Annotated in this window: 54 protein-coding genes and 2 pseudogenes (1 of these 56 only partly in view); 31 read left to right on the forward strand and 25 right to left on the reverse strand. The window is 72.5% G+C overall.

Features of this window, described 5'->3' with window-relative positions; translation table 11 throughout:
• The 5 genes and pseudogenes from ACIRPX_RS39505 to ACIRPX_RS39525 form a co-directional block, all read right to left on the reverse strand.
• A pseudogene (locus ACIRPX_RS39505) lies at positions 1-94 on the reverse strand (succinyl-CoA--3-ketoacid-CoA transferase); the annotation flags it as partial.
• The gene (catC, locus tag ACIRPX_RS39510; protein ID WP_404204521.1) at positions 94-378 is read right to left on the reverse strand and encodes a muconolactone Delta-isomerase; all 285 of its coding nucleotides are present in this window, start codon (positions 376-378) and stop codon (positions 94-96) included. The gene catC and the pseudogene ACIRPX_RS39505, both read right to left, overlap by 1 nt.
• 6 nt (positions 379-384) lie before the next feature.
• A complete protein-coding gene (gene catA / locus ACIRPX_RS39515) occupies positions 385-1,239 on the reverse strand; it encodes a catechol 1,2-dioxygenase (protein WP_404204523.1) in 855 nt (284 codons plus the stop codon).
• Positions 1,240-1,276: 37 nt separating this feature from the next.
• Positions 1,277-2,380 carry a mandelate racemase/muconate lactonizing enzyme family protein gene (locus ACIRPX_RS39520; RefSeq protein ID WP_404204525.1) on the reverse strand — a complete coding sequence of 368 codons (1,104 nt, stop codon included), beginning with the start codon at positions 2,378-2,380 and terminating at the stop codon, positions 1,277-1,279.
• On the reverse strand, positions 2,377-3,276 hold the full coding sequence (locus tag ACIRPX_RS39525; RefSeq protein ID WP_404204527.1) for a LysR substrate-binding domain-containing protein: 900 nt from the start codon (positions 3,274-3,276) through the stop codon (positions 2,377-2,379). Before ACIRPX_RS39525 ends, ACIRPX_RS39520 begins: the two co-directional genes overlap by 4 nt.
• 236 nt (positions 3,277-3,512) lie before the next feature.
• On the opposite strand from ACIRPX_RS39525, the gene benA reads away from it, so the two are divergent.
• The 9 genes and pseudogenes from benA to ACIRPX_RS39570 all read left to right on the forward strand — a co-directional run bounded on the left by benA (position 3,513) and on the right by ACIRPX_RS39570 (position 14,536).
• Positions 3,513-4,862: a benzoate 1,2-dioxygenase large subunit gene (gene benA / locus ACIRPX_RS39530; protein WP_404204529.1), complete on the forward strand. Its 1,350-nt coding sequence runs from the start codon at positions 3,513-3,515 to the stop codon at positions 4,860-4,862.
• Positions 4,859-5,365, forward strand: a complete 507-nt coding sequence (benB, locus tag ACIRPX_RS39535; protein WP_404204531.1) for a benzoate 1,2-dioxygenase small subunit — start codon at positions 4,859-4,861, stop codon at positions 5,363-5,365. The genes benA and benB overlap by 4 nt, the downstream gene beginning before the upstream one ends.
• A gap of 22 nt (positions 5,366-5,387) precedes the next feature.
• Positions 5,388-6,419, forward strand: a complete 1,032-nt coding sequence (benC, locus tag ACIRPX_RS39540; RefSeq protein ID WP_404204533.1) for a benzoate 1,2-dioxygenase electron transfer component BenC — start codon at positions 5,388-5,390, stop codon at positions 6,417-6,419.
• On the forward strand, positions 6,416-7,192 hold the full coding sequence (benD, locus tag ACIRPX_RS39545) for a benzoate diol dehydrogenase BenD (protein WP_404204535.1): 777 nt from the start codon (positions 6,416-6,418) through the stop codon (positions 7,190-7,192). The genes benC and benD overlap by 4 nt, the downstream gene beginning before the upstream one ends.
• A 25-nt stretch (positions 7,193-7,217) precedes the next feature.
• The gene (locus ACIRPX_RS39550; RefSeq protein ID WP_404204537.1) at positions 7,218-9,998 is read left to right on the forward strand and encodes an AAA family ATPase; all 2,781 of its coding nucleotides are present in this window, start codon (positions 7,218-7,220) and stop codon (positions 9,996-9,998) included.
• Between the two features lie 51 nt (positions 9,999-10,049).
• Positions 10,050-10,637 (forward strand): annotated as a pseudogene (locus ACIRPX_RS39555) (DUF899 family protein); the annotation flags it as partial.
• A gap of 156 nt (positions 10,638-10,793) precedes the next feature.
• Complete coding sequence (locus tag ACIRPX_RS39560; RefSeq protein WP_404204539.1) at positions 10,794-11,741, forward strand: MHYT domain-containing protein; 948 nt, start codon at positions 10,794-10,796, stop codon at positions 11,739-11,741.
• Between the two features lie 138 nt (positions 11,742-11,879).
• Complete coding sequence (locus ACIRPX_RS39565; RefSeq protein WP_404204541.1) at positions 11,880-13,385, forward strand: metallophosphoesterase family protein; 1,506 nt, start codon at positions 11,880-11,882, stop codon at positions 13,383-13,385.
• A gap of 101 nt (positions 13,386-13,486) precedes the next feature.
• Positions 13,487-14,536, forward strand: a complete 1,050-nt coding sequence (locus ACIRPX_RS39570; RefSeq protein WP_404204543.1) for an LLM class flavin-dependent oxidoreductase — start codon at positions 13,487-13,489, stop codon at positions 14,534-14,536.
• Positions 14,537-14,588: 52 nt separating this feature from the next.
• On the opposite strand, the gene ACIRPX_RS39575 is transcribed toward ACIRPX_RS39570, so the two are convergent.
• Both ACIRPX_RS39575 and ACIRPX_RS39580 read right to left on the reverse strand, forming a co-directional pair.
• Positions 14,589-15,563, reverse strand: a complete 975-nt coding sequence (locus ACIRPX_RS39575) for a TauD/TfdA dioxygenase family protein (protein WP_404204545.1) — start codon at positions 15,561-15,563, stop codon at positions 14,589-14,591.
• Positions 15,564-15,638: 75 nt separating this feature from the next.
• On the reverse strand, positions 15,639-17,189 hold the full coding sequence (locus ACIRPX_RS39580; protein ID WP_404204629.1) for a glycoside hydrolase family 32 protein: 1,551 nt from the start codon (positions 17,187-17,189) through the stop codon (positions 15,639-15,641).
• 157 nt (positions 17,190-17,346) lie between these two features.
• Between ACIRPX_RS39580 and ACIRPX_RS39585 the strand changes: the two genes are divergently transcribed.
• The 4 genes from ACIRPX_RS39585 to ACIRPX_RS39600 are packed head-to-tail and all read left to right on the forward strand — an operon-like array spanning position 17,347 to position 21,957.
• Positions 17,347-18,756 carry an extracellular solute-binding protein gene (locus ACIRPX_RS39585; protein WP_404204548.1) on the forward strand — a complete coding sequence of 470 codons (1,410 nt, stop codon included), beginning with the start codon at positions 17,347-17,349 and terminating at the stop codon, positions 18,754-18,756.
• Entirely contained in the window at positions 18,753-19,706 is a 954-nt protein-coding gene (locus tag ACIRPX_RS39590) for a carbohydrate ABC transporter permease (RefSeq protein ID WP_404204550.1), read from the forward strand. The genes ACIRPX_RS39585 and ACIRPX_RS39590 overlap by 4 nt, the downstream gene beginning before the upstream one ends.
• Before the next feature lie 14 nt (positions 19,707-19,720).
• Positions 19,721-20,575 (forward strand): carbohydrate ABC transporter permease, encoded by an 855-nt coding sequence (locus tag ACIRPX_RS39595; protein ID WP_404204552.1) that lies wholly within the window; start codon positions 19,721-19,723, stop codon positions 20,573-20,575.
• Positions 20,572-21,957 carry a glycoside hydrolase family 32 protein gene (locus ACIRPX_RS39600; protein WP_404204554.1) on the forward strand — a complete coding sequence of 462 codons (1,386 nt, stop codon included), beginning with the start codon at positions 20,572-20,574 and terminating at the stop codon, positions 21,955-21,957. Before ACIRPX_RS39595 ends, ACIRPX_RS39600 begins: the two co-directional genes overlap by 4 nt.
• Positions 21,958-22,060: 103 nt before the next feature.
• Here ACIRPX_RS39600 and ACIRPX_RS39605 read toward each other — a convergent pair whose 3' ends face one another.
• On the reverse strand, positions 22,061-23,125 hold the full coding sequence (locus tag ACIRPX_RS39605) for a LacI family DNA-binding transcriptional regulator (protein WP_404204631.1): 1,065 nt from the start codon (positions 23,123-23,125) through the stop codon (positions 22,061-22,063).
• Positions 23,126-23,222: 97 nt separating this feature from the next.
• On the opposite strand from ACIRPX_RS39605, the gene ACIRPX_RS39610 reads away from it, so the two are divergent.
• Positions 23,223-24,053 (forward strand): aldo/keto reductase, encoded by an 831-nt coding sequence (locus tag ACIRPX_RS39610; RefSeq protein ID WP_404204556.1) that lies wholly within the window; start codon positions 23,223-23,225, stop codon positions 24,051-24,053.
• 123 nt (positions 24,054-24,176) lie between these two features.
• Here ACIRPX_RS39610 and ACIRPX_RS39615 read toward each other — a convergent pair whose 3' ends face one another.
• From ACIRPX_RS39615 to ACIRPX_RS39630, 4 genes are all read right to left on the reverse strand, one after another.
• The gene (locus ACIRPX_RS39615) at positions 24,177-24,644 is read right to left on the reverse strand and encodes a peroxiredoxin (RefSeq protein ID WP_404204558.1); all 468 of its coding nucleotides are present in this window, start codon (positions 24,642-24,644) and stop codon (positions 24,177-24,179) included.
• Complete coding sequence (locus tag ACIRPX_RS39620) at positions 24,641-25,021, reverse strand: DoxX family protein (RefSeq protein WP_404204560.1); 381 nt, start codon at positions 25,019-25,021, stop codon at positions 24,641-24,643. The genes ACIRPX_RS39615 and ACIRPX_RS39620 overlap by 4 nt, the downstream gene beginning before the upstream one ends.
• A 518-nt stretch (positions 25,022-25,539) precedes the next feature.
• Positions 25,540-26,076, reverse strand: a complete 537-nt coding sequence (locus ACIRPX_RS39625) for a MarR family winged helix-turn-helix transcriptional regulator (RefSeq protein ID WP_404204562.1) — start codon at positions 26,074-26,076, stop codon at positions 25,540-25,542.
• 79 nt (positions 26,077-26,155) lie between these two features.
• Entirely contained in the window at positions 26,156-26,812 is a 657-nt protein-coding gene (locus ACIRPX_RS39630) for a TetR/AcrR family transcriptional regulator (protein WP_404204564.1), read from the reverse strand.
• Positions 26,813-27,404: 592 nt separating this feature from the next.
• Here ACIRPX_RS39630 and ACIRPX_RS39635 point away from each other — a divergent pair.
• Positions 27,405-28,151, forward strand: coding sequence for a response regulator (locus ACIRPX_RS39635; RefSeq protein ID WP_404204566.1), 747 nt, complete (start codon positions 27,405-27,407; stop codon positions 28,149-28,151).
• On the opposite strand, the gene ACIRPX_RS39640 is transcribed toward ACIRPX_RS39635, so the two are convergent.
• A complete protein-coding gene (locus ACIRPX_RS39640; RefSeq protein ID WP_404204568.1) occupies positions 28,093-28,794 on the reverse strand; it encodes a TetR/AcrR family transcriptional regulator in 702 nt (233 codons plus the stop codon). The genes ACIRPX_RS39635 and ACIRPX_RS39640 overlap by 59 nt on opposite strands.
• A 126-nt stretch (positions 28,795-28,920) precedes the next feature.
• Here ACIRPX_RS39640 and ACIRPX_RS39645 point away from each other — a divergent pair, with 126 nt between their 5' ends.
• The 4 genes from ACIRPX_RS39645 to ACIRPX_RS39660 all read left to right on the forward strand — a co-directional run bounded on the left by ACIRPX_RS39645 (position 28,921) and on the right by ACIRPX_RS39660 (position 32,664).
• Positions 28,921-29,670 carry an SDR family oxidoreductase gene (locus tag ACIRPX_RS39645; RefSeq protein WP_404204570.1) on the forward strand — a complete coding sequence of 250 codons (750 nt, stop codon included), beginning with the start codon at positions 28,921-28,923 and terminating at the stop codon, positions 29,668-29,670.
• Positions 29,671-29,787: 117 nt separating this feature from the next.
• On the forward strand, positions 29,788-30,690 hold the full coding sequence (locus ACIRPX_RS39650) for an SDR family oxidoreductase (protein WP_404204572.1): 903 nt from the start codon (positions 29,788-29,790) through the stop codon (positions 30,688-30,690).
• A gap of 70 nt (positions 30,691-30,760) precedes the next feature.
• Positions 30,761-31,744: a non-homologous end-joining DNA ligase gene (gene ligD / locus ACIRPX_RS39655; protein ID WP_404204574.1), complete on the forward strand. Its 984-nt coding sequence runs from the start codon at positions 30,761-30,763 to the stop codon at positions 31,742-31,744.
• 143 nt (positions 31,745-31,887) lie between these two features.
• Complete coding sequence (locus ACIRPX_RS39660; protein WP_404204576.1) at positions 31,888-32,664, forward strand: NPP1 family protein; 777 nt, start codon at positions 31,888-31,890, stop codon at positions 32,662-32,664.
• 197 nt (positions 32,665-32,861) lie between these two features.
• Here the strand turns inward: ACIRPX_RS39660 and ACIRPX_RS39665 are convergent, their stop codons facing one another.
• The 3 genes from ACIRPX_RS39665 to ACIRPX_RS39675 all read right to left on the reverse strand — a co-directional run bounded on the left by ACIRPX_RS39665 (position 32,862) and on the right by ACIRPX_RS39675 (position 36,861).
• Positions 32,862-35,054: an MMPL family transporter gene (locus ACIRPX_RS39665; RefSeq protein WP_404204578.1), complete on the reverse strand. Its 2,193-nt coding sequence runs from the start codon at positions 35,052-35,054 to the stop codon at positions 32,862-32,864.
• Between the two features lie 216 nt (positions 35,055-35,270).
• Positions 35,271-35,753, reverse strand: coding sequence for a flavin reductase family protein (locus ACIRPX_RS39670; protein WP_404204580.1), 483 nt, complete (start codon positions 35,751-35,753; stop codon positions 35,271-35,273).
• A 226-nt stretch (positions 35,754-35,979) separates the two neighbouring features.
• On the reverse strand, positions 35,980-36,861 hold the full coding sequence (locus ACIRPX_RS39675) for an oxidoreductase (RefSeq protein WP_404204582.1): 882 nt from the start codon (positions 36,859-36,861) through the stop codon (positions 35,980-35,982).
• Between the two features lie 136 nt (positions 36,862-36,997).
• Here ACIRPX_RS39675 and ACIRPX_RS39680 point away from each other — a divergent pair, with 136 nt between their 5' ends.
• Entirely contained in the window at positions 36,998-37,846 is an 849-nt protein-coding gene (locus ACIRPX_RS39680) for a helix-turn-helix transcriptional regulator (RefSeq protein WP_404204584.1), read from the forward strand.
• A gap of 136 nt (positions 37,847-37,982) precedes the next feature.
• Here ACIRPX_RS39680 and ACIRPX_RS39685 read toward each other — a convergent pair whose 3' ends face one another.
• Positions 37,983-38,126, reverse strand: a complete 144-nt coding sequence (locus ACIRPX_RS39685) for a hypothetical protein (RefSeq protein WP_404204586.1) — start codon at positions 38,124-38,126, stop codon at positions 37,983-37,985.
• 173 nt (positions 38,127-38,299) lie between these two features.
• On the opposite strand from ACIRPX_RS39685, the gene ACIRPX_RS39690 reads away from it, so the two are divergent.
• Both ACIRPX_RS39690 and ACIRPX_RS39695 read left to right on the forward strand, forming a co-directional pair.
• Positions 38,300-38,917: a TOPRIM nucleotidyl transferase/hydrolase domain-containing protein gene (locus ACIRPX_RS39690; protein ID WP_404204588.1), complete on the forward strand. Its 618-nt coding sequence runs from the start codon at positions 38,300-38,302 to the stop codon at positions 38,915-38,917.
• A 177-nt stretch (positions 38,918-39,094) separates the two neighbouring features.
• On the forward strand, positions 39,095-39,421 hold the full coding sequence (locus tag ACIRPX_RS39695) for a DUF3040 domain-containing protein (protein ID WP_404204590.1): 327 nt from the start codon (positions 39,095-39,097) through the stop codon (positions 39,419-39,421).
• A gap of 151 nt (positions 39,422-39,572) precedes the next feature.
• Here the strand turns inward: ACIRPX_RS39695 and ACIRPX_RS39700 are convergent, their stop codons facing one another.
• Positions 39,573-41,801, reverse strand: coding sequence for a SpoIIE family protein phosphatase (locus tag ACIRPX_RS39700; RefSeq protein WP_404204592.1), 2,229 nt, complete (start codon positions 41,799-41,801; stop codon positions 39,573-39,575).
• 261 nt (positions 41,802-42,062) lie between these two features.
• On the opposite strand from ACIRPX_RS39700, the gene ACIRPX_RS39705 reads away from it, so the two are divergent.
• From ACIRPX_RS39705 to ACIRPX_RS39725, 5 genes are all read left to right on the forward strand, one after another.
• Entirely contained in the window at positions 42,063-42,239 is a 177-nt protein-coding gene (locus ACIRPX_RS39705) for a hypothetical protein (RefSeq protein ID WP_404204594.1), read from the forward strand.
• Between the two features lie 260 nt (positions 42,240-42,499).
• Positions 42,500-43,345 carry a GAF and ANTAR domain-containing protein gene (locus ACIRPX_RS39710; protein WP_404204596.1) on the forward strand — a complete coding sequence of 282 codons (846 nt, stop codon included), beginning with the start codon at positions 42,500-42,502 and terminating at the stop codon, positions 43,343-43,345.
• A gap of 69 nt (positions 43,346-43,414) precedes the next feature.
• The gene (locus ACIRPX_RS39715) at positions 43,415-45,178 is read left to right on the forward strand and encodes a glycoside hydrolase family 15 protein (protein WP_404204598.1); all 1,764 of its coding nucleotides are present in this window, start codon (positions 43,415-43,417) and stop codon (positions 45,176-45,178) included.
• A gap of 57 nt (positions 45,179-45,235) precedes the next feature.
• On the forward strand, positions 45,236-45,622 hold the full coding sequence (locus ACIRPX_RS39720) for a hypothetical protein (protein WP_404204633.1): 387 nt from the start codon (positions 45,236-45,238) through the stop codon (positions 45,620-45,622).
• Positions 45,623-45,877: 255 nt separating this feature from the next.
• Positions 45,878-46,546, forward strand: a complete 669-nt coding sequence (locus tag ACIRPX_RS39725) for a haloacid dehalogenase type II (RefSeq protein ID WP_404204600.1) — start codon at positions 45,878-45,880, stop codon at positions 46,544-46,546.
• Between the two features lie 160 nt (positions 46,547-46,706).
• On the opposite strand, the gene ACIRPX_RS39730 is transcribed toward ACIRPX_RS39725, so the two are convergent.
• Positions 46,707-46,850, reverse strand: a complete 144-nt coding sequence (locus tag ACIRPX_RS39730; RefSeq protein WP_404204602.1) for a hypothetical protein — start codon at positions 46,848-46,850, stop codon at positions 46,707-46,709.
• 78 nt (positions 46,851-46,928) lie between these two features.
• The gene (locus ACIRPX_RS39735) at positions 46,929-47,918 is read right to left on the reverse strand and encodes a DUF5937 family protein (RefSeq protein WP_404204605.1); all 990 of its coding nucleotides are present in this window, start codon (positions 47,916-47,918) and stop codon (positions 46,929-46,931) included.
• 199 nt (positions 47,919-48,117) lie between these two features.
• On the opposite strand from ACIRPX_RS39735, the gene ACIRPX_RS39740 reads away from it, so the two are divergent.
• Both ACIRPX_RS39740 and hemC read left to right on the forward strand, forming a co-directional pair.
• Complete coding sequence (locus ACIRPX_RS39740) at positions 48,118-49,302, forward strand: MFS transporter (protein WP_404204607.1); 1,185 nt, start codon at positions 48,118-48,120, stop codon at positions 49,300-49,302.
• 138 nt (positions 49,303-49,440) lie between these two features.
• The gene (gene hemC / locus ACIRPX_RS39745) at positions 49,441-50,376 is read left to right on the forward strand and encodes a hydroxymethylbilane synthase (RefSeq protein ID WP_404204609.1); all 936 of its coding nucleotides are present in this window, start codon (positions 49,441-49,443) and stop codon (positions 50,374-50,376) included.
• Positions 50,377-50,407: 31 nt separating this feature from the next.
• Here hemC and ACIRPX_RS39750 read toward each other — a convergent pair whose 3' ends face one another.
• The 4 genes from ACIRPX_RS39750 to ACIRPX_RS39765 form a co-directional block, all read right to left on the reverse strand.
• A complete protein-coding gene (locus tag ACIRPX_RS39750) occupies positions 50,408-50,929 on the reverse strand; it encodes a hypothetical protein (RefSeq protein WP_404204611.1) in 522 nt (173 codons plus the stop codon).
• A gap of 192 nt (positions 50,930-51,121) precedes the next feature.
• The gene (locus ACIRPX_RS39755; RefSeq protein WP_404204613.1) at positions 51,122-51,976 is read right to left on the reverse strand and encodes an ABC transporter permease; all 855 of its coding nucleotides are present in this window, start codon (positions 51,974-51,976) and stop codon (positions 51,122-51,124) included.
• Positions 51,936-52,796: an ATP-binding cassette domain-containing protein gene (locus ACIRPX_RS39760; RefSeq protein ID WP_404204614.1), complete on the reverse strand. Its 861-nt coding sequence runs from the start codon at positions 52,794-52,796 to the stop codon at positions 51,936-51,938. The genes ACIRPX_RS39755 and ACIRPX_RS39760 overlap by 41 nt, the downstream gene beginning before the upstream one ends.
• Positions 52,793-53,281: a MarR family winged helix-turn-helix transcriptional regulator gene (locus ACIRPX_RS39765; protein WP_404204616.1), complete on the reverse strand. Its 489-nt coding sequence runs from the start codon at positions 53,279-53,281 to the stop codon at positions 52,793-52,795. The genes ACIRPX_RS39760 and ACIRPX_RS39765 overlap by 4 nt, the downstream gene beginning before the upstream one ends.
• Before the next feature lie 243 nt (positions 53,282-53,524).
• Between ACIRPX_RS39765 and ACIRPX_RS39770 the strand changes: the two genes are divergently transcribed.
• The gene (locus ACIRPX_RS39770; RefSeq protein ID WP_404204618.1) at positions 53,525-54,319 is read left to right on the forward strand and encodes a SigB/SigF/SigG family RNA polymerase sigma factor; all 795 of its coding nucleotides are present in this window, start codon (positions 53,525-53,527) and stop codon (positions 54,317-54,319) included.
• A gap of 36 nt (positions 54,320-54,355) precedes the next feature.
• Here the strand turns inward: ACIRPX_RS39770 and ACIRPX_RS39775 are convergent, their stop codons facing one another.
• A complete protein-coding gene (locus tag ACIRPX_RS39775) occupies positions 54,356-54,691 on the reverse strand; it encodes an ANTAR domain-containing protein (RefSeq protein ID WP_404204620.1) in 336 nt (111 codons plus the stop codon).
• A gap of 168 nt (positions 54,692-54,859) precedes the next feature.
• On the opposite strand from ACIRPX_RS39775, the gene ACIRPX_RS39780 reads away from it, so the two are divergent.
• Positions 54,860-55,050, forward strand: partial view of a VOC family protein gene (locus ACIRPX_RS39780; RefSeq protein WP_404204635.1) — the 5' end (the start) only. It continues 613 nt past the right edge of the window; only the first 191 of its 804 coding nucleotides appear in the window; the start codon lies at positions 54,860-54,862; its stop codon lies beyond the right edge, outside the window.

Genomic DNA, 55,050 nt, shown 5'->3' on the forward strand with positions numbered 1-55,050 from the left:
GCACCCCACTCAAACCGAACCCACCCACCGCCAACGACGCACCCTCCCCCACATCCACCACCGCATCAGCGGCTGTGGCGACCACCTTGTCCATCAGCCGGCCGCCAGATCGGAGGGGTGCTGAGCCAGGGGCGTGACGTCGAGCGTCATGTACGAGAACAGGGGAAGGTTCCACAGGATGCGGTGCAACGCCTCGTTGTCGGCCACGTCGAAGACGCTGATGTTGGCGTACTGTCCGGCGCACCGCCAGATGTGCACCCACTCCCCCGACTTCTGCAGTTCCCGGCAGTAGGCCCTCTCCCGGGCCACCAGTTCCGCGCGGACCTCGGGGTCGAGGTCGCGCGGAACCGCCACGTCCATCCGTACCGCGAAGAGCACCGCCGATCACACCCTGTCGAGGACGAAGTCGTACGTGACCTGGCGGCCGCTGCCGTCGGACACCGGCGAGGGGGCGAGGATCAGTTCGGGCTTCACGGCGGAGGCGATGTCGTCGGCGACATGGCTCCCGCCCTCGAAGTACAGCTGGGTGGTGATGAGTTGGTGGCCGGGCGCCGACACCTTCAGGTGCAGGTGGGCCGGGCGCCACGCGTGCCAGCCGGCCGCCGCGATGAGCCTGCCGCAGGAGCCGTCGGTCGGGATCTGGTACGGAGCCGGTTCGATGGTGTGGATCCGGAAGCGGCCGGTGGCGTCGGCCGTGACCGTGCCGCGCAGGTTCCACTCGGGCAGATTGGGCGCGAACTGCGCGTAGTAGCCGTCGTTGTCGGCGTGCCAGATCTCCACGGTGGCACCGGTGAGCGGGGCGCCGTCGACGGAGCGGACCTGGCCCTGGAAGAGGAGCGGGGTGCCCTCCTCGGCCTCGCGCATGGGAAGGGTGGCCTCGGCGGGCAGGCTCGGCGCCCCGGGGATGTAGTAGGGGCCCTCGATGGTGCCCTTGCTGCCCTGGCGGTTGTCGTTGGCGACCTCCTCGACGACGTGCTCCAGCCACACGTCGAGGAACAGCGGCCACTCGCCGTCCTCACCGACCTGGATGAGCCACGACTTCAGGGCGTCGTACTCGTCGTAGGTGACCTCGTGCCGGCGGATGATGTCGTGCGCGGCGGTGAGGAGTTCGGTGACCAGGGTGTCCACGCGCTTGGTCGCCACGCCGGCCGATCCGGCCCGCTGCTTGGCGCGGAACTGCTCGGTGGCGGCGGCTCCGGAGGCGGCCGCGGTGGCCTGGTCGGTGATGATGTCGCTCATTGTCTTCCCGTCCCTTGGAAACAACTCGGATGACGTGTCAGGTGTCCTGGCGGTAGCGCGCCAGTTTGTCGGGGTCGATGTCGATGCCGAGCCCGGCGCCCTCGCGCGGGCGCAGGGTGCCGTGCTCGATGGTCAGCGGCTCGGTGAGGAGGTCGTCGGTCATGTCGAGGAAGTTGGACAGTTCGCCCGCGTGCCGGGAGGTGCTGCGGTGGGCGGCGCCGAAGGTGACCGAGCACAACGTGCCGATCTGCCCGTCGATCTGATTGCCCATCACCACCTCCACGCCGAGCCCCTCGCACTCGTGCAGCACGCGCTGGGAGGCGGTGAAACCGGTGCGGGCCGTCTTGATGCTGATGGCGGTGGCGGAGCCGCCGAGGAGTTCGCGGGTCACCTCGGCGGCCCGGGTGGCGCTCTCGTCGGCGATGAAGGGGACCGGGCTCTGCGCGACGAGCCAGCGGCGGCCCAGCACGTCGTCGGCGGGGCAGAGTTCCTCGGCGAAGGTCAGGCCGAGGTCCGCCATCTCGCGCAGGGCGCGCGCCGATTCGGACGCCGTCCAGCCGCGGTTGCCGTCGATGTACAGGTCGACGTCCGGGCCGAGGGCCTCGCGCAGGGCCCGGCAGGCGGCGACGTCCTCGCCGTAGGGCTGCCGTCCGACCTTCACCTTGAAGGTGGTGATGCCGTACGTGTCCCGGACGCGTTCGGCGTCGGCGACCATCTCGGCGGCGGGTGCGAAGCCGACCATGTGGCTGACGCGCATGCGGTCGGTGTATCCCCCGAGCAGGCCGGAGACCGGCAGCCCCGCGACCTGCCCGAGGATGTCCCAAAGGGCCATGTCGACGGCCGACTTGGCGGCGGGATTGCCCACGGTCCGGTCCAGCCGCTCGTGGACGGCCTCGCGCTCCAGTGCCGTCAGACCGCTCAGCTGCGGGGCGAAGATCTTGTCGATGACGGCGACGATCGACTCCTGGGTCTCGCCGTAGGTGTACGGACGGGGCGGGGCCTCGGCCGTGCCGACCAGGCCCTCGTCGGTGTGCACCCGGACCAGGACGTGGTCGGCGGTGTGCACCTCCCCGCTGGCGAACCTCAGCGGTTTCGCGTACGGGATGGCGAAGGGGATGGCCTCCACCCTGACGATCTTCATACCGCTCCTTCGAGGAACATGTCGTTCCGCTCCAGCACCTGGAGGACGTTGCGCAGCAACGGGGACTCGTCGTCCGCGCGCCAGGCGAGCACCAGCGGCACCGTCAGCGCGTGCTCGATGTCCTTGCACACCACGCCCTCCCGGGGCGCGGAGCGGATCGACTCCGGCAGGACCGCGACGCCGAGGCCGGCCGCCACCAGGGCGAGCGCGGCGGAGGTCTCGGTGATCTCGTACGCGAGGTGCGGATAGAAGCCGGCGGCCAGGCAGCTGCGGACGACGGCGTCGTTGAGCACGGAGCCGAGGGTGGCGCCGTACATGATGAAGTCCTCGTGCCTGAGCTGTTCGATCCGGACGATGTCGGCGGCGGCGAGCCGGTGCTCGGCGGGTACGGCGGCGACGAGCCGCTCGTCGGCCAGCGGCCGGTGGCTGATGCCCTCCTGGCGGACCGGCGGGCGCAGGACGCCGACGTCGAGGCGGCGCTCGATCAGCCCGAGTTCCTGGGCGGGCGTGAGCATCTCGGTGTGCACCTCCATCATCACGTGCGGCAGTTCCCTCTTCAGCAGGCGTGCCAGGGCGGGCAGTTGGCGGTACGAGGCGGCGCCCGTCAGGCCGACCCGGAGCACCCCCTCGACCCCCTCCGCGAAGCGCCCCACCCGCGTCACCGCCTCGTCGACGGCTTTGAGGATGTGCTCGACGTCGGTGCGGAACACCTCGCCGGCGCCGGTCAGCGTGACCTGCCGGGTGGTGCGGGCGAAGAGCTCCACGCCCAGTTCCGACTCCAGGCGGCGGATCGCCTGCGAGAGCGGGGGCTGAGCCATGTGCAGGCGTTCCGCGGCCTTTCCGAAATGGCGCGTCTCGGCGACGGCCGCGAAATACCGAAGGTGCCTGAGCTCCATCGGGCTGCCCCTTTCTGTTGCGGGGCCCTCGAATGCGTTCAGCGTAGAGAGGGATTCCCATACGACACAAATACCTGATTGCAGCCTATTAAGACGCTGCCGATATCAATACCCCCCTGGGTCAACCCTGGGGGAATGCCCGGGGCCGACCGCGCACCGCGCTGACATGGTGCTGAAAAGCAAGCGCAGCGGGCGCACCCGGAGCCGGGCGCCCGGCGCGGAAGGGAAGGGACGGGATGATGGCCGAGGACTTCAGACGGGCACGGAGCATCCTCGACGACGCCCTCGTGGAAGACCCCGACAACGGTGTGTACCGGGTGCGGCGCAGTGTCTTCACGGACGAGGAGCTCTTCGAGCTGGAGATGCGGCACATCTTCGAAGGGAACTGGGTCTATCTCGCCCACGAGAGCCAGATCCCGGAGATCGGCGACTACTTCACGACGTACATCGGCCGCCAGCCCGTGGTCGTCTCCCGTGACAAACAGGGAGAGCTGCACTGCCTGATCAACGCGTGCAGTCATCGGGGCGCGATGCTGTGCCGCCGCAAGACCGACAACCGCACGACCTTCACCTGTCCTTTCCACGGCTGGACGTTCAACAACACCGGGCGGCTGCTGAAGGTGAAGGACCCGCGCGAGGCGGGTTACCCGGAGCAGTTCAACAAGAACGGCTCGCACGATCTGCGGAAGGTCGCCCGCTTCGAGAGCTACCGGGGTTTCCTCTTCGCCAGCCTCGCCGGCGACGTGAAGCCGCTGCGCGACCATCTGGGTGACGCGGCCGTCGTGATCGACATGATCGTCGACCAGTCCCCCGAGGGCCTGGAGGTGCTGCGCGGCTCGTCCACGTACCACTACGACGGCAACTGGAAGCTCCAGGCGGAGAACGGCGCCGACGGCTACCACGTCTCCGCCACCCACTGGAACTACGCGGCCACCCAGGCCCGCCGCACCTCCGGCGAGTCCAGGAACGACACGAAGACCATGGACGCGGGCGGCTGGTCCAAGCAGCAGGGCGGCTTCTACTCCTTCGACCACGGCCATCTGCTGTTGTGGACGAAGTGGCTCGACCCCGCCAACCGGCCGCTGCACAGCAGGCGCGACGAGCTCGCCGAGGAGTTCGGCGCGGAGAAGGCGGACTGGATGATCGGCGTCTCCCGCAATCTCTGCCTCTATCCGAACGTCTACCTGATGGACCAGTTCAGCTCGCAGATACGGCATTTCCGGCCCCTGTCCGTCGACCGGACCGAGGTGACGATCTACTGCGTCGCGCCGAAGGGCGAACCGGCCGAGGCCCGGGCCCGCCGTATCCGCCAGTACGAGGACTTCTTCAACGCCACCGGCATGGCCACGCCGGACGACCTGGAGGAGTTCCGCTCCTGCCAGAAGACCTATCCGGCCTCGGCCGCCCCGTGGAACGACCTCAGCCGCGGCGCCGTGCACCAGATCGACGGCCCGGACGAGGACGCCAGGAAGATCGGCATCAACCCGGTCGCCAGCGGGGTGCGCACCGAGGACGAGGGGCTCTACCCCGTCCAGCACGGCTACTGGCGCGAGACCCTGCGCAAGGCCCTGGAGGTGACCACGTGAGCTCCGCCGTCGACGCGTCGACGCTCGAAGGCGTCCGCCAGTTCCTCTACCGCGAGGCCCGTCACCTCGACGACCGCGAGTTCGAGGCGTGGCTGGAGTGCTATCACCCCGACGCCGAGTACTGGATGCCGGCCTGGGCCGACGACGACGGGCTGACGACCGACCCGCAGCGCGAGATCTCGCTGATCTACTACCCGAACCGGGCGGGCCTGGAGGACCGCGTCTTCCGCATCCGCACCGACCGCTCCAGCGCCACCAGCCTGCCCGAGCCGCGCACCGGCCACCACATCACCAACGTCGAAATCACCGGCCGCGACGGCGACTTGGTGCAGGTGCGGTTCAACTGGTTCACGCTCTACTACCGCTACCACACGGTCGACACCTACTTCGGCACGTCGTACTGCACGCTCGACCTCTCCGGTCCCCGACCGCTGATCACGCGCAAGAAGGTCGTCCTCAAGAACGACTACGTGCACCACGTCGTCGACATCTACCACGTCTGAGCCGTACGAAATGAGCAGCCGCATGTCCTTCCAGATCGCCCTGAACTTCGAGGACGGCATCACCCGGTTCGTGGAGTGCCGTCCGGACGAGACCGTCGCCGAGGCGTCGTACAAGGCCCGTGTCAACATCCCGCTCGACTGCCGCGACGGCGCCTGCGGCACCTGCAAGGCGTTCTGCGAGTCGGGCCGTTACGACGGCGGCGACCACATCGACGAGGCGCTCACCGACGACGAGGCCGCCGAGGGCTACTGCCTGCCCTGCCAGATGACCCCGCACAGCGACCTCGTCCTGCGCGTTCCCTCCTCCTCCGCCGCCGCGAAGACCGCCGCGGCCACCTTCGGTGCCACACTCGCCGAGGTCCGCCACCACTCCCCCAGCACCGTGGAGTTCACGCTCGACGTGGACGAGCGGGACGGTCTCGACTTCCTGCCCGGCCAGTACGTCACCATCGCCGTGCCCGGCACCGGCCACTCGCGCGCGTACTCCATGAGTTCCGGCCCGGCCCAGCGCCGGCTGTCCTTCCTGGTACGGACGGTGCCGGGCGGTGTCATGTCCGGCTACCTCACCGATCGTGCCCGGGTGGGCGACCGGCTGGAGTTCACCGGCCCGATGGGCGCCTTCTATCTGCGCCAGCTCACCCGACCCGCGCTGCTGTTGGCGGGCGGCACCGGACTGGCCCCGCTGCTGTCGATGCTGGAGCGCATGGCGCGGCAGCCGGCGTCCCACCCGGTCCATCTGCTCTACGGCGTCACCCGTGACCAGGACCTTGTCCACCTGGACGCGCTCGCGGACTACGCCGAGGTCATTCCGTCCTTCACCTTCGACCACTGTGTGGCCGACCCGGCGAGCGGCGCCCGCAACAAGGGCTTCGTCACGGGCCTGATCGACCCCCCGGCCCTTCACGACGGCGATGTCGACATCTATCTGTGCGGCCCGCCGGCCATGGTCGACGCGGTCCGCGGCCACATCGCGTCGCTCGGCGTGCTCCCGGCGGGCTTCCACTACGAGCGGTTCACCCCGGCAGCCGTACGGGAGACGGCGGAGGCGGCGTGAGCGTGCACCCGGGGCGGTTCGCGGGCAAGGCGGTGGTGGTCACCGGAGCGGCCCAGGGCATCGGGCTCGCGGTCGCCGGCCGGCTGGCCGCCGAGTCCGCCGACCTGATCCTCGTCGACCGCTCGGAACTGGTCCACGAAGCGGCGGCCGCGCTGCAGGCGCACACGGTCACCGCGGACCTGGAGACGTACGCGGGTGCCGAGGGGGCGGTGGCGGCCGCGCTGGAGCGGCACGGCCGGGTCGACGTGCTGGTGAACAACGTGGGCGGCGCGATCAGCTTCAAGCCGTTCACCGAGTTCTCCGCGCCCGAGATCGAGGCGGAGGTGACCCGCTCGCTGCTCACCACGCTGTGGTCCTGCCGCGCGGTGCTGCCCGTCATGAGCGAGCAGGGACACGGGGTGATCGTCAACGTGTCCTCGGCGGCGACCCGCGGCATCCACCGCATCCCGTACTCGGCGGCCAAGGGCGGCATCAACGCGCTCACCGCCTCCCTCGCCTTCGAGTACGCCGGCGCCGGCATCCGGGTCGTCGCCACCGCGCCGGGCGGCACCGAGGCGCCACCGCGCCGGATCTCCCGCGGCACACCTCCCCGGCGGACGGCGCGGGAGAAGGACTGGTTCCAGGCGCACATCGACCAGACCCTCGCCTCCTCGCTCCTCAAGCGGTACGGCACCCTCGACGAGCAGGCCGCCGCGATCTGCTTCCTCGCCTCCGACGAGGCGTCGTACATCACCGGCACGGTGCTGCCCGTCGCCGGCGGCGACCTCGGCTGACGGTCCCGGTGTTAGCGTGCGTCTCATGGAAGACCCCGCTGAGCGGCGAGGACACCTCGTCGGCCGGGCGCGGGAGGTCGCCGCGCTGAAGGACGCCGTGCGGGCCTCCGGAGCGGGGCGCGCGGGCGTGGTCCTGGTGGAGGGTCCGGCCGGGATCGGCAAGACGGCGCTGGTCGAGCACGTCCTCGCGCTACACACCGGGCAGGCGGCGGTGGTGCGGGTCCGCGGGGTCTCCTGGGAGTCGGAGGAGCCGCTCGGAATCGCGGGCCAGCTGCTGCGGGGCGGATCCGGCGACGGCGCCCCGCCCGATCCGGCCGCTCCCGGGGCGGTGCTGGGCACGGGCCGGCTCCTACACCGCCGGTGGGTGGCCGCGCAGGAGCGCGAGCCGCTGATCGTGGTGATCGACGACGCCCACCGGGCCGACGTGGCGAGTCTGCGCGCGGTCGCCTCCGCCGTGCGGCGGATGTCGACGGAGCGCGTCCTGGTCGTCCTGGCCGCCCGGGACGAGGTGGACGATCTGTACGAGGTACGGGGTCACCGCGCCGAACTGCCGCTGTCGGTACTGGCGGCTCTGGAGTTCCTGGACTCCTACGACGCGGTGCGGCCCGGCCCGCTCGGCCCCGAGGAGGTGCGCGAGCTGGCAGCCGGCACCACGGGGCCCGTCCCCGACCTGCCCGCGGCGCGGCACCTGTGCCGCCATACGGGCGGCAATCCCCGGTACCTCGCCCAGCTGCTGCGCGAACTCCCGCCGCGCACATGGCGGGAGTGGCGTCCCGAACTCCCCGCCCCCGCACGCTACTCGGCCCGGATCGGCCACCGCCTCGCCGGGTGCGGGGCCGACGCCCGCGCCCTGGTGGAGGCGTGCGCCGTGCTCGGGGCGGACGCCTCGCTCGCGGAGGCCGCCGCGCTGTCGCAGGTCGCCGAGCCCGTGCCGGCGGCGGACGAGGCGGTGTCGTCCGGGCTGCTGGCGGCGACCGTCGAACCGGGCCACGCGAAGCTGGTGTTCGCGCATCCGCTGGTGCGCGCGGCCGTGCTCGGCGGTATCGGCCTCGACCGTCGTATCGCACTGCACCGCCGGGCCGCCGAGGCCGTCGCCGACGAGGGCCGGCGGCTGGCGCACCAGGTCGCCGCCGCCACCGCCACGGACGACACGCTCGCCGACGCGCTCGACCGCTACGCGGGTGAACGCGCCGCGGCCGGGGAATGGGCCGCCGTCGCCGAGGCCCTCGTCCGGGCCGGCCGGCTGACCACCGGGCGGGCCGCGCGCGAGGACCGGACACTGCGTGCGGTGGACGCGATGGTCGGGGCCGGCGACGTGCCCCAAGCCATGGCGTTCGCCGACGAGTTGGAGAGCTACCCTCCGGGAACGCTGCGCGACGCGGTCCTCGGCTACGTGGCCATCATGCGGGGCCGGCCGGCCGAGGCGGAGGCCCTGCTCACCGAGGCGTGGCGGCACTGCGACCCGGAGCGTGAACCCGGACTCACGGCGACGGTCTGCCAGCGTCTCGTCCTGCACGCCCTGGGCCGCTGGGACGGGAGGGACATGGTCGGCTGGGCGCGCCGGGCCATCGAGCTGGCCACCCCGGGCGACCCTTCGGCCATCGAGTCCGAGGCGGTACTGGGGCTGGGGCTGGCCGCCATGGGCCGTGCCGAGGACGCCCTGGCCACGTACGAGGCGGCGGCGGCCGGGCTGCCCGGCGGCGCCCATCCCCAGCGCTTCGGGCTCGGGCGCGGCTGGGTCGATCTCGCGCTGGACGCGCCCGAGGCCGCGCGTCCGCTGCTCGAAGCTGCGGTACCGACCGGATACCGGCTGGGCTCGACCAGGATCTCGCTCTGGGCGCAGGGCTGGCTCGCCCGCACCCAGTTCGCCCTGGGCTCCTGGCCGGAGGCGCTGGAGACGGTGCAGCGGGCCGCCGCGCATCTCGCCGAGGCCCGGATCGAGCTCGCCCGCCCGCTCGTGCACTGGACCGGCGCCCAGATCCACGCCCTGCGCGGCGACTGGGAGTCGGCCGACCGGCATGTGGCCGCGGCGGCCGTCGGCCTGCACCACTACGCGGTCATGCTGGTCCCGGCGTGTCTGGCCCGCGCACAGGTCGCCGAGGCCCGGGGCGACTACCGCCGGGTCGTCGAGGCGCTGTCACCCGTGGCCCAGCTCGGCGCGCGGGAGTCGATCGACGAGCCCAGCTTCTGGCCGTGGCCCGACGTGTACGCCAACGCCCTGGTGATGACCGGCCGCCTCGACGAGGCCGACGCCTTCCTCGCGCCGCACGAGGAGCTGGCCGCCCGCCGGCGCCGCCGCTCCGCCCAGGCCCGTCTCGGACTTGCCCGGGCCCGGCTCACCGCGGCCCGGGGCGACATCGACACCTCACGCAAGGAGTTCGAGCAGGCGCTCGCCCACCTCGAACACCTCCCGCTCCCGTACGACCGTGCCCGGGTCGACTTCGCCTTCGGGCAGACGCTGCGCAGGGCGGGCAAGCGCCGCGAGGCCGACGGGGTGCTGAGGAACGCCCGGGACGCCTACGCCGCCCTGGGCGCCCGGACCTATGTGGATCGCTGCGACCGGGAACTGCAGGCGGGCGGCCTGCACGGCACCCGGCCGAGCGCGGGTATGGCCCGGCTGACCCCGCAGGAAGGGGCGGTGGCCCGGCTCGTCGCGGACGGCGCCACCAACCGGCAGACGGCTCTCGAGCTCTTCATCTCCGTCAAGACGGTCCAGTACCACCTGACCCATGTGTACGCCAAGCTCGGCATCCGCTCGCGCAGTGAACTCGCCGCGAGCTTCCGGGAGGAGGAGCCGGCGGACTGACGGCGGCCGTACCGCCGGGGTAGCAGTGGCTCGCCGCCTGCGCGGGAGAAGGAGTTCACCCGGCTGCGGGACCGGGTCAGCCCCGAGCGGCGGCGGCTGCCGATGGTCCGCGTCGACCAGCCGTACGCCTTCGAGGGCCCGGACGGTGCGGTGGGCCTCCTCGGCCTGTTCGACGGCCGGCCCCAACTGGTCGTGCACCACTTCCTGTGGATCTACGACCTCGACGCCGACGGCACCGAGCACCCGCGCGAGACCGGCTGCTCCGGCTGCTCCTCGGCCGCCGACCGGATCGGTGGGCTGCGGCAGTTGCCCGTCCGCGACACCACTCTGCGGGTGGCGCCGGTGCGGATCTTCCACCGCGACGAGGCCGAGCTCGCCGAAGCCGGGATGCCGTGGTCACCGGAGATGCGCGGCGACCGGCCGGGCATCAGCGCGTTTCTGCGCGTCGGGGACGAGGTCTTCCACCCGTACTCGACCTTCGGCCGCGGTGTCGAGGAGTTCCACAACGGCTATCCGTGGCTGGATCCGACCGCTCTCGGGCGCCAGGAGGAGTGGGAGGAGCCCGTGGGCCGGGCCGTCCCGCTCGGTGTTCAGGTCGGCGGGCCCGCCATGCGTCTGCCCGACGCATATGACGCGTGAAAAGTCCCGCCGACCGGCACTCACCCGGGTGTGACCACTGTTGACCGGTGATAGCCGAGAATCATTCAGTTACCCGTGGTAATACCTTGCATTCACGCCACACTTACCCGTAGACCTTTCTCCACAATCTGCCGGGGCTCTGGGGGGAGTTGACGTATGCAAGGCACGATTGACGGGTTCCGCTACGGCGCGGTGACCCCGGTGGCGGGCTATCTGACGGCCTGCCTGGGTGGGGCTCTGGGACTGCGCTGCATCGTGCGATCCCTCGTCAACGAACAATCATGGAAGGTCGGTTGGCTGGCACTGGGCGCCGCGTCGATCGGCAGCGGCATCTGGACCATGCATTTCATCGCCATGCTCGGCTTCCAGGTCAAGGAGACCGGGATCCACTACGACAGGGAACTCACGCTGCTGAGCCTCGCGGTGGCCATCGTCGTGGTCGGCATCGGTGTGTTCATCGTCGGCTACCGGGGCTCGGGCAAGGTCACCTTGGCCGTCGCCGGTGTGATCACCGGTATCGGCGTCGCCGTCATGCACTACATCGGCATGGCGGCGATGCGGATGAACGGCGACATCCAGTACAGCACCTTCACCGTCGTGCTGTCCGTCGTCATCGCGGTCGTCGCGGCAACCGCCGCCCTGTGGGCGGCCGTCACCGTCCGGGGCTTCATGCCGAGCCTCGTGGCGAGTGTGGTCCTGGGCGTGGGAGTGACCGGCATGCACTACACGGCGATGGCCGCCGTCAGCGTCCATGTGCACGGCAACGGCACTGCGGCCTGGTCCGGCGACTCGCCCTCCTCACTGCTGTTCCCCATGCTCCTGGGGCCGGCCGTGTTCCTGCTGCTGGCCGGCGTGGTGGTGATGTTCGACCCGCTGCTGGTGCTGGGCGACGGCGAGTGGAACGACGCGGCCTCCGGTTCACGGTCCCGGTCGAGGTCCCGCCCGGCCCACGCCGCCGAGGCACCACCGGAGCCCGCTCCGGAACACGGCACCACCCTCTTCGGCGGGCCCGCCGTCTCCACCCGCCCCCGGCAGGAGGAGTACGGACCGGCCGCGCCCGCGACACCGAGGTGGGCGCCGCCGCCGACCAGCGACGAGTGGTGAACCACCGCCACCGGCCCGGACGTCCGGCGCGGCGGGGGCGGGCAACTGCGTGGATCGCACGGCATGTTGCCCGCCTCCGCCACGTCGGGCGCAGGCACCCCTTCCGCCGCTCCACGAGATCGTTGTTACGGTTCACCGGTGTCTGACTCTTCACGCGATACCGCCGAAGGCGCCGGCTGGGGCGCCGCCGAGCGAGGCGAGTACAAGAAACTGATGCCGGCCAAGGTCGAGAAGCTCTCCTGGCTCGACCCCAGGACGCTGTGGGCCGCCCGCAACGGCGTCCTGGCCTCCTGGTTCGGCGACCCGACCGGCCACACCCGCAGCAGATGGGTGGCCCAGCGTGAGGCCGCCGGGGCACCCCCCGACAAGGTGATCCGGCGCGGGGACGCGGACCGGTTCTCCTTCATGGTCATCGGGGACACCGGCGAGGGGGACGATCCCCAGTACGCCGTCGTCCCGGGCTTCCTGAAGACCAGTCAGGGCACGGACTTCGCCGTGATCGCCAGCGACGTCATCTATCCCGTCGGCACCGCGGACGACTACGACACCAAGTTCTTCCGCCCCTACCAGGACTACCGGGCGCCCATCTACGCGATACCGGGCAACCACGACTGGTACGAGGGCCTGGGCGGGTTCATGCGGGTCTTCTGCGACGACGCGCCGCCCCTCGCCCCCGAACCGCCGCCGCGCCCGCTGACCCGGGCCTGGGCACGCAGCCTCCTGTGGCACCGTCCCCGCACGACGGACGGGCAACACCTCGACCAGGCAAGGGAGTTGCGGTCCGCTCCGGATCAGCGGGCCGTCCAGCCCGGCCCGTACTGGGCGGTGGACGCGGGACCGCTGCGGATCATAGGCATCGACACCGGTCTGCTCGGCACCATCGACGCCGAACAGGGCGCCTGGCTGCGCGAGGTGTCCAAGGGCCCCCGCCCGAAGATCCTCGTCACCGGCTCGCCCCTCTACGTCGACGGGGAGCACCACCCGTGCACCATCGAGGGCGGCCACGGCACCGTCGACGACATCGTCCGCGACCCCGACCACCACTACGTGGCGGCGATAGGCGGCGACATCCACAACTACCAGCGCTACCCGGTCCAGGTGGACGGCCGCACCATCCAGTACGTCGTCTCGGGCGGCGGCGGTGCGTTCATGCACGCCACCCACACCATTCCCCGCGTCGACATCGCGAACGTCACCGAGGAGGACTTCCGCTGCTATCCGCTGCGCGGTGACTCCCTCGCCTTCTACAGCGGGCTCTACGGCCGCCGGCTGCGCCTGCGGCGCCTGTTCGCGCTCTCCGGGGACGAGGCGACGGCCGTGATCGCCGAGCGGCTCGGCATCCGGCCGACCCGCGCCCCGGGCGAACCGGTGCGCGTCACCCGCCGTGCCCGCGTCGTGGCCGGACTGCTCGGCGCCGGCGGCCGCCCCGATCGCACCTCGCGCCTCCGCCTGCCCGTGCGCAAGATCTACACACACTTGTTCTCACCGAGCTCGGCGACGTACAGCCCGCCGTTCTTCAAGTGCTTCCTGCGCCTGGACGTCACCCCGGACGCCGTCCGTCTGCGCTGCTTCGCGGCCACCGGCAACCGCGCCCAGGAGATCGATCCGCCGGTCGAGGACGAGGTGACCATTCCCCTGACCTGACCGAAGCCGACCTAACCCGCGGCGGCGGCACGGGAACACCTCCGGCCACACGCCGGTTGGCACTGCCGTACACGTCGCAACGACCGATGACGGAGGGGCTCATGCCGCCGACCTCACGCCCCCTGCGCAAGCTCGGCTTCCTCACCATCGGCCTGTTCGACGAGGCGGACCCGCGCCGGGGGCACGAGTCCACGCTGGAGATCATCGAGCTGGGCGAGCGGCTCGGCTTCGACAGCGCGTGGCTGCGCCACCGCCATCTCCAGTACGGCATCTCCTCGCCCGTCGCGGTGATGGCGGCGGCCTCGCAGCGCACCAGCCGCATCGAGCTCGGCACGGCGGTCATCCCGCTCGGCTGGGAGAACCCGCTGCGGCTGGCCGAGGACCTGGCGACGGCCGACATCCTGTCCGGCGGCCGCGTCAACCCGGGCGTGAGCGTCGGTCCGCCAATGCACTACGGCCAGGTCAAGGAGGCGCTGTACCCGGACACGGGCGACGCGGAGGACTTCTCCTACACGCGCGTACGGCGCCTGCTCGACTTCGTGCGGGGCGGGAGCGCCACCGGCTTCAGCGGCGTCGAGGGCTTCGAGGTGTTCTCCGACCGGGTGCAGCCCCACTCCCCCGGCCTGGGGCGCCGGATGTGGTACGGCGGCGGCAGCCTGGGGTCCGCGCGCTGGGCCGGTGAGCAGGGCATGAACTTCCTGACCAGCAGTGTGGTGAAGGCGGAGGAGACGGAGGGGCCCGCGTTCGACTTCGCGGAGATCCAGCTCTCGCACATCCGCGCCTTCCGCGCCCGCCACCCCGACGGCGAGGCGGCCCGCGTCTCACAGGGACTGGTCGTCATCCCCACCGACTCCGCCTCGCCGCGGCAGCGGGCCGGGTACGAGGAGTACGCCGCCCGGCGCACCCCGCGCACGACCACACCCCAGGGTCCGGCCCGGCTGCTGTTCGCGCCGGACGTCGTCGGGACGTCGGAGGAGATCGCCGAACGCCTGCACGCCCATGCCGCGTTCCGCGAGGTGGACGAGGTGGCGTTCGCGCTGCCGTTCACCTTCCGGCACGAGGACTACGTGCAGATCCTCACCGACATGGCCACGAAGCTCGGCCCGGCCCTCGGCTGGAAACCGTCCGAGCAGGGCGTGCTTCGAACGTAGCGTCCTCCGCCCGCCCGCCGGGCGGGCGGGACTCGGGAAACACGACCTGGTGTCACCAGCGTCCGCGTTCGGTGCCCACGACCGGCTCCGACGGCCTGCCGTCCACCCCGACCGGAACATCCCCGCTCAGCATCACGCGGTGCATGATCCGGGGGTGGTCGAGGTGGGCGTTGTCGCTCGGGGCCAGGTGGATGGTGGCCCGGTTGTCCCAGAAGGCCACGCTGCCGGGCTCCCAGCGGAAGCGCACCGTGTACTCGGGCCGCACCGCCTGCTCCAGCAGCATCTCCAGGATCGCCCGGCTCTCCGGGCGCGAGACGCCGGTGATCTGCTCGACGTAGTAGCCGTTGACGAACAGCACCCGCTCGCCGGTCTCCGGGTGCACGCGCACCAGCGGATGCACCGAGGCGACCTGATGGTCCAGCAGATGGCGCAGATACGAGTCGTCGCCGGACCGGGGCTGGTAACCCACCCCGAGCCGGTGCTCGGCCCGCAGCCCGTCGACGAACTCCCTTACCGGCGCGGACAGTCCGGCATACGCGGCCGCGAGGTTGGACCAGGTGGTGTCGCCTCCGTACGGCGGCACCGTCTCGGCGCGCAGGATCGTCGCGGCCGGCGGGTCGATACGGGCGCCGTGGTCGCAGTGCCAGCCGCGCAGCAGCGTGTGCCGGCGGCGCTGCAGCCACTCGTCGTGCGCCATGCCGTACCTCCCGCCCAGCTCCAGCCGGTCGGCGGTCGTCTCGACCTCGGGGCGGTCCGGCGGCGAGGCACCGCCCCGCCTGCCCGGCACCACGGGCTCCCCGAACCGGCGCGCGAACGCGACATGCCCCGCGTGGTCCAGCCGCTGCCCGCGGAAGAACACCACCTTCCACCGCAGCACCGCCGCCCGGATCGCGCCGACCACGGTGTCGTCCGGCTCGCCGGCCAGATCGACGCCCGTGATCTCGGCCCCGATGTGCCCGGCCACCGGTCGCACCGTGATCCCCGCGGCCCGCGCGGCGTCCGTCACCGTGTCCCGCTCCGTCGTCATGCGCGCTCCGATGCTCGTCCGCTCCCGTGTCCGATCTTCGCAGGCAGGCGGCGCCACGACGACCTCGGCGGCCCCCTACACGGTGAACTCGCGTATCACGGTGTTCCGGAACACCGCCGGCCCGTCGATGGTGAACAGCGCCAGCCCGGTGTCGACCAGATACGGGAACACCTCGCTGGTGTGCACGTACCGGCCGTCGTCGACGTACATCTCGACGGAGGTGCGGTCGACCAGGATGCGAAGCCTGACCGTGCCCGCGGAGCGGTCGAACGGCGTGTGGCTCTCCTGCCATCTGCCGGAGGGGTCGGGGTTGACGGTGTTGCGGCGGTTGAGGAAGGCGAAGTCGCCGTAGACACCGGCGTCGATGTGCCGGCCGCCGTCGGGTGAGCGGCGCAACTGCATCCCCGCACCGGTGAGTTGGTCCCAGGTGACCTCGGTGGAGATCTCGTAGGAGATGCCCTTGTGGTCGAGCACCCGGGTGCCGTTCACGCTCAGGTCGCCGAGGTTCACCGTGCGGGAGACATGGGCGTCGAGTCCGGAGACGGGCCGGGAGGCGAGGTAGTGGCCGCCGGAGGCACCGGGCTTCAGCGTCACCTCGCGGACGACGGAGTCGGTGCCGTTGAAGCCGTCGCAGTCGACGGTGGGCGTCGTGCCCGGGTAGTCCCAGTTGTTCAGCCAGCCGAGCGCGTACCGGGTGCCCGGGTCGAGGGTGCCCTTCGCGTCCCGCTTCTCGAAGGTGACCGCGCCGTACCAGTCCCAGCCGTGGTCGAGCCACTGCGGGTCCGCGGCATCGGCGGCGAACGCGCTGCCGTCGAAGGAACCCGTCCAGTACGCATACGTGTTGGGCAGGCCCGCGCCCTTGCCGTTCGCGCTGACTCCGAGGACCCACTTCGCCGTGCCGTCCGCGGCGGTGATGCGGAACAGGTCGGGGCACTCCAGGGTGCCGATCCCGTCCTTGACGAAACCCCCGGCGTACGTCCAGGACTTGAGGTCGTCCGAGTGGTAGAAGCCCACCTTCGTGCCCTCGGCGAGCGCCATCACCCAGCGGTCGCGCTCCTCGTCGCGGATCACCTTGGGGTCGCGGAAGTCGGCGCCGGCACCGGGGCCGGGCAGGACGGGATCGGTGCCGTGGGGGGTGAAGGTGCGCCCGCCGTCGGTGGACCAGTACAGGTACTGCGCCTGGTGGTCGGTGCCGCCGCCGGGCGACATGGTCGCGATGACGACGACCGCACCGGCGCCGAAGCCCGCCGTGTTGCCGGTGTCCACCACCGCCGAGCCGGACCACACGTCGCCGTTGACGGTCGTGTCCTTGGGCACGGCGACCCCGCGGTCCGTGAAGGAGACCAGGTCGGTGGTGGTGGCCAGCCGCCAGGCCGTGCCCACGGCGCCGGTGAGGTAGTCGGCGTTGTAGAGGTAGTAGTAGTGGTACTCGCCGTCGATCCAGACCGGACGCTGCGGGTCGTTCTTCCAGGCGTCGGGGACGGTGAAGTGGTAGGCGGCGCGATAGCTCGCGCACCTCGCCCGGGCCGCCTGGGGTCCGGCGGCGGCCGGTGGTGCGGGCAGCAGGGCGGCGGCTCCCCCGGCGGTCGTTCCGGCCAGCAGGGCTCTCCTGGACATCCCACGCATCACGCGTCGTTCCTCTCGTTCGGAGGCGGCTCATGTGAGGCAGGACTCTGCGACCTAACTCGTTAAAGGTCAAGGCGTCACGACTCTTGACACGACCGTGCGGCGCTTCCCATCATCTGGGACGTCAACCCTGATCTAACACGAGTTAGGCCCTCAGATGACCGACTCGCACCTCACCCGCCGCACGCTGCTGCGGTACGGCGCCTACGGGGCGGGAGCCGCCGCCCTGGCCGGCACCGCCGCGAGCTGGGACCGGCTCATTGGAGCCGACATCCCCGGGCGCGACGACGGCTCGCTCGTCGTCGCCACCCTCGGCCCCGCCTACGGCCCGGAGGCCATCCGCACGCTCACCGAGGGCTTCCGGACAGTGCACCCGGACATCAAGCTCCGGATCAACGCGGTGCAGGCCGTCGACTGGCCGGACTTCTTCGCGAAGATCCTCACCCAGATCGCCGCGGGCACCGCACCCGACCTGGTCTACGTCGCCACCGAGGGCGTGCAGCTGTTCGCGCAGCGCCTCGGCGTCGCGCTGGACCCCTGGATCGAGCGGGACGCGGCCGAGCTCAAGGAGTACTTCGCCGACGTCCACCCCTCGCTCGTCGAGTCGATGATGTACGAGGGTCACCTGTACCAGCTGCCGGTCGAGTTCAACGCCGCCGACATGTACCTCAACCGGCAGGTGCTCAGGCGCGCGGGAGCCGGCTTCCCCGCACCGGACTGGACCCGCGACGACTTCACCGCGCTGCTGCGGGACATGAAGAGGTCCAGCGGCTCCCGGTTCACGCCGTACTTCTGGACCAACCGGCTGTGGGGCGGTGTCGTGCCCTGGCTCTTCGCCAACGGCACCAACCTGCTCGCGGAGTCCAAGGCACCCGGCGGCTCCTGGCTCTGGGACTCCTTCTACCCGGCCGCCCAGCGCCAGGGCCGCGGCGGCGGCTTCCGCTGGACCACCCCGCAGGCCACCCACGAGCGCGTCGAGGAGGCGTACGACTATCTCGCCTCCCTCATCGAGGAGAACCTCTGCACCCGCCCCGAGGGCGGCAACGGCCAGAACCTCGTCGGCGTGTTCTCCACCGGGCGGGTCGGCGTCACCCCCGCGGGCGGCTTCTGGGCGGGCGGACTGCATCTCGCCGGGATGCGGTCCGACGCCTTCGACGTGCAGTACTTCCCGCGCTGGCGCACCCAGCGCCACCAGTTCGGCGCGGCCGGCTACGCCCTGCTGCGCACCTCCAAGAAGCAGGCGGAGGCCTGGGAGTTCATCAAGTACGCCGCCCGCAGGGACACCCTGATGCGGCTGTTCGACACCAACCAGACCACCCCGGCGCGCCGCTCGATGCTGACCGCCGACCGCTACCGGAAGTCCGGCCCGAAGCACTGGCAGGTCTTCTACGACACCCTCGACATGTTCCCCGACACCGGGCCCATCCCCGCCCCGCCGCAGGTCGCCGAGGTGACCGAGGTGCTGCTCAAGCACACCGGCACCGCGCTCGCCTCGCGGCACTCGGTGCGCCCCGCGCTGCGCCGGATGCAGCGCGACCTGGAGCAGGCCATGGAGCGTGACGTATGACGAACACCCAGGTCCCCGCCGTGCGGCCGCGCGCCGCCACGCCCGCCGGTCACGTGCCGCGGCGCCCGCCCCTGCGCTCGCGCGGCACCCGGCCGCTGGCCGCGCTGTTCCTCGCACCGACCCTCGTCGGCATCGCCGTCTTCACGGTCGTGCCGATCGTCGGCTCCCTCGTGCTGAGCCTGTTCCACTGGAACGTGATCGATCCGCCGGGCTGGGCGGGGCTCGCCAACTACCGTGCGGTGTTCACGGATTCGACGGTGCGCGTGTCGTTCCTCAACACCCTCGTCTTCATGGTGTTCGCGGTCGCCGCCCAGCTGCTGGTCGCGCTGGCGCTCGCCCTCACCCTGAACGGGCGGATGCCGACCTGGCTGCGCACGGTGTTCCGCTCGGCGTTCTTCTTCCCGCTCGTGCTGTCCGCCGCGTCCATCTCCGTCGTCATGAAGTACCTGTTCAACCAGGACTTCGGGGTGGTGAACTGGCTGCTCGGGCTGATCGGGATCGCTCCGGTGCCGTGGCTGACGTCGGAGCACGCCGCGCTGGCCACGGTGGTCATGGTCTACGTGTGGCAGCAGTTCGGCTTCTCGTTCCTGCTGTTCGTCGGCGGCCTGAACAACATCCCCAAGGAGGTCCACGAAGCGGCCTCCCTGGACGGCGCGACGGGCCTGCGCAAGCACCTGCACGTGACGCTCCCGCTGCTGTCGCCCACGCTGCTGGTCGCGACCGTGGTCGGCGTCATCAACGCCCTTCAGGTCTTCGAGCAGCCGTACGTGCTCACCAACGGCGGGCCCGGGGACTCCACCCGCACCGTCGTGATGGTCATCTACGAGACCGCGTTCGAACAGCTGCGCTTCGGCGAGGCGTCCGCGGTGGGCGTGCTGCTCTTCGTCCTGATCATGGCGGTGACCGCCCTCCAGTTCCGGCTCAGCCGGCGTTTCGTCCACTACCAGTGAGCCGGGTGACTCCCATGAGCCAAGCAACCCTGTCCGTCGGCCGCGCCCGGTACTCCCTCGGGCCCTGGGCGCGCGTCGCCGGGCTGACCGTGTGCGCGCTGCTGACCCTCGGTCCGGTCATCTACACGGTCTCCACCTCCCTGCGCACCCCGGCCGAGTCCTTCGACCTGCCGCCGCAGATCATCCCCGCACATCCGACCACGGCGGCCTACCGCGGGGTCTTCGACCAGATCGACGTGTGGCTGCTCGCCCTGAACTCCACACTGGTGACCGCGCTGATCGCCGTCGGCCAGATGGTCACCGCGGGGCTGGCCGGGTACGCCTTCGCGCGCCTCGAATTCCGTTTCAAGAGGCCCCTGTTCGGGCTGGTCCTGGCGACCATGATGGTGCCCTTGCAGGTCACGATCGTGCCGGTGTTCCTGGTGCTGAAGTCGATGGGCCTGACCGACACCCTGCTCGGGCTGATCATCCCGGCCTTCCCGACCGCCTTCGGCACCTTCCTGATGCGCCAGTACTTCCTGGGCATGCCCAAGGACCTGGGCGAGGCGGCCATGCTGGACGGCGCCGGGCCGTGGCGCGTCTTCCGGTCCGTGTACGCGCCGTTGGCCGCGCCCGGCCTCGCGATCGTCGGCGTCCTGGCCTTCAACTACCACTGGAACGAGTTCTTCCGCCCGCTGATCCTCGAGACCTCCGGCCAGAACTACACGCTGCCGCTGGGCCTGGTCTCGCTCCAGGGCAACCTCGGCACCGGCTCCATCTCCGTCGTCCTCGCCGGAGTCGTCCTCTCCATGATCCCCGCCGTCGCCGTGTTCGTCGTCGGCCAGCGTCCTCTGCGCGAGGGCATCACGTCCGCAGGAGTCAACCGTTGAACCTCGACCCCAACGCCCCGCGCCTCAGGGTCCGTCCGCCCGCCGGCTGGATCAACGACCCGAACGGGCCGTTCCGTTGGCGGGACCGCTATCACCTGTTCTACCAGCACAATCCTGGCGCGCCCGTGCACGCGGACATCCACTGGGGCCATGTCTCCAGCCCCGACCTCGCGCACTGGGAGCACCATCCGATCGCGCTCACCCCGACACCCGGCGGCCCCGACGAGGCGGGCTGCTGGTCCGGCTGCGTGGTCGACGACGAGGGAGTGCCGACCGCCGTCTACACGGGCGTGGACCGCCACCACACCGGCGCCGGCTCCATCTGCCTGGCCCGGGCGGTGGTCCCCGACGACGAGACGCTCACCGACTGGAAGCCCCTGCCCGTCCCCGTCGTCGCCGGCCCGCCCGCCGGTCTCGACGTGGTCATGTTCCGCGACCCCTTCGTGTTCACGGCGGGCGGGCGGCGCCGGGCGCTCGTCGGCGCGGGCCACGAGGACGGCACACCGTCCGTCCTGCTCTACGACTGCGACGACCTCACCGACTGGCGTTTCGCCGGCGTCCTCGTCGACGGCAACGACCCGGTCGCGGCGGACGTGTTCGGTGACGAGGCGGTCGGCTGGGAGTGCCCGCAGATGTTCGCGGCATCAGGCGGCGAGTGGGTGCTCGTGCTGTCGCTGTGGGACGGAGACCCCCGCGTCACGGGCCATCTGACGGGCCGTCTCCAGCCCAACGGAGAGGACGGGTTGCGCTTCGCGGCGCGCTCCGGCGGCCGGCTCGACCACGGCCGGGACTTCTACGCCCCCGCGGTGCTGCGGGAGCCGGGCCGGTCCCTGATGTGGGGCTGGTCCTGGGAGGCCCGCGACGAGCACGAGGTCGACCGTGCCGGGTGGGCGGGGGTCCTCTCCGCGCCACGGGTCGTGGACGTCCACCCGGACGGCACCCTGCGCGTCGCACCGGCGCCGGAGCTCGAACTCCTGCGGGCGAAGGCCCCGTTCGTCACCGCACCCGGCGGCGCGGTACCGCTGCCGCAGTCCTACGACCTCACCGTCACCGCACAAGGGCCGACCACCGTGAGCCTGCTGCGCTCCGCCTCCGGCGCCGAGGTCGCCGTGCTGCTGGACCCGGATCAGGGCACGGTGACGCTGGACCGGACCGAGTGGCCGCGGACCGGGCCCGACGGTGCGGCACCCGTCGTCGTACGGGCAACCGGCGGGCAGGTGCGCGTCCTTGTCGACGGCTCGCTGCTGGAGGTGTTCGTGGAGGACCGCGCGACGGTCACCGAACGGGTCTACCGGCGACCGGGAGACGTGGCCGAGCTCGTCGTGACGGGGGCGGTGGCCGGGGTCACCGGGTGGGAACTGCTCCCAGGGCCCCACGGCTGACCCCGGGCGGACCGCACCCCACCCGCACCGCACGACCGGCACCCGGCGGATACGAACACCTGCGGCCGTCAGCGCACGGCCGCGCCCCGGGCGGTGACCGCCGTCACCGGGTGGGAGCCGGTCCGACGGACGCTCGGCCGATCACCGGGCACGCGATCCGCCGCGTGGCGGCGGGCGGTGTCCGGCCGGTCTCGATGGAGTCGAGCAGGAGCCGGGCGGCGGCCTCGCCCATCGCGCGGTGGGGCAGGGCGACCGTCGTCAGGGGCGGGGTGAGGAACTCGGCCATGTGTTCCTGGTCGTCGTAGCCCACCACCGACAGGTCTCCGGGAACCTCGATGCCCAGCCGGGTCGCGGCGTGCAGGACGCCCGCCGCGACCCGGTCGTTGTAGCAGAAGATCCCGGTCGGGCGGTGGCCGGCGGGTGTGGTGCCCAGGATGCGTGTCGCGCCGTCGTAGCCGCCGGAGATCTCCCCGCCGGTGCGCAGCACCCGGTCCTTCGGCAGCGCGATGCCCTCGGCCCGCAGGGCGTCACGGAAGCCCCGCAGCCGCTCGACGGAGGCGATGTCGTCCTGTCCGCCGATCACGGCGACCCTCCGGTGCCCTTGCTCCAGGAGGAGCCGGGCGGCCGTACGGCCTCCGGCGCGCTCGGCCGGGATCACGGCCGGCAGGGAGTCGTCCTCGGGCAGGCAGTTGGCGAGGACGGAGTGCGTGCGGTGCAGGCCCTCGGGGACCCGGACCCGGCGCAGCGACATGGCGGCGTAGATGATGCCGTCCACGCGCCGGTCGAGGAGTTCGGCGACGGCCGCGTCCTCCTTGGCCGGGTCGCCGCCCGAGTCGACGGTGAGCACGAGGTGGTCGTGGTCCCAGGCGGTCTCCATGGCACCGCGCAGCAGCCGGCCCGCGAACGGCGTGGAGGCGATCTCGTCGGTGACCAGGCCGATCACGGCCGTACGGCGGCGGCGCAGACCGCGCGCGACGGGGTCCGGGCGGTAGCCGAGCTGGGCGGCCGCCTGGCGGATGCGCTCCTGCGTGGCGGGCGAGAGGTTTCCCTCGGCGCGGCCGTTGAACACGAAGGAGACGGCGGTGTGGGACACGCCGGCGAGCCGCGCGACGTCCCGCGACGTGGGGCGCCCCGTGCCCGCCGGCCGCTTCTCCTCGGTGCCGCCCATGCCGTCCGCCGCCCTCATCCCCCACCCGTCCGGTTGATCACAGCTCACCCTATCCGTGAGGCTGGAGGTCCGGCACAGTCGAGGGAAAGGTCCCACGGTGATCACCATCCCGACGCACCAGCTCAACGACGGCACGACGCTTCCCGCACTCGGCCTGGGCACCTGGCCGATGAGCGACGAGGAGGCGGAACGGGCGGTGTCCGAGGCCCTGCGGACGGGCTACCGCCTGGTCGACACCGCCACCAACTACCGCAACGAGTCCGGCGTGGGCCGCGGTGTCGCCCGCAGTGGCGTCCCCCGCGAGGAGATCGTGGTGACGACGAAGCTCCCGGGGCGGCATCACGGCTACGAGGAGACGCTCGCCTCCTTCGAGGAGTCCCGCGCCCGCCTCGGCGTGGAGTACGTCGACCTCTACCTGATCCATTGGCCGCTGCCCCGTGTCGGCAGGTACGTCGACTCCTGGCGGGCCATGATCGAACTGCGCGAGGCCGGCCTGATCCGCTCGATCGGCGTCTCGAACTTCACCGTCGGGCACATCGAGCGGCTGGAGAAGGAGACCGGGGTCCTTCCGTCCGTCAACCAGATCGAGCTGCACCCCTTCTTCCCGCAGGAGGAGCTGCGCGCCTTCCACGCGTCCAAGGGCATCGTCACCGAGAGCTGGAGCCCCCTCGGCCGGGGCACCAGCCTGCTGGGGGACCCCGTCGTCAGCAGCATCGCCGAGGCCCTCGGTGTGACGCCCGGGCAGGTCGTCCTGCGCTGGCACACCCAGCTGGGCGCGGTGCCCATCCCCAAGTCGTCCAGCCCCGAGCGGCAGCGCGAGAACCTCGACGTCTTCGGCTTCGAACTGGGCCCTTCCCAGCTCGCCGCGGTGGCCGAGCGGGCCCACCGGCGCATCGGCGGGGACCCTGAGGTGCACGAGGAGTTCTGACGAGCTCACGAGCCGAGCGGGACTTGACGCGGATTGCCGGATTCCGGCGTCAGCTCCCTTTCCGGTGACCGGCACGTGCTGACGGAGCGCGGTCGGAGCGCCGGCGCGCTCCGACCGCGGCTGTCACTTCTGGTGCGCGCGCAGGGCGGCCAGTGCGCGGTCCGCGTGTGTGTTCATGCGCAGTTCACTGTGGACGGCCTCCAGGACCGTACGGTCCTGGCCGACGACGAACGTGACCCGCTTGGTGGGCGCGAGGCTGAACCCCCGCTTCACCCCGAACCGTTCACGGATCGTGCCGTCGGTGTCGGACAGCAGCGGCATGCCGAGGTTGTGGCGGCCGGTGAACTCCTGCTGCTTCTCCACGGTGTCGCCGCTGATGCCCACGGGCCGCGCGCCGACGGCGGCGAACTCGGCTGCCAGGTCACGGAAGTGGCAGGCCTCCGCGGTGCAGCCGGCGGTCATGGCGGCCGGGTAGAAGAAGAGCACGACCGGACCGTCGGCCAGCAGCTCGGACAGCTTGCGGAAGGTGCCGGTCTCGTCCGGCAGCTCGAAGTCGTCGACGGTGTCGCCGACGTTCACGCGCCCGCTCATGCCCGGCCCTCCCCGTTCTTCGCGACGCTGCGGGCCCACATGACGAGGGGCAGCTGCACCGGCAGCCGTCCGATGGCGGCGGCCTTCTTGGGCGCGGGCTGGTCACGCCAGTCGTAGGCCATCTTCACGTTGGCCGGGAACACGCCGACGAAGAACGCGGCCGTGGCGAGCGCGGCGGCCTTGCGCGTGCGCGGCAGGGCCACTCCGGCGGCGAGGGCGAGTTCCACGGCGCCGCTCGCATACGTCCATGTCCTGGGACTGCCCGGGAGCGAGCGCGGGACGATCGCGTCGTACTGGCGCGGCTGGGCGAAGTGGGTGACACCCGCGGCGGCCAGCAGGCCGGCGAGCAGCAGGGGCGAGCGTTCGGACCGTGGCACGGTTCCTCCTCTGATGACCTGCACCCGGATGTTACCCGAGGGTAGATCGACTGCTTGCGGTGCCACCTTCGCTTCCGCGCGCGGGCGCCGATTCGAAGGTCGCGTGATCCCGGCGCGCTGCCGCACGCACGGCGGAAGACGTCGGCGGGGGCGCCGGCGGCGGACCGCCGCAGTGATGGGCGCGGCACCGGGAGCGGCGAGGGTGCGTGTCCGGCCGGGGCCGCGGCCGGATGCCGCAGACGGCGGGCGGCCGCGTGCCGGCGGGAACGGGCAGGGGCGGGCCGGCACGGGCACGCGCATCGACTGCCGCGACGAGGCACGCGACAGGTTGCGCGGCCGTGGCGCGTGGCGTCCCGTCCGTGGCGGGCGCGCCGCTGTGCGCGGCCGCGGTCCACGCGCCGGGCGGCAGTCGCGGGCCGGTCACCAGTGCCGCCGGCCACCGAGGCGGACGTCCCTCCGTCGCTCGTGCGCCCGCCGGACGATCAGGCGGCGCCCCCACGCATGAACCAGCGCCTCGTTCAGGTGGTGCCCGTCCGCGCGGCCGCCGGCTCCTCCCCGTCCTCGTCGAGGTCGACGGAATGGGAGAGGAAGTCGTCGACCATGCGATGGAAGAGGGTGGCCAACTGCCGCAGCTCCTCCGGCTTCCAGCCGGACAGCGCGTGCTGCATGCCGCGGACTCCGGCGTCCCGTACGCGTCCGACGGCCTGGCGCCCCGCTTCGGTGAGCTGGATGCGCTGGGCCCGGCGGTCGTCGGGGTCCGGAACGCGGGTGACGTAACCGGACTTCTGCAACTGCTGCACGGTGCGGGTGACGTGGGACGCCTCCACCCCCAGCCGGTTGGCCAGCTCCCCGGGGCGCAGCGGATCCGCGTCCGCGACCTGCCGCAGCAACGCCACCGCCGCCCGGTCCAGCGGCACACCGGCCAGGGCCATCAGCCGCTCGTGCTGCCGGGCACGCGTACTGAGGTAGGTGATGCGGGTGAGCGCCCGCTCGATCTCGATCACCTCGGCGGACGCGGGGGCCTTGGGCAGCTCGGGAAGCGGCGGCGTGGGCATGCGCCCATTCTATCATATCGTTGCGTAACTCAAGCAAATCACCGCCCCGACGCTCGTCCAGACCAGGCGGGCCCTCGACTCATCGGTGCCGTCCGGGTGTCACCGGCGCCAGCCACAGCCCGACGACCGCGTCCGCGAGACCGGTGGCGGCGTCATCCCAGTGGGAGCGGGGCGTGGCCCTGTTCTCGGCGACCGCCCGCTCTCGTTCGGCGGGCATGTGCACGATCAGGTGGCGTGCCATCTCGCCGCGCTCGGCACGGACCTCGGCGGGGAGGTCGGGCAGGCAGCGGTTCAACCCGTCGAGGCACTGCTGCAGCGACGGGGAGGCGAAGGACTCCTCCAGCATGATCTGCTGGAGCGCCGGGTCCGTCATCGCCTGCGCGCAGAACCGCGCGAACCAGGTGGGACCGCCGAGGTTCCCGAGATACTCGGGCAGCGGGCGTACCAGGCAGTCCACCCAGTCGCGTACGTCGGTGGAGTCGCCGATCCCGGCCAGCAGCCGGCGGCGGATCTCCTCGGTGGGCGCCGCGTGCCTGCGGACGATCGCCCGGACCAGGTCGGCCTTGGTGCCGAAGTGGTAGCCGACGGCGGTGTTGTTGCCCTGCCCCGCGGCCTCACCGACCTGGCGGTTGGACACCGCGTTCACCCCGCGCTCGGCGAACAGCCGCTCGGCCGCCGTCAGGATCAGCTCGCGGGTCGCGTCGGCCCGTTCCGCGCGTACCGTCCTGCCGGCCATGCCCACCACCGCATCGGGACTTCGCTCAGGCTCCGACGGCCAGTCCCTCGAACCGTCGCAGATCCGCCGTCAGCACGGCAGGTTCCAGCCCCGAAAGCCTACGCAACGGCGCGTCGGGACCTGAGTGCGGCTCGGCGCGCACAGGCCCCCGGCCAGGAGACTCGCGGCCCCCGGAACCGGCACGGCCGCCAGCCCGGAACCGGCACGCCGCCGACCTGGAGCCGGCACGGCCGCGAACCGGAGCAAGCGCGGTCGCCCCCGGACGCACCCGGGACGGCCACCCCCGAACGGAGCCGGCACGGCCGCCCCGGACGGAGCAAGGACGGCAGCTCCACCGGAGCCGGGCCGGACGACGCGACCGCACGGGCCGTCTCCCGTCGCCGTGGGGCGCGGGCACTCACCCGCAAGGCCCCGCGACGCCGAGACCGCGGCCGAGCGGCTCGAACGGCCGTCCGCCCGCGTCTGACCTCGTACCTTCGCCCGCCGAAGGCGTACGCATCGCGCCGCGCGGGCGTCTTCCGCCCGACGCTCCCACCGGTCTTCGCCCACCATGGCTTCCAGGACGGGAACCTTGAGACGACGGGAAGACACCATGACCATCCGCGTGCTGCTCGCCGACGACCAGGCCCTCCTGCGCGCCGCGTTACGGATTCTGCTCGACTCCTGCGACGACATGGAGCTGGTCGCCGAGGCCACCTGCGGCGGTGAGGCCGTCGCCCTCGCGCGCGTGCACCGCCCCGACGTGGTCCTGATGGACATCCGCGTGCCCGGTACCGACAGTCTGTCCGCCACGTCCGTGATCTGCGCCGACCCGGATCTGCCGGACACCCGCGTGCTGATCCTCACGACTCACGAGATCGACTCCCGCGTCGCCGAGGCGCTGCGGGCCGGTGCGAGCGGCTTCCTCGGCAAGGACGTGACCGCCGACGTCCTGCTCGACGGCATCCGGACGGTGGCCGGGGGCGACTCGCTGCTCTCACCGCTCGCCACGCGCGCGCTGATCACCCGTTTCCTGGGCGCCCCCACCGCGGACGCACCGCAGGGTGCGGCCGCCGGCTTCGCCGCGTTCACCGGCCTCGACCGCGAGGTGCTGACCTGGGTCGCGGAGGGACGCTCCAACACGGAGATCGCCGTGCATCTCGACGTCAGCCCGCTCGCGGTACGTGCCCATGTCCGGCGTGTCATGGCGGAGTTGGGCGTCCGCGACCGCGCCCAGCTCGTCGTCATGGCCCACCGGTCGGGCATGTTCCTGGGGCAGCCGTCGACGGAACGCCGACGGCTCAGCCTGCCGAGAGCTTGTCCAGCCACTGCTCCAGCAGGGCCGACTCGGCAGGCGTGAACCGCGGGGACTGCTCGGCGCGCAGGCGGGCGGCGAGTGTCGCCGCCGCCACCGGGACGGCACCGTCCTGCCCGTCCCCGTCGTGCGAACCGTCCGCGTCGGCCGGTCGGGTCAGCGACGCCAGCACGGCGTCGCGCAGCCGTTCGGAGAACTGCGGGCCCGGGTACTGCTCCGGCCTGGTCAGCACGGACAGGGCCGCTCCGACATTGGCGGACATGATCATCTGGGTGGCGAGGGCGGGCGGGACGGTCAGCCTGCCCGCGGCGGCGCAGCGTTCGAGGATGCCGTGCAGCAGCGCGTGCGCCTCCTGGGCGGCGGCGGGCGGCACCGTCAGCTCGGGCGAGTACATCAACCGGTAGTGGTTGGGGTGCTCCAGGGCGAAGCGCATGTGGTTGTCCCAGCCACTCCTGAGGTCGGCGACGGGATCGCCGCTGGGCCGGGCCGCCCTCTTGGAGGCGAGGTACTCCTCGAATCCTCGGTCGACGACGGCGGCCAGCAGCCCGGCCTTGTCCCCGAACAGCCGGTACAGCATCGGCGCGCCCACCCCGGCCGCGTCGCACACCGCACGCGTCGAGACATCGGCGGCCGGCGCCTTGGCCAGCAGGTTCGTGGCCGCTTCCAGGATCTTTTCCCTCGCATCCATGGGTCCACGGTACGCCATCCGTAGCGCCGATACGAATTCGGGTGTACCAGCGCTACGAATCCGTGTTATCGTCGATACGAGCAAGACGTAGCAACGCTAACAAGCGACCGAGCGAAGGATGCAGCCATGACCACTCACCCCCACACGGACCAGCGCGTCGCCATCGTCACGGGCGGATCGCGGGGCATCGGACGGCAGGTTGCGCAGCGACTCGCCGCCGACGGTTTCGCCGTCGCCGTCGGATACGCGGGCAACAAGGACGCGGCCGAGGATGTCGTCCGCGCCATCGAGGCGGCGGGCGGCAGCGCCTTCGCCGCCCGCGCGGACGTCGGCGACGAGACCGAGGTCGCCGCCCTCTTCGACCGGACGGAGGCCGTGTACGGCGGCGTGGACGCCGTGGTGCACGCCGCCGGGCGGATGCCCCTGTCCCCCGTGGCCGAGCTCGACCTCGGTGAGCTCGACGCGCTGTACCGCACCAACATCCGCGGCACGTTCGTGGTCGACCAGCAGGCCGCCCGCCGGCTGCGCCCGGGTGGAGCGCTGGTCAACTTCTCCTCGTCGGTGCTCGGCCTGGCCTTCCCCGGCTACGGCGCCTACGCGGCGAGCAAGGGCGCGGTCGAGGCCCTGACACTGATCCTCGCCCGCGAACTGCGCGGCCGTGACGTGACGGTGAACGCCGTGGCGCCCGGCCCCACCGCCACCGACCTGTTCCTCGACGGCAAGGACGAGGAGACCGTCGCCCGGCTGGCCGCACAGCCGCCGCTGGAGCGCCTGGGCACGCCGGACGACATCGCCAATGTCGTGGCCTTCCTCACCGGCCCCGAGGGCCACTGGGTCAACGGCCAGGTCCTGCGGGCCAACGGCGGCATCATCTGACGGCGGGTTGCCGTCCCTCGCACGACCGACACGGTCGGCGGACAGCGAGATCACCGGTTCACGGGAGATCCCGGATCAGGAGATCCCCCATGGATCCCCATACGAAAGGAAACAACCATGAGTGACGGCAAGGTCGTTCTCGTCACCGGCGCCTCCAGCGGTTTCGGCGCCCTCACCGTCCGCGCGCTCGCCGACCGCGGACACACGGTCTACGCGGGCATGCGGGCCCTCGACACGCGCAACGCCCGCGCCGCCGCGGACCTGGCCGCCCACGCCGCCGAACACGGCGTGGACCTCAGGGCGGTGGAGCTGGACGTCACCCGGCAGGACAGCGCGGACGCGGCCGTCGCCCGCGTCGTCGACGAGCAGGGGCGCCTCGACGTCCTGATCCACAACGCCGGGCACATGGTGCTGGGTCCCGCCGAGGCGTTCACCCCCGAGCAGCTGGCGGACGTCTACGACACCAACGTGCTCGGCACCCAGCGCGTCAACCGGGCCGCGCTGCCCCAGCTGCGCGGCCAGGGGCAGGGGCATGTGGTGTGGATCGGCTCCTCCAGCACACGAGGCGGCACCCCGCCCTTCCTCGCGCCGTACTTCGCGGCGAAGGCCGCCATGGACGCGCTCGCGGTGAGCTATGCCGCCGAGCTCGTACGGTTCGGGATCGACACCTCGATCGTCGTGCCGGGCGCCTTCACCTCGGGCACGAACCACTTCGCCCACGCCGGAGCACCTGCCGACGCCGACCGTGCCGCCGTCTACGACGCGCGGTACAAGACGCTGATGGCCGATGTCAACGAACGGCTGGCCGGGCTGATACCGCCGGACGCCGATGTCGCCGACGTGGCGAAGGCCGTCGTGCACACCGTCGAACTGCCGCGCGGCGAGCGGCCGTTCCGCGTCCATGTGGACCCGAGCCGGGACGGCAGCGAGGTCGTCTCCGCCGTGGCCGACCGGATACGGGTGGAGTTCTTCCGCCGGGTCGGGCTGGAGGACCTGCTGACCCCGGTGAGCAGTCTGTAGGCAGCGCCGTTCAGGGGAAACCGGCCCGCCGGGTGAATGGCCGCGGGCCGCGGCGTCGACACCTCACCCCGTGACGCTCCCCCTGATCCCGCCCATGCTCGCCACACCCGGCACCCTGCCGCCCGCCGCCCAGGACGCCCGCTGGGCCTACGAGACCAAGCAGGACGGCCAGCGCGTGGTGGCCTACCTCGAAGAGGACGGCGGCCTGCGGCTGCGGGCGCGGTCCGGCGAGGACATCACCGCCGCGTATCCCGAGCTGCGGCCGCTGGGCACGGCACTCGGGGCGACGCCGGCCGTGCTGGACGGCGAGGTGCTGGCCCTGGACGAACAGGGCCGCGCCGACTTCCAGTTGCTCCAGTCCCGGATGGGCCTCGCGCACTCCCCCGCCAAGGCCGCGCGTCAGGCCGCGAAGGTGCCCGTCCACCTCGTGCTGTTCGACGTGCTGCATCTGGAGGGGCGGACCATCACCGGCGACCCCTACCTCCGAAGGCGCCGGCGGCTGGAGGAACTCGCTCTGGACGGTCAGTACTGGTCCACTCCCTCCGCACTGGTCGGCCATGGCGAGCAGGCCCTGCGGGCCACGCGGGAGCACGGGCTGGAGGGCCTGGTCTGCAAGCGGCTGGACTCGGTGTACGAGCCGGGGGTGCGCTCCCGGGCCTGGATCAAGATCCGCAACACGCGGAGCGAGGACGTGATCGTGGGTGGGTGGCTGCCCGGGAAGGGGCGGCTGTCGGGACTGCCCGGCGCCGTCCTGGTCGGGCAGCGGGCGGCCGGAGGACGGCTCCGGTACGTCGGCGGGGTCGGCACCGGCTGGAGCGAGGCCGAGCGGACCCGGCTCGCCGAACAGCTGCGGGCGGCGGCGACGGCCGAGTGCCCCTTCGACCCCGCCCCCGCGGTCGCGGGCGCCCACTGGGTGCTGCCCCGGCTGGTCGGCGAGGTCCGCTACAGCACCCGCACCCGGGCCGGACTGCTGCGCCAGCCGTCCTGGCTGCGGCTGCGGCCCGACCTCGCTCCGGAGGACTCCGCCGCGGACCTGCCCGACGACCTCTCCTGACACACCGTCACGGACGAAGTATTGGGCCAGCCTTCATCACTGGTACGCCTGTCGCCTCTTGGCGCGGAAGGGGAAACTCGGGATGCTGAACTCCCTTGCCCCCCACAGCCGTTCGGCCATGCCCGGACGAAGAGGAGGACGCCGTGGCGTCACCGAGGTTCACGACGCACCGCAGAAGACTCCTGACCGGCCTGGCCGGTGCGGCCGCCCTCGTCCTGGCGGTCCCCACCGCCGCCTTCGCCGCGCCGCCGCAGGCGCTGCCCGCCCGTGCGGATGCCGCCGAGTTCACGTACCAGCCGGCGTTCGACTACGACACCGACGGCTGTTACTCCACGCCCGCGATCGGCCCGGACGGCACCATGAACGGCGGCCTCAAGCCGACCGGCGCACTCAACGGGCAGTGCCACGACGCCTCCGACCTCGACAACACCAACAGCTACTCGCGCTACAAGTGCAACAACGGCTGGTGCGCGTACCTGTACGGCCTGTACTTCGAGAAGGACCAGGCCATCCCGGGCAGCAGCATCGGCGGGCATCGCAACGACTGGGAGCACGTGGTGATCTGGGTGCAGGACGACCAGGTCAAGTACGTCTCGACGTCGAACCACGGCTCGTTCACCGTGCACGCCGCCTCCGAGGTCCGCTTCGAGGGCAGCCACGCGAAGATCGTCTACCACAAGGACGGCATCGGCACGCACTGCTTCCGCCTGGCGAACTCCAACGACGAACCGCCGGAGAACGACAAGCACACCTGGCAGTACCCGCCGCTGGTCGGCTGGAACGGCTACCCCGCCGGGCTGCGCGACAAGCTGAGCGCGTACGACTTCGGCAGTGCCAACTTCGGCCTCAAGGACAGCAATTTCGCCTCGCACCTGTCGTCGGCCAAGCCGTCCGGGATCGCGTTCGACCCGAACGCCTGACGGCGCGGGCGCGCAAGAAGCACCGGGCGCCGCGGGGCTCCCCAGCCTGCCGGATACGGAAACTGCGGCCCTGCCGGATCCCCGACGGCGGCGGCCCGGCGGGCGATCGAGATCGGCGTTCCGCGCATCCGGCCCCGGAAGCGGAAAAAGGTCTGCCGGGCCGTACGGCCCGGCAGACCTGTTCCGTCATCCCGCTGCTATCGGCGGCGGCCCGCCGGGTCGTGGTCGACCGCGTCCGCACCCCGGCCCGCGGAGACCGGACCGGAACCGCCCGATCCGGCGACCGCACCGGCCGGTGCCTCAACCCGGTCGGCGTGCCCCGGCCACCAGGCCGCGTGGCCGATGAGGGCGGTGAGGCTGGGCGTGAAGAACATCGCCATCACGAACGCGGCGACCGCGATGCCGAAGGAGACGGCGAAGCCCATCTCCGTGAGCAGCGCGTTGCCCGCCAGCATCATCGTGGCGAAGGTCGCCGCCAGGATGAAGCCCGCCGCGGCCACGGTGGGGCCCGCGTGCCGCAGTGCCATGCCCGCCGCCTCGCGCGGTTCGCGGCCCTCGCGGGCCTCCTCGCGCAGCCGGGCGATCATGAGGATGTTGTAGTCGGTACCGATCGCGACCACGAACAGATACATGATCACCGGGAGCATGAACATCAGGCCCGAGTGTCCCTGCCCCTTCTGGAAGATCCACACGGTGGCACCGAGAGTGGCGCCGAAACCGAGCCCCACCGAGGCCATCAGGTACCAGGGGGCGACCACGCTGCGCAGCAGCAGGCCCAGGATCACCATGATCAGCACCGCGGCGACGGGGAAGACGGTCCGGTAGTCGTGGTTGACCGCGGCGTCGATGTCCTTGTAGATCGAGGACATGCCCCCGACGAGGGCCTCGGTGCCGTCCGGGGCGTCGGAGTGCGCGACGTCGCGCACCCGGCCCACGGTCTCGATCGCCTTGTCCGTGGACGCCTCGTACTTGAGGGTGACGGTGAAGTCCGCGGTGGTCCCCGCCTTGTCGACCTGGCTCATTCGGGCGTTCGCGACACCGTCGACCGCGCCGAGCTTCCGCGCGTACGCGCCGAAGGCGGACCTGTCGAGCGGCTTGCCGTCACTGCTGGAGAGATAGACGTCGGTGGGCGCGGCCGCACCCGCGGAGTACGCCGTCTGCAGCTCGTCCTGGACGACCATCGACTCCTTGGTCTTGGGCATGGAGCCGGAGGCCAGGTCGAAGGTGGCGTGGTAGCCGAAGATGCCCAGCGAGAGCGCGACCAGGACCAGTCCGGACAGGCCCGTGGTGAGGGCGGGGCGTCGCCGCACCCCGCGGCCGAGGGCGGCGAAACGGGCGTTCTCCGGCTCCCGCTGCCAGCTCTTGGAGGGCCAGAACACTTTCGGGCCGATCAGCGAGACCACCGCGGGAATCAGGGTCAGACCCGCGATCAGGGTGACCGTGACCGCGATGGCCAGTGCGGGACCCATCTGCTTCAGGAAGCCCAGCGTGGACAGCACCAGGGCGAGGAAGGCGATGATGACCGCTCCGGCCGCCGAGGCGATGGCCTCTCCGACCCGGCCGACGGCGTTGACCATGGCCTCCTTGGGCTGGTCCCCGGCGCGCAGGCGTTCTCGATATCGGAACATCAGGAACAGGAAGTAGTCCGTCCCCACGCCGAACAGCACGACGATCAGGATCGACGAGATCGAGCTGTTGGCCTGGAGGTCGAACAGCTTGGTGGCGTACGCGATCAGCCCGTTGGCGATCGCCGAGACCACACCGATCAGGATCAGCGGGAGGAGGGCCAGGATCGGCGCGCGGAAGATGATCAGCAGCGTGACCAGGATGATCCCGAACGTGCCGATGCCGATCAGCGCCTCACCGCGCTTGGACGAATCCTGCTGGTCCAGGGCCTGGGCGGCCGATCCGCCGAGTTCGGCCTCCAGATCGGTGCCCTTGGTGAGCTGCTTGACGTCGTCGCGCAGCACCTTGGCGGCGTCGGCCTGTTTGGGCTGGCCGGCGTTCTTGCTGTCCATCTGGACCAGGGTCATGGAGTACCTGCCGTCCTTGGACGGCCGGCCGGGGACGACCTTCTGCACCTGGTCGATGTGCTTGTCGCCCAGTTCGGTGGTGATCCGGGCGATGTCCTTCTTGTCGGCGGCGGTCAGCTTTCCGCCGTCGGTGCGCTGGTAGAGCGCGATCGCGGACGGGGTGAAGGCGCTGGGGAACGCCTTCGCCTGAAGATCGGCCGCTTTGATGGACTCGTAACTCTTGGGAAGGAAACTGCTCTCGTCGCTGTTCGAGGGCAGGCTCGGAGCGGTGGCGACGATCGCCACCGCAGCGATCAGCCATGCCACGATCGTCCAGACGGGATGTCGGACGACCGTGGTGCCAATTCGTCGGAACATGCGGAAGGTCCTCCTGGGAAGGAAGATCACCGCAGCCCGGGGAGCGGACCCTGGCATCGGCGACCCCGACCGGCACGCACGGCACGTCCCGGTCGAACGGTTGTCTTGGCTGAGATGTTAGTGACCTTGAAAAAATTCGCTCAGGCAGGTCCGGAAAATGGCGTGGCGCGCCTGCATCCGGCGGCCCTCCGTCGGCCGGCAGCCGTGGACGCCACGTCATGCCGGGTGGCCGGGCGTGATGTCCATGGCGTCGTCGAGCCGCAGCAGCGGGCCGTCCGCGCGCACACGCCACGCGACGGGCCTGAGGACGAAACCGACGTGATCGCCACCGTCGACGCGGTCTTCGACGGAGCCCACGAACCACGCCGCCGCCTCCTCCAGGACGACCGAGCCGCCGGGCCCCGGCGTCCACGGCACCTTCGCGAACTTGTCGGTCCGGTCGCCCGTCTCGCCGCCGAAAAGGGCCGCCAGCGCGTGCTGCTCACGGGTCAGCAGATGGACGGCCAGACATGCGGCGGAGCCGGCGACCGCATACGTGTGGTTGGCCTTGGAGATCCACACCACGTACCGCACGGGGTCGATGGAGCACTGGGAGGAGAAGCCGACCAGACACCCCGACCGCTCGCCGGCCGCCGCGGCCGTCACCACGCACATGTCGGGGTTGAGCCGGCTCGTGAACGCGTCGACGTCGTCCGTCATGTCCCCTCGCTCCGGGTTCCACTGCTCGCCGCAGTGCCCACGAGTCCCCCCGCTGCCGCGACCCATGAGGCAAAGATGCCGTAATCGGCCCGGGACTTCCCGGAATTTTTGCCCGCGACCGCCGCGCAGGCACGTCGTCGAGGGGACCGGCCACCCCGGCGCCGGCTGCCGCGGGCGATCGGACGTGCCCGTGGAGCCGGCGCCGACCGCTCAGCCGCTCAGCCGCTCAGCCGCTGTGTGCTTCCCCGCCGATGGCGTCCAGTTCGGCGAGCGCGTCCGAAGGCAGCTCCAGGGCCGCGCCCGTGATGTTCGCACGCAGGTGGTCCGCCGACGACGTGCCGGGAATCAGGAGCATGTTGGGCGAGCGGTGCAGGAGCCAGGCGAGGGCCACGGACATGGGGGTGGAGTCCAGGCGCGCGGCGACCTTGCGCAGGGTGTCGGACTGGAGCGGGGACATGCCGCCCAGAGGCCAGTATGGCACGTAGGCGATGCCCTGGCGTGCGGTGCTGTCGACCAGATCGTCGTCCTGCCGGTTGGCGATGTTGTAGAAGTTCTGCACGCACACGACCGGGGCGATGGTCTGGGCCTCGGCGAGCTGGTCGGCGCTGACCGTGCTGAGCCCCAGGTGCCGGATCAGGCCCCGCTCGCGCAGCTCGGCGAGCGCGCCGAACTGGTCCGCGACGGAGCCCGGTTCGGGCGAGTCGAGGCCGCCGACGCGGAGGTTCACCACGTCGAGCGCTTCGAGGCCCAGGCGCCGCAGGTTGTCGTGGACCTGCTGCACCAGCTCGGCCGGGGTGCGGGCGTGCAGCCAGTTGCCCCGGTCGTCGCGGCGGGCGCCCACCTTGGTGACGATGTGCAGACCGTCCGGGTACGGCGCGAGCGCCTCGCGGATGATCTCGTTGGTGACGTAGGGGCCGTAGAAGTCGGCCGTGTCGATGTGCCGGATGCCGCGTGCGACGGCCGTGCGCAGTACGGCGATCGCGGCGTCGCGGTCCTTCGGCGGGCCGAACACGCCGGGTCCCGCCAGCTGCATGGCGCCGTAGCCGAACCGGGTGAGGGTGAGGTCGCCCACGCGGTAGGTGCCGCCGGGCAGCTCGTTGCCTGTCATGTTTCCTTTCCGCTCACCGGCGTCTCCGGGAGCTGGACCGACCGTACGAAGCGCCCGCGGGGATAGCCTGTGCCCCGGTCATCCTGGGGGTGACAGGACCAGGCTCGGGCCAGGCCGGGCTCGTAGGATCGAGGGCATGAGCAGGCCGAACGCACTCGGCGAGTACCTTCGGGCCCGCCGTGAACTGACCGATCCGGCGGACGCGGGACTGCCGGTGGTGGGCGTACGCCGCACCCCCGGGCTGCGCCGTGAGGAAGTCGCCATGCTGGCCGGCATCAGCGCCGACTACTACCTCCGCCTGGAGCAGGGCCGGGACCGCAATCCGTCGCCGCAGGTGCTCGAAGCCCTGGCCCGGGTGTTCCGGCTGGACCCGATCGCCACGGAGCATCTGCTGAGCCTGTCCACGGCGCGCCCGGCCGCGCGGAGGCGACCGCGCCGTGAGGTGGTGCCCGCCGGGATCCTCCAGTTGCTGGAGGTGATCAATCTGCCGGCGTTCGTGGAGAGCCGGATGTTCGACGTCCTCGCCGCCAACCGGCTGGCGACCGCCGTGTCACCCAACCTCCGGCCCGGCGTCAACCGGCTGCGGACGATCTTTCTCGACACCGCCGAGCAGGAGCTCTACCCGGACTGGGAGAAGACGGCCGGCGGCCTGGTCGCCGGATTCCGGGTGTCCGTGGGCGGCGACGTCGACGATCCGCGCATCGTGCAGCTGGTGGGCGAACTCTCCCTGGGCAGCGAGAAGTTCCGGCGGCTGTGGGCCCGGCACGACGTCACCGCGCTGGCCGGAGGCTCGCTGCGGCTGCGTCACCCGCGACTCGGCCCGCTCGAACTGGGCCGGGAGAAACTGCCGATCGCCGACTCCGGGGGCCAGATCCTGGCGATCTACCACGCCGAGCCGGGCTCGGAGTCGGCCCGCGCGCTGGACGCGCTGCGCTCGTCGGTGGACGCCGAGGTGCGCCGGTCGTCGGCGGCCGGCGCCGGATAGGGTCGCGGCCGTTCGGACCCGCTGCGCTGCCGGGCAGGGCCCCGGGTCCGATGACGGCGCCGTCTTCGCCCGGGCCGTGCCCGTCACCTCCACCAGGTCCGGGGCCGTGGTCTCCGGGGCCGGGTGCGCGGTGGGGTCACAGCAGGCCGATGCTGGTGAGCGGGACGTTCCAGTCGCTGCTCTCGACGTCGCCGCGGCCGTCATGGGACACGGCGGGTGCCGCGCACAGCACCAGGACGGCGGCGGCAGCGGCCAGGACGGCGACGACACGACGCTTCACGGTTCCTCCTCGACGACGGCGCTCGCGATCACCCTGTGCCGAACCGGTCCTCCCGCCCGCCCGGACACGCCGCCCGGCCCGCGGATTCAACCGCCCGGTGGTGGTGCGGCCGCGCGCGGACGGCCGTGGAAAATCTCTCGCGTGCGGGCGGGGCGGGAAGGGAGACTCGTCCCATGTCCGACATGGGGTCGTTCCGGGAGGCGGTCATCGCCTGGGCCGCCGGTGGACCGGGCGGCCCCGCGCGTGAGCTGGCGGCGCGGTTGCCCGTCCGGGCGGCCGTGCTGCTCGAAGGTCCGAGCGATGTCGCCGCGGTCGCCGCGCTGGCCGCGCGGCGGGGCCGGGACCTGGCGGACGAAGGAGTCTGCGTCCTGCCGATGGGCGGTGCGATGAGCGTCGGGCGCTTCGTCCGGATCCTCGGGCCGGCCGGCCTCGGCCTTCGCCTCACGGGACTGTGCGACGAACGGGAGCGGCCCTTCTACGCCCGCGCCCTGGACGCGGAGAGCACGGCGCGGACGGACTTCTTCGTGTGCGCGGCAGACCTGGAGGACGAGCTGATCCGCGCGCTGGGCGTGGCACGGGTCGAGGAACTCGTGCGGGATGAGGGCGACGAGCGGGCCCTGCAGACCTTTCTGCGCCAGCCCGCCCAGCAGGGCCGCACCTCGCAGCAGCAGTTGCGGCGCTTCCTCGGCACGAAGAAGGGACGCAAGATCCACTACGGCCGCGTCCTGGTCGAGGCGCTCGACGCCGGCCAGGTCCCGGCACCACTGGACGGTCTGCTCGCGGGAGTCTGACCCTCCCGCGTGCCGTGCCGTGGTCCAGCGGCCCGGACATGACCCGTCGGAGGCGTCGTAGGGCCGTTCCGGGGAACTCGACGGGGCATCACCGGGCACCCGGGCCCCACGCCGCACGCGGCGCGGCGGCCCAAGTGGCCCGGTTCCGTGAGCCGGTGGGAACGAGGTGCGCCGATCGTGAACGAACGCGACGAACCCGACGACATCATGCTCTCGGACCATGAACGGATCGCACTGCGGCACATCGAGGCCGGCCTCGGCGACGACCGGCGCCTGGTCCGGCGCATGGGCCGGATGGAGCGGCCGCGCCCATGGCGCCTGCTGGCACTGTCGGTGGCGATGCTGGCATGCGCCTCCCTGATCCTCGCGGTGCTGGGCATCCGCACCTCGGCCCCCGTCGCCATATGGAGCTTCGCCGCGGTGTGGCCCCTCACCCTGCTCCAGGCCTTCCGGCTGCTGTGCCGGACGAGCAGCGCCCGGGACCGCTTCACCTCGTGGCTGTGAGACCGGCGCCGCGAGGCGGTGAACGCGCGGGCGTCATCCGGTGGTTCGCCGGGGGATCGCCCGGGTCACGGCCCCCGCGCGCCGGGCGGCAGCGTTCTCGGCCCTCGCCGTGCGGCCGCCGGGACGGCGGGGCATCCCGAGCTCCCCGCCCTCATGCGCCGGGCTCCTCCCCCAACTCGTCCGACGCGGTGACGTGGAGGATCAGCAGGGCCAGGTCGTCGGCGCCGTCGGTGGCGTGGCGGATGAGGGCGTCGGCCATGACGTCCGGGTCCTCGGAGTCGGTGCGGGCCACCAGATCGGCGAGCGCGGCGACGGCGTCGTCCAGGTCGACGCCCGGCCGTTCCACGAGTCCGTCCGTGTAGAGCACGAGGACGCAGCCGGGGTGCAGCGGGAACTCGACCGCCGGGTAGTCCGCCTCGCGCTCGATGCCCAGCAGCAGGCCGGGAGGGGGCCGCAGCACGACCGTGCGGCCGTCGGCGTGCCGCAGCACGGCGGGCGGATGGCCGGCACTGGACAGACAGGCCGCCTGGCGGGCGAGGTCCAGGTGTGCGTAGAGGCAGCTGGCGAACCGGCCCGGGTCCAGGTCGACGAGCAGCCGGTTGGTCCTCGCGAGGACGTCGCCCGGCGAGGCGCCGGCGGCGGCGTGGCCGTGCACGGCGGTGCGGACCTGTCCCATGAGTGCCGCCGCGTCGATGTCGTGTCCCTGGACGTCGCCGATCGCGGCGGCCATGGTGGCATCCGTCAGGCGGATGAGGTCGTAGAAGTCCCCGCCCACCTCCATCCCGTGCCCGGCCGGCTGGTACCGGGCGGTGACCTGCAGCCCGGGCAGGGAAGGCAGATGCCGGGGCAGCAGGGCGGCCTGGAGCTGGTGGGCCACGGCGAACTGGGTGTCGTAGAGGCGGCCCCGTTCGAGGGCCTGGCCGACGAGACCGGCCAGCGCCATCAGAGCCGCCCGCTCGGCGGGGGCGAAGTGCTGGGGCCGGTCGTAGGCGAGGACGAGCGAGCCGACGGGCCGGCCGGAGGCGATCAGCGGCAGGAACGCCCAGGACACCTTGTCGTCCAGGTGGACGGCGTCGGGGTACGAGCGCCGGAGTTCCTCGAAACGGGAGAAGAAGTGCGGACTGCCGCTCTCCATCACGCGCAGGGCGGGTGTGTCGGCGGTGAGCGAGAGGTTGTCGAAGCGTGCCATGAGCTCGGCGTCGTAGCCGCGGTGGCCCAGGATGCGCAGCCTTCCCTCGCGCGGGGCGTTGACGGCCATGGCCGTCGCGCCGAGCGCGGGCATGAGCTGGTCGGCGGTCTGCTCCACGACGTCCTGGACGCCGACGGCCTCGGTGAGGGTCGCGGCCAGGTGCATCAGATGGTAGAGGAACCCGGCGCGGCCCGGGCCGCCGGCGACGGGACCGGCCGTCCCGGCGGTGCCGGACGGGGGCGTCGCGAAGCCCGGAGACGGTTCGTCGGGCGGGTCGTCGCGGGTGATCCGCACGCTCATGCCGGAGGCGTCCGGGTAGAGCGCGAAGGCCAGTGGTGTGTCCGGCGGACGCACGGCGGTGAAGGTGGTGGGCCGCTCGCTCACCACCGCGGCCCGGTAGTGGTCCTCGATCTCGGCGACGTCCATCCACGGCAGCACCTCCCAGGGCAGTGCGCCCAGCAGGGTGCCCGCCTCGGCGCCGAGCAGCCTCGCCGCCTCGGGCGTGACGAGGGTGAACCGGCCGGTGTCGTCCAGCGCGCAGGCGCCTCCCGGCAGCCGGGCGACGAACGCCGCCGCCTCGCCCCCCGCGGCCGGGGCGGCCCGGGCGCGCGAGGGGTGGGGCAGGGTGCGCGGTTCACCCGGCGGACGCGGACCGTCGCGGACGCCCGCGTCCCGCAGCAGCCGGCCCAGCCGGCGGCAGCCGGTCTCGACGACCGCGCGCTCGCCGCCGCTCAGCCGGGCCGGATGGGCGGCCGGCCACAGCAGCACCAGACCGCCGACGACCGTGTTCCGGGCGGTGAGCGGCGCGGCGGCCAGCGCGAAGGCGTACGGCAGCACGAGGGACGTACGGGGATAGCGGCGGGCCATCTCCTCCATGTCGCCGACCCAGACCAGGCGCCCGGCCCGTACGGCGTCGGCCACCGGGACCGCGTCGGCGAGCCCCACCCGGGTCCAGGGAACGGCCATCTCGCGGGGTGTGCCGGTCAGCGCCACCAGCCACAGGGCGTCGCCGTCCTTGGGCAGGACGTAGAGCAGGCCCCGGGACGCGCCGCAGTCCCGGACGACGTCCAGCAGCACGGTGTCGACCGGCTCCGGTGCGACATCCGGCGTGGCCTGCTTCTGGCTCACAACGCCTCCTGGCGCACTGCGGGGCCGCGCCTTCCGGATCACCGGGTCCCCGGGAAGACCCATGGGAAGCGGCGAGACGGCGTGCCCCCTCACCGTTAGCTTCGCCCTTCGGCCGGTTGCCCGCCAGCGCGTCTCTCATGTCCCCGGCGACCACCGCACCGCACCGCGGGAGACACCCGGCCGCCGGGCGGTCCGCGGGACCGTTTCACCCGCAGGGGTTCGGGAACCCGGCGGGCACGACAACAAGACCCTGGCGCCGTTCGACAGGGCGGACCTCAGCCCCACGGGCTGAGTGCTTCTGCGGCAGACAGAAGTTGAAGCGCCATGACCCCGCGCACCCCGAGGAAGCAGGCCCTGGGTGGCCTCCGGATCGGCCGGGCGTCGTCCCGCCATCTCCACAGGAAGGGCCTCCGTACGTGTGTCGCCCCCGTCGAGGACCGCAGCGCCTCGCCCGCGGCCCGCACGAGCGCCGACCGGAACGTCGTCAGGGGCGAGGGCTGACCCGCCCGTGCCAGGCGATGACGTGTTCCCCGCGGGGACAACGCGCCGGGCCACGGCCGGATCTGATGCCTGCGACGGACATCCGGTCATCGGCGCACGTGAGGAGCTTGTCGTGCCAGGCGCCCGGAACAATCGCGCGACCTCGGCGGCACGGTCGGGGTCGCGGCACCCGAACACGGTGGGAACCTCCCGCGCGAGCGGCCGCGCACGCGGCCGGGTCCTGCGCGCCTTCGGTACCGGAAGCGGCGGGGGGAGCGACGATGCGCCCTGACGTCCCCGGGCGGCCGTCCGGCCGCGGCGAGCCGTCGGAGCCGGAGGACCGGCTGCGCGTCCGCCGGGCGCTGGCGACCGCGGCCGAGGGCCTCGCCCCCGACCATGTGCCCCCGGCACTGTGCCGCGCCGGTGTGGCCCTACTCCCCGTCACCGGCGCCTCCGTGTCGATCTCCGCCGGCGCGACCGTGCGGGCCACCTGGTGTGCCAGTGACCCGACCGCGGCGCGCCTGGCGGAAGCGCAGTACACACTGGGCGACGGCCCCGGCCAGTCGGCCCTCCGGCAGGCGGCGGCCATGCTCGCCGCCGACCTCACCACGCCGCCGGACGCCGGCCGTTGGCCCGTGTTCGCCCACGAGGCCGTCGCGCTGGGGGTGCGGGCGGTGTTCTCGCTGCCGCTCGGGGTGGACGGCGCGACGGCGATCGGCACCCTCGACCTGTACCGCCACTCCCCCGGCGCGCTGTCGGAGCGCGAGCTGCGGATCGCGTCATGGACGGGGGACGCCGTCACCTTCGCCCTGACGAACCTGCACACCGGTGCCCGCGCGGCCGAAGAGGCCGGACACGAGGGCACGGCGTCCTGGCTGGCGGCGTCCGAAGCCCACCACGGCGAGGTCTACCAGGCGGTCGGCATGGTGATGGTGCAGTCCGGCCTCGCCCCCGAACAGGCCCTGGACCGGATGCGGGCACGGGCCTTCGCCCAGGGCCGGACGGTCACCGAGGTGGCGCGGGAGGTCCTCGCCCGCAGGCTCCGGTTCACCTCCGGACCGGCGGCGGACAGCGAGGACGCGGGCCGCCGGGACGCCTGTGACGACGAACGCGAGGACAACCGGTGACGAACGGAAGAACCGATGCGGAGCTCGACCGCCCAGGGACGAGCCGGACACAGGGAGCACGCGAGCGACATGACGCCGACCGCATCGAACGGGACCTGCCCGCCCTGGGCACTGCGCGACTACGCCGTGCTCGCCGACGGCGAGCGGGGCGCCCTGGTGGACCCCGAGGGCAGGATCGTCTGGCTGTGCGCGCCGCGCTGGCACGACGACGCGCTGTTCTCCTCGCTGATCGGCGGCAGCGGCTACTTCGCGGTGGAGCCGGCGGACCGCCGGCACGTGTGGGGCGGCGCCTACGAGGAAGGCACCCTCGTCCGGACCAGCCGCTGGGTGACCGCGGACAGCGTGATCGAGTGCCGTGACGCGCTCGCGATGCCCGCCTCGCCGGAGCGGCTCGTGCTGCTGCGCCGGATGCGGGTGCGCAAGGGGGAGGCGCGGCTGCGGGTGCGTCTGGACCCCCGTCCCGGTTTCGGCGCGCGCCGCGTGCGCCGGGCCCGTCGGGCCGACGGGGTGTGGACCGCCGAGGCCGAGGGGCTGTACCTGCGGCTCGCGGGCGCGCCCGCGTCGACGTGGGATCCGGAGGAAGGGCTGCGCGGCGAGTTCCGGCTGCGCGCGGGCGAGCAGCACGATCTCGTCCTGGAGGTCGCCACCGCGCGCGGTGGACCCGGTCTCGACGCCGAACAGCTGTGGCGGGCCACTGAGCAGGCGTGGGGTGACGCCGTACCGGACTGCTCCGGGCTCGCCGCACCCCGCGACGCCCGCCATGCCTACGCCGTGCTGCGGGGGCTGACCAGTTCCGCCGGCGGCATGGTGGCCGCCGCCACGACCTCGCTGCCCGAGCGCGCGAACGCCGGCCGCAACTACGACTACCGCTTCGCCTGGCTGCGCGACCAGTGCTACGCCGGGCTGGCGGTCGCCGCGCACGGACCGCACCGGCTCCTCGACGACGCCGTGCGGTTCACCGCCGAGCGGATCCTCGCCGACGGCGACGGGACCCGGCCCGCCTACACCGTGACCGGGGACCCCGTGCCGGACGAGCGCACCCTGGACCTGCCGGGCTACCCCGGCGGCAGCGACCGGGTCGGCAACCACGCGGGACGCCAGTTCCAGCTCGACACCTTCGGCGAGGCGCTCCAGCTGTTCACCGCCGCGGCCCACCACGACCGTCTCACCAAGGACGCGGCACGCGCGGCCCTGGTCGCCGTGGACGCGGTGGAACGCAACTGGCACCGCGACGACGCGGGCCTGTGGGAGCTGGAGAACCGGTGGTGGACGCATTCGCGGCTGTGCGTGGTGGGCGGGCTGCGGCGGATCGGTGCGGTGTTCCCCGGACCCGACGGGCGGCGCTGCGCCGACCTCGCCGAGACGATCCTCACCGAGACGCGCCGCCGGTGCCTGCACCCCGGCGGGCACTGGCGCCGGGCCGCCGACGACGACGGTCCGGAGGCCGCGCTGCTGGTGACCATGGCCCGCGGCTGCCCCGCCGCGGACGATCCCACCGCCCCGCTCACCCGCGCCTTCATCGAGGACGGACTCGCCCAGGACGGCTACCTCTACCGCTTCGCCCGGCCCGACGCGCCGCTCGGCGAGGCCGAGGGGGCGTTCCTGCTGTGCGGGTTCGCCATGGCACTGGCCACGGACCGGCTCGGTGACCGCGTCGGCGCCTTCCGCTGGTTCGAACGGACCCGGGCGGCCTGCGGGCCGCCCGGCCTGTTCGCGGAGGAGTACGACGTACGTCAGCGCCAGCTGCGCGGCAACACGCCCCAGGCCTTCGTGCACGCCCTGCTGCTGGAGTGCGCGGCCCGCCTCGGCGGGCGGTCGGCGCTGCCGTACTGAAGGCCCGGTCCCTACGGCGCCGGCTCCGTTTTCCTGCCATCATCGACGGGAGTGGCTATGTGGAAGCGCAGGAAGAAGACCGCGAACCCCAGGCCGGCCCTCCCCCTGGAGCTCTGCGACCTCTGCGGCCAGGTCTTCCCGCAGCAGGAGGCGGTGCTCTGCCACGTCCCCGACTCCTCCGCCGCCGCCCCCGACCGCCCCTGGTCGGACGGGCTGCGCCGCCTCACCGCCTGCGGTGAGGCCCATCTCGACCTGCTCAGGGAGCGCTATCGCAAGCGCCCCTACGTCGAGGAAGAGCTCTGGGCCGCGAAGATCGACCGTGTGCTGGCCCACGGCCCCTCCGCGCTCCCCCTGGAGCAGCTCGCCTGCCGGACCGGCCTGCACGCACCGGAGATCCGCCGCGCGGTCGCCTGGCACAACGAGCACCTGCCCCCGCTCGGGTAGGACGGGCACCCGGCGTGGGGGGGGGGGGGGGGGGCCGGGGGGGGGGGGGCGGGCCCCCCCCCCCCCCCCCCCCCCGGGGGGGGGGGGGGGCCCCCGCCCGCCCCCCCCCCCGCGGGGGGGCGGCCCCCCCCCACGCCGCACCGGCCCCCAGGGCTTATCCTCCGTCACGGTTTCCGCATCGCGGACGGGGTGCCCGCCGCGCTCCGGCCGGGTCGTACCCGTCCCGCCCGCACCGAATGGGAGCTGGTGATCCCCGTGACCCATGGCCGTGTCCCGGACGTGCTCGTCTTCGACGTCAACGAGACGCTGACCGACATGTCGCCGCTCGCCGGCCGTCTGACGGACGTCGGGCTGCCGGAGCAGGTGCTGCCCGCCTGGTTCGCGGGCGTGCTGCGCGACGGTGTGGCCCTGACGCTGGCCGGGGGGCGGGCGTCGTTCGCGGACGTCGCCGGGGACGTGCTGCGGACGCTGCTCGCCCGGCAGGCGCCGACGGCCGATCCGGAGCGGGCCGTGGCACACGTACTGGACGCGCTGCCCGAACTGCCCGTGCATCCGGACGTCACCGAGGGTGTACGGGCGCTGCACGCGGCCGGGCACCGACTGCTGACCCTCACCAACGGCTCGGCGGCGACCACGCGCGCCGTACTCGACCGCGCCGGGCTCACCGACTGCTTCGAGGCGTTGCTGGACGTCCAGGAGCCGGGCGCCTGGAAGCCGTCGCCCGCCGCCTACGCCCACGCCGTGCGGACGGCGGGCGTGCCGGCCGCGCGGGCCATGCTGGTCGCCGTCCATCCCTGGGACATCGACGGCGCCGCCAGGGCCGGCCTCGCCACCGCCTGGGTGCGGCGGGAGCCCGGCCCCTATCCGTCCGCGATGCGGGCGGCGGACGTCACCGTCACCGGTGTGGCCGACCTCGCCCGCTGACCTGTCGGCAGGCGCGGTCCGCCGGGGCACGAGGGCCGCGCTCGCACGGCTCGGCCGGACAGTCCCGTGCGCGGCTTCATCAGCTTCGTGCGCCGTGCGGCCGGGAACACGCCGAGTTGTACGGCGCCTGCCGGGCGGCCGCGTTCCGCGGCGGCCTCCCTCAGCGGCCCACGGCCGTCGCCCACAGCGCGGCGACCACGACCACGACGGCCGTGCCCACCATCACGGAACGCACCGCCGCCGGCCACGGCGTCCCCTGGCGCCACGCCGCGAAGGCGCTGTGTCCGGTCTGCTGCTCACTCATGTGCTGCTCCCACCCCTGGTTCGGCGAACGGCCGGGCGGGTTCCCTCGTGGGCGCCTCCCACACCCGTTCGTTCCGCGCTATGCGCCCGCCACCAGTGCGTCCCCCAGCGCCGTCCGCTCGTAGAGCACGAAGTAGCCCTGGCGCCGGGCGTCGAGCAGTCCCGCGTCGCGCAGAGCACTCAGGTGGGACGACACCGTGGACGGGGCCAGGCCGTGCCGGGCGGCGAGTTCCGTCGTGGAGGCGGGGACGGTCAAGCAGGCCAGCAGGGCGGCGCGCTGGTGTCCCAGGAGGCGGGCGAGCGCCTCGGGCGGGCGCGCCGCGGGAGCGGTGCCAAGACGGCCCATGCCGCGGGCGGGGTAGATGACCGTCGGCTGCCAGGGGCGGGCGAAACCGCTGATCACATCCGGCCACACGAAGACGCTGGGCATGAGCAGGATGCCGCGTCCGTCGGGGCGCTGCGCCTCCGCGTGGTCGCCGTGCCCGTGCAGGGTGAGCCGGTGTCCGGCCCACTCGACGCGCGGGTGCAGGCCGGTGAGCAGTGCGTCGAGACCGCCGTCGGCCCCCAGACGTGAGCGATGGGCGACGTCCGCCGCCAGGACGGCGCGGTGACGGGGCCAGTCCGGCGCCAGCAGGGCGTGCCAGGCCAGTTCGGTGAGGTCGGCGAGGCGGCGGACCGTCCCGGCGGGGTCGTCGAGCGCGGCCCGGCCCCGCGGCGACTCGGCCAGGCCGGGCGTGCACGCCAGTGACCGGGCCATCTCCAGGCGGGCGAGGTCCGGGTCGGTGGCGCGCATGCGGGCCAGTTCGTCCTCGATGGCGGGGTACGGCTCGTGGGGCGGCGGGCCGAGGAAGTCGGGGGTGTAGCCGCCGACGTGTGGCACGAACAGCCACAACGGCGAGAGGTCGAGCCCGGCGAGCGTGCGGCGGAGCCGGCGCAGCCAGGCGCGGTGGTAGCCGTGCCGGGAGGGCCGGCGCAACATGCGCAGCGCCTCGTGGGTCTGGCACAGCGGCGAGATCGCGAACCGGCAGCGCGTCAGGTCCTCGGCGCCGAGATGCAGGGTCAGCGGCAAGGCGGCCTCCTGGGCGCTCACGGCACGTCAGGCACGTCGGTGTGGCCCGGATCGAGCCGCATCCGATTCGGCGTGGACCGAAACAGTAGAGGCTCCGTCCGGCTCCCGGCACGCTGGCCCCGGTGCCTGCCCGGCCGATCCCCGTCGGCAGCGCGTGAGCAGCACCGTCACCGGCGACGACACCCGGGAGGAGCCCTGCATGGGCAGCGTACGTCCGGCCGCCTGGCGCAGGGGCGCCGTCGTCGCGGCGCTGATGCTGGCCGCGTTCACCTTCAACACCGCGGAGAACCTCCCGCTGGGCCTGCTGGCGCTCATGGCGGCCGGCCTGCGGGTGCCGCTGGGCGCCGTGGGCGCGCTGGTCTCCGGGTACGGCCTCACGGTGGCCGTGGTGTCGCTGCCGGCCGCCCGGCTCACCCGCTCGGTGCCGCGCCGGTATCTGCTCGCCGTGCTGCTGGGGCTGCTGGCCATGGCCAGTTGGGTGTCGGCGCTGCACACGGTCGGCTACGGGATGCTGCTGGCGGCGCGGCTGGTCACCGCACTCGCGCAGGCGTCGTTCTGGGTGCTGATGGGGCCGGTCGCGGTCGGGCTCTTCCCGCCCGAACGGCGCGGCCGCGTCATGGGGTTGCTGTCCGTCGGCGGCTCGCTGGCCACGGTGCTGGGCGTCCCGGCCGGGACGTGGCTGGGCGGCCGCGGCGGCTGGCAGGCACCGTTCGCCGTGCTCGGCGTGCTGGCGCTCGTCGCCCTCGTCGTGATCGCCGCCGCACTGCCGACCTCCCGCCCCCAGGAGAGCCACGCGGCGTACGGCGCCGAGCCGGACCGCCGCCGGTTCCTGGTCGTCGTCGCCACCACCGCCCTGTCGGTGACGGGGGTGTTCGCGGGATACACCTACGTCGCCGTCCTGCTGGAGGACGTGGGCGGGTTCGGCGCGGACGCGGTCGGCGGTGTGCTGTTCGCGTTCGGTGCGGCGGCGCTGGCCGGCGTCGCACTCACCGGCCCGCTCCTCGACCGCTTCCCGCGCGCCACGCTCACCGCTCCCGTGGTCACGCAGGCGGCCGCTCTGCTCGGCCTCTACGCGGGCGCGCGCAGCCAAGTGGCCACCGTGGCACTGCTCATGCTGCTCGGCGCCTCGGCCGCTCCGGTGTTCATGGCGACGCAGAGCCAGGTGCTCCGGGTGGCGCCGGGGCGTACGGAGTCGGCTCTCGCGGCCAACGGAGCCGCCTTCAACGCGGGCGTCGCGGCCGGCGCCCTCCTCGGCGGCGGCGTGCTGCCGCTCGTCGGTGTGCGCGGCACGTTCCTCGTCGGCGGGCTGCTGACCCTGGGGGCGCTCGCGGTGCTGACCTGGCCGGAGCTCCGGATGTCACGCGCGGTCGCGGAACCACGGTGATCCGGTGGAGCGGGAGGACCCTTCCCCTGGAGCGTCCACGCAGGCACGGGCCGGAGGAGGGCGTCACCCGGACGTGATTCAGGTCCCGAAGGGGCGGTACGGCACGGACGCCCCCTCCCGGAGGACTATCGTGTCCGCATGTCCGTCCCAGAACTGATCCGTATCGTCTCCCGCGACTCGCCCATGGCGCTCGCCCAAGTGGAGCGTGTCCGTGGCGAGTTGGCGGCCCTGCATCCGGGTGTGCGCACCGAGGTGGTGCCGGTGAGGACGACCGGCGACAAGTGGATGGGCGCACTGTCCCAGGTCGAGGGCAAGGGGGCGTTCACCAAGGAGGTCGACGCCGCGCTGCTGTCGGGCCAGGCCGATCTCGCGGTGCACTGCGTGAAGGACGTGCCCGCCGACCGGCCGCTCCCCGCGGGCACGACGTTCGCCGCCTTCCTGAAGCGTGACGACATCCGTGACGCCCTGATCCACCCGGGCGGCCTCACCCTGGACGAACTCCCGGACGGCACCCGGCTCGGCACCTCCTCGGTGCGCCGCGTCGCCCAGCTCGCCGCGACCCACCCGCACCTGGAGTGCGTGCCGTTCCGCGGGAACGCCAACCGGCGGCTGGAGAAGCTGGCGGCGGGCGAGGCCGACGCGCTGCTGCTCGCGGTCTCGGGCCTGGAGCGCATCGGCCGCGAGGACGTGATCACCGAGGTCCTCTCCCCCGAGGCGATGATGCCGCCGATCGGCGCGGGCATCCTCGCCCTGCAGTGCCGCGAGGGCGACAGCGCGCTCATCGACGCGGTCAGCGGCCTCGGCGACCCGGACACGCACCGTGAGGCCACGGCCGAGCGCATGTTCCTCCATGTCCTGCAGGGGCACTGCAACAGCCCCATCGCCGGATACGCCCGCGTGGACCACGGCGGTGAACTGTCGCTGCGGGCCTGTGTGTTCACCCCGGACGGCAAGACGCGCCTGAACGCCCACGAATGGGCCGGCCGGCTGGATCCGGCCACGCTGGGGACGTCGGTCGCCGTGGCGCTGCTGCGCCAGGGTGCCCGCGAGATCATCGACGGCATCCCGCACTGAGGACGCCGCCGCGCGCCGCGGCGGACGCGGGTCAGGCGGTGCCTTCCTCCGCCTGGTCCCGCAGGAACTTGCTCACCTGGTGGGCCAGTCGGTCGCTCACGGCGCCCGGGTGGGCACCGACGGCCTCCTCGTGCAGGCCGATGCCTCCCGCCCACAGCCGGCGGTCGGCCCACTCGTCGTCGACGCGCAGCTGGACCTGGATGTCGATCTGGCCCAGCGAGGACTCCGGACCGGCCGCGTAGAGCACGGCGGTGGCCCGGCGCAGCGGATAGACGTCGAAGCCCTCGATGAACTGCGAGTTGCGCCAGTCGATGAACGCGGCCTCGCCGTCGGGGCCGATCCGGACGTCGATCTGACCGTCCTCCAGGTGGACGGTGGAATGCCGCGTTCCGCGGTTCTCGACGGTCACGCGGACGCTGAAGTACGTGAGCCCCTCGGCCGCGTCGTCCCGTCCGCGCGGCGGCTCGGCGGCTTCCAGACGGTGGACGCGGACACGCAGACCGGCATGCTCGTCGTATTCCTGCCAGTCCCCGACCACGTTCGGCTCGTACACAGTCCACCTCTTCGACCTCAGAGAGTCCTGCCTATCTGGGCGCTCAGCGCACTGTCAAATGAGCAGAATGCGCTGTGGCCAGCGCATTCGCGCGCTTTGATCACTGATCAAGCCCTGCCCAGGAACAACGGTCGGAACAAGCCACAGGAGGGTGCCGCGCCGCGTGTGGCACATCACGTCCGGCGCGCATGATCAGCGGGCCAGCCGGCCGAGGAGCGAGGAGGCGGCCGTGATGCCGAGCGCGGCCGCCACGAGGAGCACCCCGAAGTCGAGAGCCAGGTGCGCGTGCGCGCCGATCAGCAGGCCGCGCAGGGCGTCGACCTCGTAGCTGAGCGGGTTGGCCTTGCTGACCGCCTGGAGCCAGCCGGGCATGACGGCGACCGGGTACAGGGCGTTGGAGCCGAAGAACAGCGGCATGGTGATGGCCTGGCCGATGCCCATGAGCCGGTCGCGGCTGAGGACGACGCCGGCGATGGTCATGGACAGGCAGGAGAAGAACGCGGAACCGAGAACCACGATCGCCCCGACGCCGAGCAGTTTGAGCGGGTTCCAGGTCAGTGCGACACCGAGCAGCGCGGCGATGACGACGACGACGAGGGCCTGGATCAGCGACTTCAGACCGGCCGCGAAGGCCTTGCCGGTGATCAGGGCGGAGCGCGGGGTCGGCGTGACCAGCAGCTTGTTGAGGATGCCGGCATCGCGTTCCCAGATGATCTGGATGCCGTAGAAGATGGCGATGAACATCGCGGACTGGGCGATGATGCCGGGTGCCATGTAGTCGATGTAGGGGATGCCGCCGGTGGGTATCGCCCGTATCCGGGTGAAGGTCTGACCGAAGATCAGCAGCCACAGGGCGGGCTGGATCGCGCGGGTGTAGAGCTCGGTGCGGTCGTGGCGCAGCTTCTGCAGTTCGACGGCGCACATCGCGCCCACGCGCGCGGGCAGCAGCCGCCAGCCGGCGCGGGGCCGGGGCGGCCGCAGCAGCAGGTCGATGCCGCTCGCGCGCTCAGCCGACGCGGTGGGCCGTACGGCGGGTGCTTCGGACATCGCGGAAATCTCCTGCCTTGTCGTCGAGGCCGCTGCCGGCGACGTCGCGGAAGACGTCCTCCAGCGTGGGCAGCGGGGCCGTGTCCCCCGCACCCTCGGCGCGCCGGCGCTCGCCCAGCCCCTGCCTGAGTTCGCCGGGGGTGCCGAGGGCCCGGATGCGGCCGCGGTGCATCAGGCCGACCCGGTCGCAGTACTGGTCGGCCTCGTCCATGTAATGGGTGGTGACCAGAACGGTCATGCCGGTGGCCGCCCGTACGGCGTTGATCTGGTCCCACACGCCGGTGCGGGCGATCGGGTCGAGCCCGATGGTCGGCTCGTCGAGGATCAGCAGCCGGGGCGCGCTGACCAGGGCCTGGGCGAGTTCGAGGCGGCGGATCATGCCGCCGGAGTAGGTCTTGGCGAGGCGGTCGGCGGCGTCGGTGAGGTCGACGGCGGCCAGGGCCTGCCTCACCCGTTCGGCCCGTTCGCCGCGGGAGACGTCGAAGACGCGGGCGAACAGGGCGACGTTCTCGCGGCCGGTGAGCCCGGCGTCGGCCGAGAGCTGCTGCGGCACGTAGCCGAGCAGGCGCCGCACGGCCATCCGGTCCTTGGCCGCGTCGTGCCCGAAGACCCGGACCATGGCGGCCGGGACCGGCAGCAGCGTGGTGATGCAGCGGATGGCGGTCGTCTTGCCGGCGCCGTTCGGGCCGAGCAGCCCGAAGACCTCGCCCTCCGCCACCGACAGGTCGAGTCCGTCGACGGCCTTCGTCTCGCCGAAGTCGTAGGTCAGTCCGGTGCAGGTGACGGCCTCGGCCCGTGCGGTGTCGGCGTCGCTCGTCATGACTCCTCGGCTTCCTCGCGGTCCTCTTGGTCCTCTTGGTCCACTTGGTCCTCGTGCAGGTGGTCGGCCAGCTTGCGCAGGGCCGGGATCGCCGCGCCGAGCGCGTCCCGGTCCCTCTCACCGAGCCGGGACAGCCCGCTCCGTACGAGCTCGGCGCGCCGTTCGCGCCACTCCGCGAGCCTCGCTCCGGCGGCGGGCGTCGGCATCAGCCGGGCGGCCCGCCGGTCCGCCGGATCGGTGTCACGGATCAGATAGCCCTGCCGGGACAACGCGTTGACCAGGGTCGAGACCGAGTTCCCGGCCAGGTGCAGCTCCTTGGCGGCCTCGGAGATGCCGATGCCGGGGCGGCCCACGACCAGGCGCAGCAGTTCGACCTCGGCTCCGCGCAGCTGCGGGGTGATCTGGGGGCGCAGGCGGCGCCTCAGCCGCCGTTGCACGCCGACCAGGGCGTCGATCAGCTCGTCGGGGAAGGTGTCCGGTTCCACATCCGGAGATTACCTCTGTAGCAGAGGTAATGAACCCAAGGAACGGTCAAGCAGCCGCCGGCGACCGCCCTGATGTCCGTTTTGTTTCGGAAGTACCGACTGTGGGCAGGGGACCCCCAGTGCTTCGGAACAGGAGGCACGTCTGTGGGAGCCGGCCGGCTCCCGGACGGCCTCTGCACTGTTCCGGGTCCGCGTCTCCCATGGTGACTGTCCCCTCAGCACCGCCCCAGGGAGGTGCGCGCCTTGCGTGTCACCAGCGGCAGAACCACACCCCACCCGCACGACGACGCCCCTGACAGCGCCGGGGCCTTCCAGCGGCTGGCGCGGATGCCCGACGGCCCGCCGCGCAGACAGCTCCGGGACGAACTCGTCCGGGCCTGGCTGCCCATGTCCGAGCGGATCGCCGTCCGCTTCAAGGGACGCGGGGAGTCGCTCGAGGACCTCTACCAGGTGGCGGCACTCGGCCTGGTGAAGGCCGTCGACCACTACGACCCGGCCCGCGGCCACGCCTTCGAGGCCTACGCGGTGCCGACGATCACCGGCGAGATCAAACGGCACTTCCGCGATCACCTGTGGACGCTGCACGTGCCGCGCCGGGTCCAGGACCTGCGCAACAGGGTGCGGCAGTCCGCCAAGGAGCTGTCCCAGACGACCCCGGGGCGCCGGCCCACGGTCCCGGAGATCGCGCACCACGCACAGATGACCGAGAGCGAGGTACGCGTGGGCATGGAGGCGCTCGAGTGCTTCTCGGCGCTCTCCCTCGACGCCGAGCTGCCCGGCTCCGACGGCTACGCCCTCACGGACGCGATCGGCGCCCCCGATCCCGCCTACGACGTCGTCGTCGACCGCGTCGCGGTCGGCCCCAGCATCGCCGCGCTCCCGGAGCGCGAGCGCACCATCCTCTATCTGCGGTTCTTCCGCGGCATGACGCAGAGCCGGATCGCGCAGCAGCTCGGCATCTCGCAGATGCACGTCTCCCGGCTGCTCAGCGGCTGCTTCGCCCACCTCCGGGAGGAGCTGCTCGCGGAGACGGGCTGAGCCGCGGTGCCGTACGGCCGCGTGCGGCTCCTCGTCTCACGCGTCCGGCGCGGCCCCGGGCAGCTGCGTGGGGCCGTAGCGGTCCAGGGAGTCCTCCAGCTCCGCCCGTATCTCCTCGGGCATCTCCCCCGAGCGTCCCCAGATGATGACGAGCTCGGCGACGTTGCGCAGCTTGATGTTCGTGTGCTGGGAGACGTCCTTGAGCACCAGCCATCCCAGGTCGGGCGTCACCCGGCCCAGCGCGACCACCATCCCGATCGCCTGGTCCACGACGGCGTGCGAGGCGACGGCTGCCTTCAGCTGGTCGACCTCTTCCTGCAGTTCGAAGACGCGATCCGTCTCGTCCGCGGGTTCACGGGGTACCTGTGCCACGCATTCCATACTGGCACCGGCCCGGCCCCGTGCCACTGGGCGGGCACGGCCGGGGACCCCCGTTTCGGCCGAATCCGGGGGGTACTCGGCAGGCAGCCGGAGGGGTTCCGGTTGGACACTGGTACGTGACCGGTGGCCGCCGGCGGAACGGACCAGGACGTGACTGCCATGAACCACGACTCCTCACGCCCTCGCGCGACAACCCGCATCGTCTCCTCGCACTCCGTGTTCGGGGCGCCCTGCTGGGTGAGCCTGACCAGCCGCGACGTCGATGCCACGGAGAGCTTCTACGCCGCCGTACTGGGCTGGGAGTGGCGCCCGGCCCGGCTCGGCGACCGCTTCCGGATGGCGCTGGCGAA

Origin of the sequence: Streptomyces sp. NPDC101225, assembly GCF_044767585.1 — a bacterium.
Taxonomy (GTDB): Bacteria; Actinomycetota; Actinomycetes; order Streptomycetales; family Streptomycetaceae; genus Streptomyces.

Bases quoted from the DNA above. Each gene is read 5' to 3' on its own strand.
- catA (WP_404204523.1), bottom strand. From the start codon at position 1,239: ATGAGCGACATCATCACCGACCAGGCCACCGCGGCCGCCTCCGGAGCC.
- ACIRPX_RS39520 (WP_404204525.1), bottom strand. From the start codon at position 2,380: ATGAAGATCGTCAGGGTGGAGGCCATCCCCTTCGCCATCCCGTACGCG.
- ACIRPX_RS39525 (WP_404204527.1), bottom strand. From the start codon at position 3,276: ATGGAGCTCAGGCACCTTCGGTATTTCGCGGCCGTCGCCGAGACGCGC.
- benA (WP_404204529.1), top strand. From the start codon at position 3,513: ATGATGGCCGAGGACTTCAGACGGGCACGGAGCATCCTCGACGACGCC.
- benC (WP_404204533.1), top strand. From the start codon at position 5,388: ATGTCCTTCCAGATCGCCCTGAACTTCGAGGACGGCATCACCCGGTTC.
- ACIRPX_RS39550 (WP_404204537.1), top strand. From the start codon at position 7,218: ATGGAAGACCCCGCTGAGCGGCGAGGACACCTCGTCGGCCGGGCGCGG.
- ACIRPX_RS39560 (WP_404204539.1), top strand. From the start codon at position 10,794: ATGCAAGGCACGATTGACGGGTTCCGCTACGGCGCGGTGACCCCGGTG.
- ACIRPX_RS39570 (WP_404204543.1), top strand. From the start codon at position 13,487: ATGCCGCCGACCTCACGCCCCCTGCGCAAGCTCGGCTTCCTCACCATC.
- ACIRPX_RS39575 (WP_404204545.1), bottom strand. From the start codon at position 15,563: ATGACGACGGAGCGGGACACGGTGACGGACGCCGCGCGGGCCGCGGGG.
- ACIRPX_RS39580 (WP_404204629.1), bottom strand. From the start codon at position 17,189: ATGCGTGGGATGTCCAGGAGAGCCCTGCTGGCCGGAACGACCGCCGGG.
- ACIRPX_RS39585 (WP_404204548.1), top strand. From the start codon at position 17,347: ATGACCGACTCGCACCTCACCCGCCGCACGCTGCTGCGGTACGGCGCC.
- ACIRPX_RS39590 (WP_404204550.1), top strand. From the start codon at position 18,753: ATGACGAACACCCAGGTCCCCGCCGTGCGGCCGCGCGCCGCCACGCCC.
- ACIRPX_RS39595 (WP_404204552.1), top strand. From the start codon at position 19,721: ATGAGCCAAGCAACCCTGTCCGTCGGCCGCGCCCGGTACTCCCTCGGG.
- ACIRPX_RS39605 (WP_404204631.1), bottom strand. From the start codon at position 23,125: ATGGGCGGCACCGAGGAGAAGCGGCCGGCGGGCACGGGGCGCCCCACG.
- ACIRPX_RS39615 (WP_404204558.1), bottom strand. From the start codon at position 24,644: ATGAGCGGGCGCGTGAACGTCGGCGACACCGTCGACGACTTCGAGCTG.
- ACIRPX_RS39625 (WP_404204562.1), bottom strand. From the start codon at position 26,076: ATGCCCACGCCGCCGCTTCCCGAGCTGCCCAAGGCCCCCGCGTCCGCC.
- ACIRPX_RS39630 (WP_404204564.1), bottom strand. From the start codon at position 26,812: ATGGCCGGCAGGACGGTACGCGCGGAACGGGCCGACGCGACCCGCGAG.
- ACIRPX_RS39635 (WP_404204566.1), top strand. From the start codon at position 27,405: ATGACCATCCGCGTGCTGCTCGCCGACGACCAGGCCCTCCTGCGCGCC.
- ACIRPX_RS39640 (WP_404204568.1), bottom strand. From the start codon at position 28,794: ATGGATGCGAGGGAAAAGATCCTGGAAGCGGCCACGAACCTGCTGGCC.
- ACIRPX_RS39645 (WP_404204570.1), top strand. From the start codon at position 28,921: ATGACCACTCACCCCCACACGGACCAGCGCGTCGCCATCGTCACGGGC.
- ACIRPX_RS39650 (WP_404204572.1), top strand. From the start codon at position 29,788: ATGAGTGACGGCAAGGTCGTTCTCGTCACCGGCGCCTCCAGCGGTTTC.
- ACIRPX_RS39665 (WP_404204578.1), bottom strand. From the start codon at position 35,054: ATGTTCCGACGAATTGGCACCACGGTCGTCCGACATCCCGTCTGGACG.
- ACIRPX_RS39670 (WP_404204580.1), bottom strand. From the start codon at position 35,753: ATGACGGACGACGTCGACGCGTTCACGAGCCGGCTCAACCCCGACATG.
- ACIRPX_RS39675 (WP_404204582.1), bottom strand. From the start codon at position 36,861: ATGACAGGCAACGAGCTGCCCGGCGGCACCTACCGCGTGGGCGACCTC.
- ACIRPX_RS39680 (WP_404204584.1), top strand. From the start codon at position 36,998: ATGAGCAGGCCGAACGCACTCGGCGAGTACCTTCGGGCCCGCCGTGAA.
- ACIRPX_RS39690 (WP_404204588.1), top strand. From the start codon at position 38,300: ATGTCCGACATGGGGTCGTTCCGGGAGGCGGTCATCGCCTGGGCCGCC.
- ACIRPX_RS39700 (WP_404204592.1), bottom strand. From the start codon at position 41,801: ATGGGTCTTCCCGGGGACCCGGTGATCCGGAAGGCGCGGCCCCGCAGT.
- ACIRPX_RS39705 (WP_404204594.1), top strand. From the start codon at position 42,063: ATGACCCCGCGCACCCCGAGGAAGCAGGCCCTGGGTGGCCTCCGGATC.
- ACIRPX_RS39710 (WP_404204596.1), top strand. From the start codon at position 42,500: ATGCGCCCTGACGTCCCCGGGCGGCCGTCCGGCCGCGGCGAGCCGTCG.
- ACIRPX_RS39715 (WP_404204598.1), top strand. From the start codon at position 43,415: ATGACGCCGACCGCATCGAACGGGACCTGCCCGCCCTGGGCACTGCGC.
- ACIRPX_RS39720 (WP_404204633.1), top strand. From the start codon at position 45,236: ATGTGGAAGCGCAGGAAGAAGACCGCGAACCCCAGGCCGGCCCTCCCC.
- ACIRPX_RS39730 (WP_404204602.1), bottom strand. From the start codon at position 46,850: ATGAGTGAGCAGCAGACCGGACACAGCGCCTTCGCGGCGTGGCGCCAG.
- ACIRPX_RS39740 (WP_404204607.1), top strand. From the start codon at position 48,118: ATGGGCAGCGTACGTCCGGCCGCCTGGCGCAGGGGCGCCGTCGTCGCG.
- hemC (WP_404204609.1), top strand. From the start codon at position 49,441: ATGTCCGTCCCAGAACTGATCCGTATCGTCTCCCGCGACTCGCCCATG.
- ACIRPX_RS39755 (WP_404204613.1), bottom strand. From the start codon at position 51,976: ATGTCCGAAGCACCCGCCGTACGGCCCACCGCGTCGGCTGAGCGCGCG.
- ACIRPX_RS39760 (WP_404204614.1), bottom strand. From the start codon at position 52,796: ATGACGAGCGACGCCGACACCGCACGGGCCGAGGCCGTCACCTGCACC.